The sequence below is a fragment of the Dactylosporangium sp. NPDC050688 genome (assembly GCF_040654515.1).
GTDB lineage: Bacteria > Actinomycetota > Actinomycetes > Mycobacteriales > Micromonosporaceae > Dactylosporangium.
The window spans coordinates 1-56153 of the sequence record NZ_JBFAIC010000045.1 but is presented as its reverse complement, the minus strand read 5'-3'; the positions used below and the strand labels follow the sequence as shown (position 1 = coordinate 56153).

General features: G+C 72.5%; 50 protein-coding genes and 2 pseudogenes (1 of these 52 running past the window's edge). 28 read left to right on the top strand and 24 right to left on the bottom strand.

Features of this window, described 5'->3' with window-relative positions:
- Window positions 1-139, bottom strand: the 5' portion of a protein-coding gene (locus AB0H83_RS33600; protein WP_360102109.1) for a sulfurtransferase TusA family protein. 77 nt of this gene lie to the left of the window's left edge; 139 of the gene's 216 nt are visible here — the first part of the coding sequence; the start codon lies at window positions 137-139; its stop codon lies beyond the left edge, outside the window.
- Window positions 140-182: 43 nt separating this feature from the next.
- Window positions 183-1262 carry an aminotransferase class V-fold PLP-dependent enzyme gene (locus AB0H83_RS33595; protein WP_360102107.1) on the bottom strand — a complete coding sequence of 360 codons (1080 nt, stop codon included), beginning with the start codon at window positions 1260-1262 and terminating at the stop codon, window positions 183-185.
- 146 nt (window positions 1263-1408) lie between these two features.
- Here AB0H83_RS33595 and coxB point away from each other — a divergent pair, with 146 nt between their 5' ends.
- A complete protein-coding gene (gene coxB, locus AB0H83_RS33590; RefSeq protein ID WP_360102105.1) occupies window positions 1409-2287 on the top strand; it encodes a cytochrome c oxidase subunit II in 879 nt (292 codons plus the stop codon).
- A gap of 16 nt (window positions 2288-2303) precedes the next feature.
- Complete coding sequence (locus tag AB0H83_RS33585) at window positions 2304-2747, top strand: cytochrome c oxidase subunit 4 (protein ID WP_360102103.1); 444 nt, start codon at window positions 2304-2306, stop codon at window positions 2745-2747.
- 43 nt (window positions 2748-2790) lie between these two features.
- Here the strand turns inward: AB0H83_RS33585 and AB0H83_RS33580 are convergent, their stop codons facing one another.
- The 6 genes from AB0H83_RS33580 to AB0H83_RS33555 form a co-directional block, all read right to left on the bottom strand.
- Window positions 2791-3327, bottom strand: coding sequence for a phospholipase (locus tag AB0H83_RS33580; RefSeq protein WP_360102101.1), 537 nt, complete (start codon window positions 3325-3327; stop codon window positions 2791-2793).
- An 80-nt stretch (window positions 3328-3407) separates the two neighbouring features.
- Window positions 3408-3620 (bottom strand): hypothetical protein, encoded by a 213-nt coding sequence (locus tag AB0H83_RS33575; protein ID WP_360102182.1) that lies wholly within the window; start codon window positions 3618-3620, stop codon window positions 3408-3410.
- A gap of 58 nt (window positions 3621-3678) precedes the next feature.
- On the bottom strand, window positions 3679-4476 hold the full coding sequence (locus AB0H83_RS33570; protein WP_360102099.1) for a hypothetical protein: 798 nt from the start codon (window positions 4474-4476) through the stop codon (window positions 3679-3681).
- A 445-nt stretch (window positions 4477-4921) separates the two neighbouring features.
- Complete coding sequence (gene trpD / locus AB0H83_RS33565) at window positions 4922-5965, bottom strand: anthranilate phosphoribosyltransferase (protein ID WP_360102097.1); 1044 nt, start codon at window positions 5963-5965, stop codon at window positions 4922-4924.
- Between the two features lie 2 nt (window positions 5966-5967).
- The gene (locus AB0H83_RS33560) at window positions 5968-6360 is read right to left on the bottom strand and encodes a hypothetical protein (RefSeq protein ID WP_360102095.1); all 393 of its coding nucleotides are present in this window, start codon (window positions 6358-6360) and stop codon (window positions 5968-5970) included.
- The gene (locus AB0H83_RS33555) at window positions 6357-7325 is read right to left on the bottom strand and encodes a cytochrome c oxidase assembly protein (protein ID WP_360102093.1); all 969 of its coding nucleotides are present in this window, start codon (window positions 7323-7325) and stop codon (window positions 6357-6359) included. The genes AB0H83_RS33560 and AB0H83_RS33555 overlap by 4 nt, the downstream gene beginning before the upstream one ends.
- A gap of 87 nt (window positions 7326-7412) precedes the next feature.
- Here AB0H83_RS33555 and AB0H83_RS33550 point away from each other — a divergent pair, with 87 nt between their 5' ends.
- The 5 genes from AB0H83_RS33550 (at window position 7413) to AB0H83_RS33530 (ending at window position 12637) form a co-directional block, all read left to right on the top strand.
- On the top strand, window positions 7413-8012 hold the full coding sequence (locus AB0H83_RS33550; protein WP_360102091.1) for a heme-copper oxidase subunit III: 600 nt from the start codon (window positions 7413-7415) through the stop codon (window positions 8010-8012).
- Between the two features lie 80 nt (window positions 8013-8092).
- The gene (locus AB0H83_RS33545) at window positions 8093-8959 is read left to right on the top strand and encodes a cytochrome c (RefSeq protein ID WP_360102089.1); all 867 of its coding nucleotides are present in this window, start codon (window positions 8093-8095) and stop codon (window positions 8957-8959) included.
- Window positions 8956-10050 (top strand): ubiquinol-cytochrome c reductase iron-sulfur subunit, encoded by a 1095-nt coding sequence (locus AB0H83_RS33540; RefSeq protein ID WP_360102087.1) that lies wholly within the window; start codon window positions 8956-8958, stop codon window positions 10048-10050. The genes AB0H83_RS33545 and AB0H83_RS33540 overlap by 4 nt, the downstream gene beginning before the upstream one ends.
- Window positions 10047-11663: a ubiquinol-cytochrome c reductase cytochrome b subunit gene (locus AB0H83_RS33535; RefSeq protein WP_360102085.1), complete on the top strand. Its 1617-nt coding sequence runs from the start codon at window positions 10047-10049 to the stop codon at window positions 11661-11663. The genes AB0H83_RS33540 and AB0H83_RS33535 overlap by 4 nt, the downstream gene beginning before the upstream one ends.
- Window positions 11664-11884: 221 nt before the next feature.
- A complete protein-coding gene (locus AB0H83_RS33530; RefSeq protein ID WP_360102083.1) occupies window positions 11885-12637 on the top strand; it encodes an MBL fold metallo-hydrolase in 753 nt (250 codons plus the stop codon).
- Window positions 12638-12660: 23 nt separating this feature from the next.
- Here AB0H83_RS33530 and AB0H83_RS33525 read toward each other — a convergent pair whose 3' ends face one another.
- On the bottom strand, window positions 12661-13494 hold the full coding sequence (locus AB0H83_RS33525) for an alpha/beta fold hydrolase (protein ID WP_360102081.1): 834 nt from the start codon (window positions 13492-13494) through the stop codon (window positions 12661-12663).
- A gap of 68 nt (window positions 13495-13562) precedes the next feature.
- Between AB0H83_RS33525 and AB0H83_RS33520 the strand changes: the two genes are divergently transcribed.
- Entirely contained in the window at window positions 13563-15515 is a 1953-nt protein-coding gene (locus AB0H83_RS33520) for a S9 family peptidase (RefSeq protein WP_360102079.1), read from the top strand.
- 36 nt (window positions 15516-15551) lie between these two features.
- On the opposite strand, the gene AB0H83_RS33515 is transcribed toward AB0H83_RS33520, so the two are convergent.
- The 7 genes and pseudogenes from AB0H83_RS33515 to AB0H83_RS33485 all read right to left on the bottom strand — a co-directional run bounded on the left by AB0H83_RS33515 (window position 15552) and on the right by AB0H83_RS33485 (window position 24986).
- A complete protein-coding gene (locus tag AB0H83_RS33515; protein ID WP_360102077.1) occupies window positions 15552-16568 on the bottom strand; it encodes an aspartate-semialdehyde dehydrogenase in 1017 nt (338 codons plus the stop codon).
- 171 nt (window positions 16569-16739) lie between these two features.
- Window positions 16740-17027: an Lrp/AsnC ligand binding domain-containing protein gene (locus AB0H83_RS33510; RefSeq protein ID WP_360102180.1), complete on the bottom strand. Its 288-nt coding sequence runs from the start codon at window positions 17025-17027 to the stop codon at window positions 16740-16742.
- A gap of 36 nt (window positions 17028-17063) precedes the next feature.
- Window positions 17064-17897, bottom strand: coding sequence for a sugar phosphate nucleotidyltransferase (locus tag AB0H83_RS33505; protein ID WP_360102075.1), 834 nt, complete (start codon window positions 17895-17897; stop codon window positions 17064-17066).
- Window positions 17894-18409, bottom strand: coding sequence for an NUDIX hydrolase (locus tag AB0H83_RS33500; RefSeq protein ID WP_360102073.1), 516 nt, complete (start codon window positions 18407-18409; stop codon window positions 17894-17896). Before AB0H83_RS33500 ends, AB0H83_RS33505 begins: the two co-directional genes overlap by 4 nt.
- 17 nt (window positions 18410-18426) lie before the next feature.
- Window positions 18427-20157, bottom strand: a pseudogene (locus AB0H83_RS33495) (HD domain-containing protein); the annotation flags it as partial.
- Between the two features lie 2110 nt (window positions 20158-22267).
- Window positions 22268-24001, bottom strand: coding sequence for a DEDD exonuclease domain-containing protein (locus tag AB0H83_RS33490; protein WP_360102071.1), 1734 nt, complete (start codon window positions 23999-24001; stop codon window positions 22268-22270).
- Between the two features lie 37 nt (window positions 24002-24038).
- Entirely contained in the window at window positions 24039-24986 is a 948-nt protein-coding gene (locus tag AB0H83_RS33485) for a GAF domain-containing protein (protein ID WP_360102069.1), read from the bottom strand.
- Between the two features lie 130 nt (window positions 24987-25116).
- Here AB0H83_RS33485 and AB0H83_RS33480 point away from each other — a divergent pair, with 130 nt between their 5' ends.
- The 4 genes from AB0H83_RS33480 (at window position 25117) to AB0H83_RS33465 (ending at window position 29231) form a co-directional block, all read left to right on the top strand.
- A complete protein-coding gene (locus AB0H83_RS33480) occupies window positions 25117-26514 on the top strand; it encodes an NYN domain-containing protein (RefSeq protein ID WP_360102067.1) in 1398 nt (465 codons plus the stop codon).
- Window positions 26515-26585: 71 nt separating this feature from the next.
- A complete protein-coding gene (locus AB0H83_RS33475; protein WP_360102065.1) occupies window positions 26586-26807 on the top strand; it encodes a hypothetical protein in 222 nt (73 codons plus the stop codon).
- Between the two features lie 31 nt (window positions 26808-26838).
- Window positions 26839-28095, top strand: a complete 1257-nt coding sequence (locus AB0H83_RS33470; protein ID WP_360102063.1) for a M48 family metallopeptidase — start codon at window positions 26839-26841, stop codon at window positions 28093-28095.
- A complete protein-coding gene (locus tag AB0H83_RS33465; RefSeq protein WP_360102061.1) occupies window positions 28092-29231 on the top strand; it encodes a glycosyltransferase family 4 protein in 1140 nt (379 codons plus the stop codon). The genes AB0H83_RS33470 and AB0H83_RS33465 overlap by 4 nt, the downstream gene beginning before the upstream one ends.
- A gap of 1328 nt (window positions 29232-30559) precedes the next feature.
- On the opposite strand, the gene AB0H83_RS33460 is transcribed toward AB0H83_RS33465, so the two are convergent.
- The 3 genes from AB0H83_RS33460 to AB0H83_RS33450 form a co-directional block, all read right to left on the bottom strand.
- A complete protein-coding gene (locus AB0H83_RS33460; RefSeq protein ID WP_033362529.1) occupies window positions 30560-31228 on the bottom strand; it encodes a response regulator transcription factor in 669 nt (222 codons plus the stop codon).
- Between the two features lie 32 nt (window positions 31229-31260).
- Entirely contained in the window at window positions 31261-32805 is a 1545-nt protein-coding gene (locus AB0H83_RS33455; protein WP_360102178.1) for a GAF domain-containing sensor histidine kinase, read from the bottom strand.
- 95 nt (window positions 32806-32900) lie between these two features.
- A complete protein-coding gene (locus AB0H83_RS33450) occupies window positions 32901-34685 on the bottom strand; it encodes a long-chain fatty acid--CoA ligase (RefSeq protein WP_360102059.1) in 1785 nt (594 codons plus the stop codon).
- A gap of 84 nt (window positions 34686-34769) precedes the next feature.
- Between AB0H83_RS33450 and AB0H83_RS33445 the strand changes: the two genes are divergently transcribed.
- The 6 genes and pseudogenes from AB0H83_RS33445 to AB0H83_RS33420 all read left to right on the top strand — a co-directional run bounded on the left by AB0H83_RS33445 (window position 34770) and on the right by AB0H83_RS33420 (window position 39957).
- A complete protein-coding gene (locus AB0H83_RS33445) occupies window positions 34770-35216 on the top strand; it encodes an SRPBCC family protein (RefSeq protein ID WP_360102057.1) in 447 nt (148 codons plus the stop codon).
- Window positions 35213-35455: pseudogene (locus AB0H83_RS33440) on the top strand (hypothetical protein); the annotation flags it as partial. The gene AB0H83_RS33445 and the pseudogene AB0H83_RS33440, both read left to right, overlap by 4 nt.
- A 221-nt stretch (window positions 35456-35676) precedes the next feature.
- Window positions 35677-36621 carry an ROK family glucokinase gene (locus tag AB0H83_RS33435; RefSeq protein WP_360102055.1) on the top strand — a complete coding sequence of 315 codons (945 nt, stop codon included), beginning with the start codon at window positions 35677-35679 and terminating at the stop codon, window positions 36619-36621.
- On the top strand, window positions 36618-37292 hold the full coding sequence (locus tag AB0H83_RS33430; RefSeq protein ID WP_360102053.1) for an endonuclease/exonuclease/phosphatase family protein: 675 nt from the start codon (window positions 36618-36620) through the stop codon (window positions 37290-37292). Before AB0H83_RS33435 ends, AB0H83_RS33430 begins: the two co-directional genes overlap by 4 nt.
- Before the next feature lie 461 nt (window positions 37293-37753).
- On the top strand, window positions 37754-39157 hold the full coding sequence (locus tag AB0H83_RS33425) for an NAD(P)-binding domain-containing protein (RefSeq protein WP_360102051.1): 1404 nt from the start codon (window positions 37754-37756) through the stop codon (window positions 39155-39157).
- A gap of 11 nt (window positions 39158-39168) precedes the next feature.
- Window positions 39169-39957 (top strand): alpha/beta hydrolase, encoded by a 789-nt coding sequence (locus AB0H83_RS33420; protein ID WP_360102176.1) that lies wholly within the window; start codon window positions 39169-39171, stop codon window positions 39955-39957.
- Window positions 39958-40480: 523 nt separating this feature from the next.
- On the opposite strand, the gene AB0H83_RS33415 is transcribed toward AB0H83_RS33420, so the two are convergent.
- Window positions 40481-41272, bottom strand: a complete 792-nt coding sequence (locus AB0H83_RS33415) for a DUF308 domain-containing protein (RefSeq protein ID WP_360102174.1) — start codon at window positions 41270-41272, stop codon at window positions 40481-40483.
- On the opposite strand from AB0H83_RS33415, the gene AB0H83_RS33410 reads away from it, so the two are divergent.
- Together AB0H83_RS33410 and AB0H83_RS33405 are read left to right on the top strand one after the other, a co-directional pair.
- Window positions 41153-41491, top strand: coding sequence for a hypothetical protein (locus tag AB0H83_RS33410; RefSeq protein ID WP_360102189.1), 339 nt, complete (start codon window positions 41153-41155; stop codon window positions 41489-41491). The genes AB0H83_RS33415 and AB0H83_RS33410 overlap by 120 nt on opposite strands.
- Window positions 41492-41494: 3 nt before the next feature.
- Window positions 41495-42199 (top strand): lysophospholipid acyltransferase family protein, encoded by a 705-nt coding sequence (locus AB0H83_RS33405; protein WP_360102049.1) that lies wholly within the window; start codon window positions 41495-41497, stop codon window positions 42197-42199.
- Here the strand turns inward: AB0H83_RS33405 and AB0H83_RS33400 are convergent.
- Complete coding sequence (locus AB0H83_RS33400) at window positions 42186-45770, bottom strand: adenylate/guanylate cyclase domain-containing protein (protein ID WP_360102047.1); 3585 nt, start codon at window positions 45768-45770, stop codon at window positions 42186-42188. The two genes, AB0H83_RS33405 and AB0H83_RS33400, sit on opposite strands and share 14 nt — an antisense overlap.
- A 153-nt stretch (window positions 45771-45923) precedes the next feature.
- Window positions 45924-46616, bottom strand: a complete 693-nt coding sequence (locus tag AB0H83_RS33395; RefSeq protein ID WP_033362537.1) for a Crp/Fnr family transcriptional regulator — start codon at window positions 46614-46616, stop codon at window positions 45924-45926.
- Between the two features lie 293 nt (window positions 46617-46909).
- Here AB0H83_RS33395 and AB0H83_RS33390 point away from each other — a divergent pair, with 293 nt between their 5' ends.
- Both AB0H83_RS33390 and AB0H83_RS33385 read left to right on the top strand, forming a co-directional pair.
- Window positions 46910-47803 carry a serine kinase gene (locus AB0H83_RS33390; RefSeq protein WP_360102045.1) on the top strand — a complete coding sequence of 298 codons (894 nt, stop codon included), beginning with the start codon at window positions 46910-46912 and terminating at the stop codon, window positions 47801-47803.
- A gap of 30 nt (window positions 47804-47833) precedes the next feature.
- Window positions 47834-48331 carry a polyadenylate-specific 3'-exoribonuclease AS gene (locus AB0H83_RS33385; RefSeq protein ID WP_360102043.1) on the top strand — a complete coding sequence of 166 codons (498 nt, stop codon included), beginning with the start codon at window positions 47834-47836 and terminating at the stop codon, window positions 48329-48331.
- Here the strand turns inward: AB0H83_RS33385 and AB0H83_RS33380 are convergent.
- The gene (locus tag AB0H83_RS33380) at window positions 48315-48749 is read right to left on the bottom strand and encodes an ABA4-like family protein (protein ID WP_360102041.1); all 435 of its coding nucleotides are present in this window, start codon (window positions 48747-48749) and stop codon (window positions 48315-48317) included. The genes AB0H83_RS33385 and AB0H83_RS33380 overlap by 17 nt on opposite strands.
- A 1-nt stretch (window position 48750) precedes the next feature.
- A complete protein-coding gene (locus tag AB0H83_RS33375) occupies window positions 48751-49749 on the bottom strand; it encodes a hypothetical protein (RefSeq protein WP_360102039.1) in 999 nt (332 codons plus the stop codon).
- A gap of 81 nt (window positions 49750-49830) precedes the next feature.
- On the opposite strand from AB0H83_RS33375, the gene AB0H83_RS33370 reads away from it, so the two are divergent.
- The 6 genes from AB0H83_RS33370 (at window position 49831) to tuf (ending at window position 55788) form a co-directional block, all read left to right on the top strand.
- The gene (locus tag AB0H83_RS33370) at window positions 49831-50487 is read left to right on the top strand and encodes a MerR family transcriptional regulator (RefSeq protein WP_360102037.1); all 657 of its coding nucleotides are present in this window, start codon (window positions 49831-49833) and stop codon (window positions 50485-50487) included.
- Between the two features lie 162 nt (window positions 50488-50649).
- Complete coding sequence (locus AB0H83_RS33365; RefSeq protein WP_360102035.1) at window positions 50650-51678, top strand: 6-phosphofructokinase; 1029 nt, start codon at window positions 50650-50652, stop codon at window positions 51676-51678.
- Between the two features lie 74 nt (window positions 51679-51752).
- Entirely contained in the window at window positions 51753-52559 is an 807-nt protein-coding gene (gene proC / locus AB0H83_RS33360; RefSeq protein ID WP_360102033.1) for a pyrroline-5-carboxylate reductase, read from the top strand.
- 152 nt (window positions 52560-52711) lie between these two features.
- A complete protein-coding gene (locus AB0H83_RS33355) occupies window positions 52712-53074 on the top strand; it encodes a DUF2199 domain-containing protein (protein ID WP_360102172.1) in 363 nt (120 codons plus the stop codon).
- A 208-nt stretch (window positions 53075-53282) separates the two neighbouring features.
- A complete protein-coding gene (locus AB0H83_RS33350) occupies window positions 53283-54365 on the top strand; it encodes an FHA domain-containing protein (protein ID WP_360102031.1) in 1083 nt (360 codons plus the stop codon).
- Window positions 54366-54600: 235 nt separating this feature from the next.
- On the top strand, window positions 54601-55788 hold the full coding sequence (gene tuf, locus AB0H83_RS33345; RefSeq protein WP_360102029.1) for an elongation factor Tu: 1188 nt from the start codon (window positions 54601-54603) through the stop codon (window positions 55786-55788).
- Window positions 55789-56153 lie beyond the last annotated feature (365 nt).

The following is a 56153-nucleotide window of genomic DNA, read 5'->3' as shown; positions in this document are numbered from 1 at the left end:
TGTCGACCGCGGCGGCAGGGTCGTCGGCGAGGACCTCGATGCGGGTGCCCGGGGGCTGGCCGGCGGCCAGCTTCGCCAGCATGATGACCGGCAGCGGGCAGCGCCTGCCGAGGGCCTGCACGACCAGGGGCTCGCTCACCAGACCAGTATCTGCCTGCCGGCCGGTCCGGCCACGGGCTCGTTCACATGCCCGCCTCCGCCCGCACACCGGCGACCAGGCCCGGCAGGACGGCCAGGAAGCGCTGGACGTCCTCCGCGGACACGCCGCTGTGCAGGGAGACGCGGACGTTGCCGTGGGTGAGGACGCCCATCGCGGCCAGGACGTGGGAGGGCTGGAGGGTGTCGGCGGTGCAGGCCGAGCCCGACGACACCGCGAAGCCGGCGCGGTCGAGGGCGTGCAGGAGGACCTCGCCGTCGACGTACAGGCAGGAGAACGTCACGATGTGTGGCAGCCGCTCGTCGGGGTCGCCGACCACCTCGACGTCGGGGACGGTGGCGGCGACCGTGGCGCGGATCTGCGCGACGAGGGCGCTCAGGCGGGCCGACTCGGCCGCGGCCGAGGCCTGCACGGCCCGCAGCGCCGCGGCGGCGGCGACCGCCGACGGCACGTCCGCCGGGGGCTCCCAGGGCTGCTCCCAGCGGGTGCCCTTGCGCACGGCGAGGACGCCCACGCCGGCCGGGCCGCCCCACTTGCGGGCGCTGCCGGCCAGCAGGGACCAGCCGGTGGGCACCGGTGAACGCCCGATCGACTGGGCGGCGTCGACCAGCAGCGGTACCCCTGCCGCCGCGCACAACCGCGCGGCCGCCTCGACGGGCTGGACCGTCCCCACCTCATGATTCGCGCTCTGCAGCGCCGCCATGGCCACTTCGGGGGAACTGACCGCCGACTCCAGGGCAGCCAGGTCGACCCGGCCGGTCAGCGACACCGGCACCGCGACCGCGTCGTCGCCGGCGGCCTTGATCACGGCGGAGTGCTCGACCGCGCTGTGCACGACCCGGCGCAGGCCGCGGGCGCGGCGGACCCCGGCGACGGCGCGCCGGACGGCGTCGGTCCCGCCGGCGGTGAAGTGCACCTCGTCGGGGCGGGTGCCGAGCACCTCGGCGACGGCGGCCCGGGCGGCGTCCAGCAGCTGACGGGCCCGGCGGGCGGGCGTGTAGAGCCTCCCCGGATCGGTCCAGCCGTCGTCCAGCGCGGCCAGAAAAGCTTGCCGCGCAACGGGATGCGGCGGCATCGCGGTGGCCGCGTCGAAGTAGACACCCATCCCTGCAACGCTATCGCGCCCCGGACACTGCCACCCCAAGCCGGGCGGACCACTCATGGTCGAGTACGCTCGCCAGCGTTGGTGAGGCTTGCCGTGCGATGGTCCCGGAGACGGGCCGCACGGCGCTGCTAAGGAGGCAGGAGCAGGTGGTCTCAAGAGGTTTGAGCCCCGCGCGCGCCGTCGGGCTCGCCGTCTCGGCCGTCGCGGTGACGACCCTGCTCGCCGGGTGCTCCGTCGACAGTGCGTTCGCCGGGTTCGGCTGGCCGAAGGGCATCACCCAGCAGGGTGACCGCATGTATGACCTGTGGATCGGGTCCGTGGTCGCCGCGCTCGTGGTCGGTTTCTTCGTGTGGGGCCTGATCTTCTGGTGCGTCGTGCGCTATCGCAAGCGCGGCGACGAGCTGCCGCCGCAGACGCGGTACAACATGCCCTTCGAGATCCTGTACACGGTCGCGCCGTTCGTGGTCATCGCCGTGTTGTTCTTCTACACCGCGATCATCCAGACCGACGTCGACCGCCTGTCGAAGAACCCGGACGTGCGCGTCGAGGTCATCGCCTCGAAGTGGAACTGGCAGTTCGTGTACAGCGACAGCAAGGGCCCCGACGGCCAGCCGATCACGACGGTCGGCGCCGACGACTACATCCCGGTCCTGGTGCTGCCGGCGGGCAAGTCGGTGCAGTTCACGGAGAACTCGCGGGACGTCATCCACTCGTTCTGGGTGCCGGACATCCTGTTCAAGCGGGACGTCATTCCCGGCGTGGAGAACAGGTTCGAGATCAAGCTCAAGGACAACGCCGCCGGTGCCTACGTGGGCCGTTGCGCGGAGCTGTGCGGCACCTACCACTCGATGATGAACTTCGAGCTGCGGGTCGTCTCCGCCGAGCAGTACCAGCAGTACCTGGAGCTGCGTGGCGCCGGGAAGAGCACCCCCGAGGCGCTCGCGCAGCTGGGCTTCCCGAACCAGGGGTACGCGACCACGACGCAGCCGTTCAACACCGACCGCACCAAGCGGTCCTCGAGCTGAGAGAGGGCGCACGGCGATGAAGTCAGAAGGACGCTTGTTCTTCGTGCTCGCGTTGTTCGTGTTCGCGATGGCGGCGCTCTACGGCTGGTGGACCAGCGTGGCGCCGCGCGAGCAGACCGGCCACGAGGGCGTGGAGTGGATCGGCGTGGTCGCGCTGCTCCTGTCGGGTCTGCTGCTGACGATGGTCGGCAGCGCACTGTGGCTGATCTCGCGCCGTATCGAGCCGCGTCCCGAGGACCGGCCCGAGGCCGAGATCCACGAGGGCGCCGGCGACCTGGGCTTCTTCAGCCCGGGCAGCTACTGGCCGATCGGCATCGCCTTCACCGCGGCGACCGCCAGCGTCGGCCTGGCGTTCAGCCAGTGGTGGCTCGTCGCGGTCGGCCTGGTCTCGGTCATCATCGCGACCTGCGGCCTGATGTTCGAGTACTACACCGGCAGCCGTCGGGGCGCCGAGCACTGAGACACCCGGAAAACGGGGGCCCTCCGCAGAGGGCCCCCGTTGTTCATGCCCGGGACTTGGCGGCGGCGAGTTCGCCGCGCTCCTTGAGGTCAGCGGCCCGCTGCAGGTCGGCGTCGCTCACGACCACGTTGCCGAACGCGGACACCGCCTGGTAGTACGTCCAGGCCAGGCTGGTGCAGGCCGGCCTGACGAAGGCGTTGTACGTGGCGCACTTCGCCTTCAGGTCGCGGTAGAACGCGTCGTCGATGCGGGACTTGTTGGCCGGGAACTGCCCGACCGCCTTGTAGTTGCGGTAGCCGAAGTCGTGCCGCTGGCACGACAGCCGGAAGTCGAAGCCGAGCGGCTGGTCCGGGCTGGTCGAGCAGTAGTCGGTGGACCAGTCGAAGCCGTAGGACGCCCAGTCGGACTGGTGCTGGCGGGCGGCGTTCCAGGCGTTGTAACTGGTGGCGGTCGGCTGAGACCAGGACGACATGACGGCCAGCTTCTCGTCGATGCCGGCCGCGGTGGCGGGGGATACGGTGCTGATGACGCCGGCCAACGCGAGGATGGACGCGAGGACGGCGACGCGCCGGAGCTTCATGCCCCAGATTGTTCAGTCTCGATGTGTACGGCGGTGCCGCGCTTGCGCTGAACGGTCGTTCCGGAGAGCTGAACGGTCGTTCAGGCCGCGTGGCGTCGGCCGGCCTCCCGCTTCGGGTGCCGCCCCAGCAGGACCCGCGACCGGCGGTCCATCAGCAGGATGACCGGCGCCACCACGATCGCCGCCCCGCAGCCCGTGCAGGCCCGGTCGGGGCAGGTCTCGCGGGGATGGTCGGCGCAGGCCGGGCGCTCGAAGATCCGCTGCCGGGCGCAGGTGTCGCAGTGCAGCTCCATGCCCGTCACGCTGCCACCGGACGCCGTACCGGCACAGCACACCCGGCGGCGTGTCACATCACTTTTCGGTACCACCCGGCGACGGCTTCGGACTCGGGGTCCGCGTCGGCGCCCGCGTCGGCGCCGTGGACGCCTTCGGCCTGGCGGTCGGCGGCAGGAACGCCTCGTCACTGACACTCGGCGTCGTGTACTGCAGGGTCAGTTGCGTGTGCTGGCCGGCATCGGTCGTGCCGTCGAAGTACGCCAGCAACCCAGCCGGGTTGACGCACGCCGTCTCGGTGCGCACCCCCCGCGCCGTCACCGACACGCACTGCGCGTCGCCGCGCTTCGACGTGCCGGTCCGCACGTCCTCGCCCTGCGCGATCGTCGCGAGCCGGCCCATCGCCGCCTCGGGTGCCATGAACTCGCCCCCGAACGCCTCGCTGATCGCCCTGGCCTGCGACGGGGACATCGTGTCCACCCCCGGCCCTTCGTCGCACTGCACGACCGGCTGAGGGCTCTTCTTGGCCTTCGGCGACGGCGACGGCGTCACGCCCCGGCACAGGTACGTCCCGTCCGGCGTCGAGATGTACGTGACACCCGCCCCCCGGTACGCCCGCCGCGGCGCCGACTGCGACACGATCACGGTCGCCCCGCCCGCCGTCGAGTACTGGATCGTCGCGTCCGTCTGCAGCCCCAGCACCAGCCGCGACGCGAGACTGTCGACCAGTTCGAGGGCCGGGTTGGCGGCCTCCGCCTGCTCCTTGACCGGCGCGCCGCACGACTTCGCCATCATGCCGGCGAAACCGAGGGTCAACGCGCCCGCGACGACCGCCGACAGCAGCGCCTTCTTCTGCGAGTTCGGAGTGTTGGCCACGCAACGTCAACGCCGCTCGGCACTCCCCGGTCACGGGTGCGCGTTGCTGGCTGCCACCTGGCGGCTCGCGCACGCGGCGTCTCCGCGGTTCGCCAATTCGACAAGAGGTAGCGAAATCGGGGTCCGGGCCCGATTTCTCTCCCCTTTGGCCGAGATCGTCGGCGGCTGGGGCCGGGGAAGGGCCTGCGGATCGGTGGCGTGCCGGGCGGAGCGGTAATTGGCCGGATTCGTGGCAGTTCGGGGAGTACGGCCGGGCGCGGTATCGGGCGGACCACGGAGCCGCCCGGCAGAGCGTGGTGTATTTCACGCGTTCGGGCGTCGGCGGCAAGGCCGGGCCTCTCGCCGGACCGGCGCAGCGCAACCCGGTGGATCGCTGTGCGCCGGCAAACAGGGGCCAGGCTGGGTGCACACATCGGCACCCGGCCACGGGCTGAGCGGGGCAGGGTTACGGCTTGAAGGCGGACCAGCGGGCGACGAGGTCGGTGGCGGCGCCCGAGTCGACGGCGGCGGCGGCGCGGGTCAGGCCGGCCTTCAGCTGGGCGGGCAGGTCGGTGGGGGAGAGGCCGGCGCGGGCGGCGATGGCGGCGGCGGCGTTGAGCAGGACGGCGTCGCGGACGGGGCCGGGCTCGCCGGCGAACATGCGGCGGGCCACCTCGACGTTGTGGGCGGGGTCGCCGCCGCGCAGGTCGCCGGGGGCGGAGCGGGGCAGGCCCAGGTCGACGGAGTCCAGGACGGTCTCGGTGACCGTGCCGCCGGTGACCACCCACACGCGGGTCGGGGCGCCGGTGGTGAACTCGTCCAGGCCGTCCTCGCCGCGGACCAGGAGCACGGAGAAGCCGCGGCCCGCCAGTACCGACGCCATCACTGACGCCATGCGGGTGTCGAAACACCCGATGGTGGCGGCGGTGGGCTGCGCCGGGTTGGTGAGGGGGCCGAGGAAGTTGAAGACGGTGGGCACGCCCATCTCGCGGCGCGTCACGGAGGCGTGGCGCATCCCGGGGTGGAAGCGGGCCGCGAAGCAGAAGCCGATGCCGACCTCGCGCACGCAGCGGGCGACCTCGTCGGGGCCGAGGTCGATGGTGACGCCGAGGGCCTCGATCAGGTCGGCGGCGCCGGTGGAGGAGGACGCGGCGCGGCCGCCGTGCTTGACGACCGGGACGCCCGCGGCGGCGGTCACGACGGCGGCCATGGTGGAGATGTTGACGGTGTTGGCGCGGTCGCCGCCGGTGCCGACGATGTCGACGGCGGCGTCGCGCTCGGCGGCGGTGAGCGGGACCTTCGGCGCGACGGACAGCATCGTCTCGGCGACGCCGGCGACCTCGGCGGACGTCTCGCCCTTCGCGCGCAGCGCGATGACGAAGCCGGCGACCTGGCTGGGGGTGGCCGAGCCGGCCATCACCTCGCCCATCGCCCAGCCGGCGTCGTCAGGGGAGAGGTCCTCGCCACGGAGCAGGGCGTTGAGCAGCTGGGGCCAGGTCCGCTCGCCCATGCTCAGCCCTGGACGGGGAGCGCGCGCAGGAGGTCCGACACCGTCTTGCCGGTGATGACCGGGTCCAGCGGGTACATGATCGTGCCCTCGACCCGGGCGTAGGACGCCAGCCAGCGGTCGGCGGCCCGGGCGATCGCCAGGACGACCGGCGGCGGGTTGCTGATCTCGTCCTTGAGCTGGCGGGCGATGCCGAGACCGCCGCCGGGGGTCGCCTCGCCGTCGAGGACCAGCAGGTCCACGTCGGTGTCGTCGACGAGCTGGACGACCTCGGCGTAGGTGGAGGCGTCGACGAACTTCACCGACAGGTCGGCCGCGGGACGGCTGCCGATGGCCAGCCGCATGCGGTCGCGGACCTCGGGATCGTCGCTGTACAGCAGGACCGTGTGCTGTGTCATGTGCGCGCTGCTCCTCGTGTGGCGGGTGCCTCGGGGATCGTACCGTCATCGGTGACGGCGATGCCGGTGCGGGCGGACCACTCCTGCTCCTCGCGCCGCTGCCGCTCCTCGCGGTCCAGCTGGCGGTCGACCCGCCTGGCCTCCCGGTCGGACTGGCGCATCCACTGCACGACGAGCACGGCGAGCATCGTCACCGAGACGATCTCCCCGCCCGCCCACAGGATGCCGCCGGCCACGACCTGGTCGTGCACCGGGTCGGACCAGGCCAGGCCCAGCGACGGGTACCAGTCGCCGCCGAGCAGCTGCTTGCTCTGCATGATGGTCAGTCCGAGGACCGTGTGGAACGGCGTGGACAGGAACATCAGCAGCGCCCGCGCCGGGTACGGCCAGCGCCCCGGCAGCGGGTCCAGGCCGATCAGCGGCCAGAAGAACAGGCAGCCCACGGCGATGAAGTGCGCGTGGGTCAGCTCGTGCACCCACGCGTGGCGCATCGTCAGCTCGTACAGGTCAGTGAAATACAGCACGAACGGCGTGACGACGAAGAAGCCGAACGCGACCAGCGGGAACGCCAGGACACGGGCCACCCGCGAGTGCACGACGGCCAGCAGCACCCCGCGGCCGCGCGGGGGCAGCGTGCGCAGGGCCAGGGTCACCGGCGCGCCGAGGGCGAGGAAGATCGGCGCGATCATCGACAGCATCATGTGCTGGATCATGTGGATGCTCAGCAGCGTCGTGTCGTACTTCTCGACGCCGGTCATCGTCACCGCGGCGATCGAGCCCAGGCCCGGGCCCAGGAAGAGCACGACCCGCGCGACCGGCCAGTGGTCGCCGCGTCTGCGCAGGCTGAGCACGCCGGCCAGATACAGGCCGGCGGCGACGACCAGCGCGAGGGTCAGCCAGGACACGTGGAACGAACCGAGGATGCCCGCCGCGGACGGAGGCCCTGGTTCAGCAGCTCGGAACACGTGCCCAGCCTATGCCGACGCACGAAACGTCCGGCTCCGGTGGACCCCGGGAGAGTTCGGTGATGATCGGGGGGCAATAATGGCGGCGTGACTGCGGCCCCAGCGATTGCAAAGAGCCAGATCCACTCACTGACCAGGCCCAACATGGTCAGTGTCGGGACGATCGTGTGGCTCTCCAGCGAACTGATGTTCTTCGCGGCACTGTTCGCGATGTACTTCTCCATCCGTGCGGCGGCTCCCGAGCTGTGGCACAAGCACACCGAGGTCCTCAACGTCTGGTACGCGTTGACCTTCACGACCATCCTGGTGCTGTCGTCCATCACCTGCCAGATCGGCGTCTTCCGCGCCGAGCGCGGTGACGTGCACGGCCTGCGCCGGTGGTTCGCGCTGACGTTCGTGATGGGTCTCATCTTCGTGCTCGGCCAGGTCAACGAGTACGTCACCCTCGTGCACGAGGGCGTGAAGATCAACGGTGACGGCTACGGCTCGATGTTCTACCTGACGACCGGCTTCCACGGCCTGCACGTCACGGGCGGCCTCATCGCCTTCGTCATCTATCTGATCCGCACCACCATGGGCCGGTTCACCCCCGCCCAGGCGACCGCGGCGATCGTCGTGTCGTACTACTGGCACTTCGTCGACGTGGTGTGGATCGCACTGTTCGCAATGATCTACTTCCTGCGGTAGTCGTCCGGGCCGCGCGTCACACGCTCCCGGGACCACGCACTTCTTGAGACGACTTAGGTGATGACGACAAAGGTGAGGCCATGACTTCTGAGCAGAGCAAGCGGCCGCTTGCCCGGCTGGTGCCGGGTGGCGCGCGCGCGGCGCGGGGCAAGCTTCGCCGGCGCCTGTCGGCGGCTGTGCGCCTGGTCGCGGCGCTCACAGTGGTCGGCGGTCTCTACACCGCTTACGCGCCCGGCGTCGGCCGCGCCGAGGAGACCGTGAAGCTGTCCGAAGGGGCGGCCGAGGGTAAGGCCATCTACGAGGTCAGCTGCATCACCTGCCACGGTCGCAACGCCCAGGGCGTCGAGGGCCGCGGGCCGAGCCTCATCGGGGTCGGCTCCGCCGCCGTGGAGTTCCAGGTCAACACCGGCCGCATGCCGCTGGCGCGCCAGGAGGCGCAGGCCGAGCGCAAGACGCCGCAGTTCAACCAGGAGCAGGCGGCACAGCTCGGCGCCTACATCCAGGAGCTCGGCGGCGGCCCGCAGCTGCCCGACTCGCAGAGCCTCGACGAGGAGATCAAGAAGGCCCAGGGCAGCGACAAGATCCTCGCGCACGGCGGTGAGCTGTACCGGGTCAACTGCTCCTCGTGCCACGCGTTCTCCACGGGTGGCGGCGCGCTGTCCTCGGGCAAGTTCGCTCCGTCGCTGGAGCACTCGACCAACCGTGACATCTACGCGGCGATGCTGACCGGCCCCCAGAACATGCCCGTGTTCGGCAACAACCAGCTGAGCCCGGACGACAAGGCCGCGATCATCGCCTACATCCAGAACCTGAACGAAAACAAGGCGACCGACCCGGGCGGCTGGAACCTCGGCCGGTACGGCCCGGTGCCCGAGGGCCTTGTCATCTTCCTCGTCGGTATCGCGGCGCTCGTGTTCGCCACGCTGTGGATTGCAGGGAAGTCATGACCACCCACCACTCGACCGACGTCGAGTTCGACGCCAGCGACGCGTCGCTGAGCCGGTTCGACCTGGTCAAGGAAGGCGCCCGGCGCGACGGCGTGCAGATCGTGCACTACGCGCCGCGGTTCCCGGTGCCGGGCACCCGCGCGGAGCGCCGCATCGAGCGCGTCCTGGCGCTGCTCTTCCTGCTCACCGGGCTGGCGTCGACCGCGTTCGTGGTTGCCTACATCGCCTGGCCGTGGAAGTACGGCGAGGGCGACTCGACCTACCGTTCGCTGTACCCGTTCTACACGCCGGTCCTCGGCGCGACCCTCGGCCTGGCCCTGCTCACCCTGGGCCTGGGCATCGTGGTGTGGAGCAAGAAGCTCCTGCCCGAGGAGGTCTCGATCCAGGAGCGCCACGACGGCCCCTCGGACAGCACCGAGCAGGTGCTGACCGCGGCGACGATCATGAACATGGGTGACGAGCTCGGCCTCAAGCGCCGCCGCTTCGTCGGCCTGGCGTTCCTGGCCGGTGCCGCGCCGCTCGGCGCCGTCGCCGGTGCCCTGCTTGTCGGCTCGCTGATCAAGGCGCCGACCCAGGACGGCGAGAACATCTTCTTCACCACCGGCTGGGACCCCAAGCACAACGACGGCAAGCCGGTCCGCCTCACGCACGAGGACGGCACCCCGATCCGCCCCGCCGACGTCAGCGTCGGCGGCCAGATCACCGTCTACCCGGGCATCCCGCACGGCGCCAGCAACAAGTGGGCCGACTCGCCGACGCTGCTCATCCACCTCCGCGAGGAGGACGCCGAGGCGACGCTGAAGAACGTCAAAGAGGTCAACAAGGGCTCGCAGTGGCAGAACTTCGTGGCCTACTCGAAGATCTGCACGCACGCCGGCTGCCCGGCGAGCCTCTACGAGCAGCAGACCAACCGCCTGCTGTGCCCCTGCCACCAGTCGCAGTTCCAGATCACGGACAACGCGCGGCCGATCTTCGGCCCGGCCAGCCGCGCGTTGCCGCAGCTGCCGATTACGGTGGACGATGAGGGGTACTTCATCGCGACGCAGGACTACAAGATTCCGGTTGGACCGGCCTTCTGGGAGCGGCCATGAAACGGCGCAAGATCGACGTCCGGGCCCTCCCGGCCAACTCAGCCAAGGCGCTCGACGAGCGGTTCCAGGCGGCCACCCCGCTGCGGCGGCTGATGAACAAGGTCTTCCCCGACCACTGGTCGTTCCTGCTGGGGGAGATCGCGCTCTACTCGTTCATCGTGCTGCTGCTCAGCGGCGTCTTCCTCGCGCTGTTCTTCGACCCGTCGCTGCGTGAGGTCGTGTACGACGGCAGCTACGCCCCGCTGCGCGGCGTGGAGATGTCCCAGGCGTACAACACGGCGTTGCAGATCTCGTTCGACGTGCGCGGCGGCCTGTTCATGCGCCAGATGCACCACTGGGCCGCGCTGCTGTTCATGGCCGCGATCGTGGTCCACATGTTCCGGGTGTTCTTCACCGGCGCGTTCCGCAAGCCGCGTGAGGCCAACTGGATCGTCGGCGTCCTGCTGTTCTGGATGGGCTTCCTCGAGGGCTTCGGCGGTTACTCGCTGCCCGACGACGCGCTGTCCGGCACGGGCCTTCGCATCGCCAGCGCGATCATGCTGTCGATCCCGGTCGTCGGCACGTGGGTGACCACCTCGCTGTTCGGCGGTGAGTTCCCCGGCGAGGTGATCCTCGACCGCCTGTACATCGTCCACGTGCTGCTCGTCCCGGGTGCGCTGCTCGCGCTCATCAGCGTCCACATGGGCCTGCTGGTGAAGCAGAAGCACACCCAGTGGCCCGGTCCCGGCCGGACCAACAACAACGTGGTCGGCGTGCGCATGTTCCCCGGCTTCGCGGCCAAGGCCGGCGGCTTCTTCATGATCGTGTTCGCGATGATCGCCGCGCTCGCCGGTCTGTTCCAGATCAACCCGATCTGGCTGTTCGGCCCGTACAAGGCGGCGGTCGTGTCCGCGGCGAGCCAGCCCGACTGGTACGTCATGTTCCTCGACGGCTCGACCCGCCTCTTCCCGGCCTGGGAGATCCGCTTCGACTTCTTCTACGGTGACGGGTACACCATCCCGCCGATCTTCTGGCCGACGGTGGTGCTACCAGGCATCCTGACCATGTTGCCGATCTTCTACCCGTTCATCGAGGCGCGGTTCTCCAAGGACAAAGCGGTGCACAACCTGCTGCAGCGCCCCCGCGACAACCCGCTGCGCACGGCGCTCGGCGCGATGGCCATCGCGTTCTACGTGGTCCTGCTGATCTCCGGTGGCAACGACGTCCTCGCCGACAAGTTCCACATCAGCCTCAACGCGATGACCTGGGCCGGCCGCATCGGCCTGCTCATCCTGCCGCCGCTGGCCTACTACGTGGCGTACCGCATCGCCCTCGGCCTGCAGCAGCACGACCGCGAGGTCCTCGCCCACGGCGTGGAGACCGGCATCATCCGCCGCCTGCCTGACGGCAAGTTCGTCGAGATCCACCAGCCGCTGCCCACGGGCAACGGCCACGGGGACGAGCACGGCCTGGACTACGCCGGTTGGGTCGTGCCGAAGAAGATGAACCGCCTGGGCGCCCTCGCCCCGACGGTCAAGGGCTTCTTCTACCCGATCGAGAAGGCAGGCCCCGCGCCGCAGCCACGCCAGATCGAAGAGGACCGTGACCGCGAAGAGATCACCAGCGGCCACTGACCCCGAGCTCCACGGCGACGCCCCCAGCCCTTCCACGGCGCTGGGGGCGTCGCCGTTTCCCCGTCTCCGCGTCTCCGCGGCTGTGCGAGGCGGACCGGACAGCAGGCGGGACCGGACAGCAGGCGGGATCGGACAGCAGGCGGGGGCTGTTCGCCGGTGGCGGATCCGCTGACGGCGAATCGGGCTGGGCCCCGGCGCCCCGCAGGGCCTACGGTGCGCGGATGGACCTGGTCGAGGTGCTGCCCCGCCGCCTGTACCTGCTCGCGTCGCCGGTCGGGCACGCGTACCTCTGGTGCGGCCCCGACGGGCTGACGCTGGTCGACACCGGCATGCCCGGGTCGGCGCCCCGGATCGCGGAGGCCGTCGAGGCACTCGGGTTCCGGCGGCAGGACGTGCGGCAGGTGCTGCTGACCCACGGGCACGTCGACCATGTCGGGTCCGCCGCCGAGGTCGCCGGCTGGGGCGACGTCGTCGTTGCCGCGCACCGCGACGAGGCCAGGGTCGTCAGGGGCGAGGCGGAGCATCCACCGCTGGTCCTCGCCGGTTGGGAGCGCCACCTGTACGACCAGATCCACGCCACCATGCCGACCGACCCGCCGGCTCCCGTACGCGTCGACCGCGAACTGCAGGACGGCGACGTCATCGACCTCGGCGGGGGTGTCGAGGCGGTCGCCGTGGCGGTGCCGGGGCACACGCCGGGCAGTCTCGCGTTCCACCTGCCGGAGGAGCGGGTGCTGTTCACCGGCGACACGATCGCCCGTGCCCCCGACGGCACGGTGATGCTCGGCGTGTTCAACACCGACCCGCCCCGAGCGGCCGCCTCGATGCGCCGCCAGACCGCCCTGCGACCGGACATCGCCTGCTTCGGCCACGGCGACCCGCTCACCGAAGACACCGCGACCCGCCTGGCCGAGGCCGCAGCCCGCTTGAGCGAAACCGTGGACCAGCTGACCGAGCCGCCACAGCCCGCCTGACCCGAGCGGATCCGGCGGGAGCGTCAGACGGTGGCGGCCCAGTCGACCATGCGGGCGGCCAGCGGCGTGCCGTGGCGGGCCCACTTGAAATGGTCGATCGGTGCGCCGGCCTCCGCGGCCGAGTAGTGCTGGCGGGCGACCCGGGCCGAGGACAGCTTCGCCGTCAGGTGGTCGACGGTCGGGGCGGGCGTGTACTGGTCGGTCTCCATGTCCACGGCGAGCACCGGCAGCCGCACGCCCGGCAGGGCCGCCTCCACGTCGACGCCGGCGAGGGAGGGGTAGCGGCCGGTGCGGGCGGTGTGCGCCCAGCCGCGGATCACGGCGCGGGACTGGCGGCCGCCGAAGCCCCAGCCCGGCCAGACGCCGAGCACGGCCGAGGTGGCGGCGAGCGTCTGGGTGAACGCCAGGGTGCCGGGGGCCATGCGGCCCGGGTAGCAGCGCCAGTACGGCAGGCCGACCGCGAGCAGGGCGAGCCCGTCGACGCCGGGGTCCAGGCCGGCGGCGTGCCGGGTGGCGAGGTGCAGGGCGCAGACCTGGCCGCCGAGGGAGTGCCCGACGAGCAGGGTGCGCCGGCCGGCGCGGCGGGGCTTGAGGTGGTCCAGGACGGCCTCGACGTCGGTGGTGAGCTCGGCGAGGCCGTATCGGGAGGCGCGCGACGGGCGCGGGGTGCTGTCGCCGGTGCCGCGCAGGTCGGCGACGACGACCTCCATACCACCGGCGACGAGCGCGGCGGCGAAATGCCGGTAGTAGCGGGCCGGGACGCCCATCGCGGGCCAGAGCACGGCGAGGGTCGCGGCGTCGCCGGCCGGATGCGTGTGCAGCGCGAGCCGATCGGTGCCCCGGTCCAAGAACTCCATGGATTCGTAGGGTAGAGGTAGGAGGTTACTGGTGAGTAAGAAGTGTGACCCAGGCTACTGTGCGGGACGTGAAGCCAATCGATCTGTCCCAAATGCGCCTACCTGGTGCGCCGACGGTCAGCCCCGACGGCACGATCGCCGTGGTGGCGGTGACCAGGCTCGAGTTCGCCGCTGACTCGTACACCTCCCAACTCTGGCTGTTGCGGACCGACGGGAGTGCCGCGCCGGTCCAGCTGACCCACGGTTGGCACGACAGCGCCCCGCGCATCTCGCCGGACGGGCGGTGGCTGGCGTTCCTGCGGGCGACGAAGGCGGCGGGCAGCCGGGCCGGCGGCGCCAAGGCTGAGCACGACGGCGCGCCGCAGCTGTGCGTGCTGCCCCTCGCCGGGGGCGAGCCGCGCCGCCTGACCGACCTGCCGCTGGGCGCCGGGACGCCGGCCTGGGCACCGGACAGCTCCCGGTTGGCGTTCTCCGCGCGGATACCGCAGGAAGGCCGCTACGGCACCGGCAAGACCGAGGACGGCGAGACGATCGGCCCTGACGGCGAGCCGCCGCGGCGGATCACCCGGTACTTCTACCGCGTGGACGGCCTCGGGTTCCTGCTTGACCGGCCGGCGCACCTGTACGTGACCGACCTCGACGGCACGCTGACCCGGGTCACCGACGGCGAGCGCAGCCACGGCGACCCGGAGTGGAGCCCCGACGGGCAGACCCTGGCGTTCGTCTCCGAACGGCACGACACGTGGGGCGACGACTTCGGCTCCGACGTGTGCGTCATGCCGGCCGGCGGCGGCGAGATCCGGGCGCTGACGGACACCACGTACAGCGTCGGGCTGTGCCGGTGGGCGCCGGACGGCCGGTCGGTGCTGTTCACCGCCAACCTTGCCGGCGAGGGCCGCGTCGACCCGATCATGCGCAACGAGTCGCTGTGGTCGGTGCCGCTGGAGGGCGGGGCGGCCCGGCAGCTGCTGGACGCGGAGGCGTACACCCTCGCCTCACCCGGCGGCGACATCGCCGGCACGCAGCGCGGGGTGCTGTTCACCAATGAGCACCGTGGCGCCGTGCAGCTGCTCAGGGTGCCGTACGACGGCGGTACCCCCGACGTCCTGATCGACGGGGAACGGCAGGTGGCCGGCTTCGCCGCCGCGGGCGACACGGTCGTGGCCACCATCGCCGGACCGGAGGACTGGGGCGAGGTCTACGCCGGTGGGGTCTCCGCCGGCGACCTCAGGCTCACCGACTTCTCCGCAGGCGTGGCCGCGCTGCCGCAGGTGGAGGTGACCGGCACCGCGCCGGACGGCTACCCGGTGCACGGCTGGGTGGTCAAGCCCGCCGGCGACGGGCCGCACCCGGTGCTGCTGATGATCCACGGCGGGCCGTTCGCGCAGTACGGCTGGCGGCTCTTCGACGAGGCGCAGGTGTACGCGGGTGCCGGCTACGCGGTCGTCTACGGCAACCCCCGCGGCTCGTCCGGCTACGGCGAGGCGCACGGCCGGGCGGTGCGCGGCAACGTCGGCGAGGTCTCCGCCGTCGACCTGCTCGCCCTGCTCGACGCCGCCCTCACCGACGGCGACCTGGACGCCGACCGAGTCGGGGTGCTCGGCGGCTCGCACGGCGGGTTCATGACGACCTGGCTCGCCGCGATGCACGGCGACCGGTTCAAGGCGGCGATCTCGGAGCGGGCGGTCAACGCGATCGACAGCTTCCAGGGCAGCTCCGACATCGGCTGGCTGTTCGCGGACTCGCTCTACGGCGCCGACGGCGGGTCGTTCGAGGAGCAGAGCCCGCTCACGTACGCCGACAAGATCGACATCCCGATGCTCATCATCCACTCGGAGCAGGACTGGCGCTGCCCGGTGGAGCAGGCCCAGCGGCTGTTCGTGGCGCTCAAGCGCCGGGGGACCCCGGTGGAGCTGCTGCTCTTCCCGGGCGAGGGGCACGAGCTGTCCCGCTCGGGCCGCCCGTCGCACCGGGTCGCCAGGTTCGACGCGATCCTGGAGTGGTTCGGCCGGCACGTGTGAGGGGGTGGGGGAGGGCCCGGCCCTCCCCCTGCCCGCCTACTTGATGAGGAGCTCGGCGACCTGGACGGCGTTGAGGGCGGCGCCCTTGCGCAGGTTGTCGTTGGAGACGAACAGCGCCAGGCCGTGCTCGACGGTCTCGTCGGCGCGGATCCGGCCGACGAAGCTCGGGTCGGCGCCCGCGGCCTGCAGCGGCGTCGGCACGTCGGTCAGCACCACGCCGGGCGCGCCGGACAGCAGCTCGATCGCCCGCGCGACCGGGAGCGGCCGCTCGAAGCGGGCGTTGAGCTGCAGGGAGTGGCCGGTGAAGACGGGGACCCGCACGCAGGTGCCGGAGACCTTCAGGCCGGGGATCTCGAGGATCTTGCGGCTCTCGTTGCGCAGCTTCTGCTCTTCGTCGGTCTCGAACGACCCGTCGTCGACGATCGAGCCGGCGAGGGGCAGCACGTTGAACGCGATCGGCCGGGCGAACTGCTTCGGCGCCGGGAACTCGACGGCCGAGCCGTCGAACGCGAGCGCGGCGGCGCCGTCAGCGACCTTGCGGACCTGCTCGTCGAGCTCGGCGACGCCGTTGAGCCCGGCGCCGGACACCGCCTGGTAGGTGGCGGCGACGAGGGCGACCAGGCCGGCCTCCTCGTGCAGCGGGCGCAGCACCGGCATCGCGGCCATGGTGGTGCAGTTGGGGTTGGCGATGATGCCCTTCGGGCGGTTGGCGATCGCGTGCGGGTTGACCTCCGCGACGACGAGCGGCACGTCGGGGTCCATCCGCCAGGCGGAGGAGTTGTCGACGACGACGGCACCGGCGGCGGCCACCTTCGGCGCCAGCTCCTTCGACGTGCCCTTGCCCGCGGAGAACAGCACGATGTCCAGGCCGGAGTAGTCGGCGGTCGCCGCGTCCTCCACCGTGATCTGCCGGTCCTGCCAGTCGATGGGCCGGCCCGCGGAGCGGGCCGACGCGAACAGGCGCAACTGGTCTACCGGGAACTGACGCTCGGCCAGGATGTGGCGCATGACGCTGCCCACCTGACCCGTGGCTCCGACGATGCCGATCCTCATGGGCCCCGAGATTACCGGGTCGGTGCGGGCGGCTCGATGCGATTTGCCGCACTCCCGACCCACACATCCGCCTTTTACCAGGCAAAACGGTGGCTTCTTACGGCCGGCTCCGGCCGCCGGCGGACGGCTTGCGGCCGCTCCCGGCGAAATACGCCGGAAATTTTCCGGCGGTCAGTCGGTGTCCGGCAGGCCGATCGCGAACGCCTCTTCCAGGTCGTGCTGCGAGTAGGCGCGGAACGCGATGTGCGTGTCCGTGTCGATCACACCGGGCACCTTCGAGATGCCGCCGGCGATGATTTCGGCGATCTCCTCGTACTGCCGGACGCGGACCATCGCGATCAGGTCGACGTTGCCGGCGACGGAGTAGACCTCGCTGACGCCGGGGAGGTTGGCGATGCTCTCGGCAACCTCGGGGATCGAGTCGGTCGCGCAGTCGATGAGGACGATCGCGGTGATCACCTGCGGTGCTCCTTCCAGCATGTGGACATCATCATGCTAATCGGCGGCGACGGTCAGCTCCCGCCCGACCCGGACGGCGTCGCGCAGCGTCTCGCCCGCGCCGACCTCCCCGCCCGGCCACACCACCGTGCGGGTCACCCGGCCGGCGACGACGGCTCCGGCGCCGATCACCGACTGCTCCACCTGGCCGGTCACCGTGGCACGCTCGTCGATGAGATTCCGCTGGTGTACGGCGTGCAGGTTGGCCCGCAGGTAGTCGCGGGGCGTGCCGGTGTCCAGGTAGGTGCCCCGGTACTCGACGATCTCCAGGCGGTCCTCGCGCTCGGCCGGCCGCCACGTGGTGCGCACCAGGTCGGACGGGACCGGCTCCAGGCGCGCCACCAGGTCCCACGGCAGCAGCGAGAACCCGGCGAAGCGGTGGCTGCCGAACTCCTTCGGCGGGCCGGGGACGGCGAGCATGCGCACGGTCGTGCCGTCCCAGCCATCGATCAGCTCGGCGATATCGGATTTTTCGGTGTTTTCGGTTGTGTGCGGTGCGAGGTACGCGTCGGCGTTGCCGACCAGCACGCCCCGGCCGCCGATCCAGTCCTTGAGCAGGGCGAGGCCGCCGGCCGTGCCGAACGGATCCCCCGGCTCGACGGAGAGGTGGGCCCGGTCGCCGACGTGCGCGACGACCTGCTCCGCGAGGTAGCAGGCGTTGACGGCCAGGTCGGCGGGGCCGCTGATGCCGAGCGCCTCGACCCTCGCCGCGGCCCGGTCCAGCAGGGCGACGTTGCCCACCGGGCAGAGGGCCTTCGGCAGGTGCTCGGTCAGCGGACGCAGCCGCCGCCCCTCGCCGGCGGCCAGGATCACCGCGCAGATCCCGGTCATTTCGTGAGTACCTCGGGATAGTCCTTGTACGGGCCGATCCCGTAGTGCGCGAGCAGCTGCGACGTCGACACGGTCAGCGGCGGCAGCGTGTCCAGGCGGTGCCAGGCGGCCTCGAGGACCTCGGCGGCGTCGACGGTGAGCTCGGTGGCCGGCTCGGCCTCGGTCTCGAACACCATGTCGATCCACTGGCCGCGGGTGTGCACGACGGCGTTCGGGCTGGCCGGGCGGAACCGCTCCAGCGGCAGCTTGATCCCGGTCTCCTCGGCGAGCTCGCGGGCCGCCGTCTGCACCGGCCGCTCACCGCGGTCCATCAGCCCCGCCGGCAGCGACCAGCCTGCCCCGGGCGGCTGCCGCAGCAGGAGGATCTGGCTGCCTTCGGGGTCGCGCACCAGGATGACCGCGCCGACCGTGTACGTGGGCTGGAACGTCCGCACGATCCGGCGCTTCCAGCGGGAGGGGAGACGGTAGAACGTTCGGTACGCCATCATGCGCAGTTGTTGTTTTACCGCCATCGGCAAAGGCTAACGGCCTACCTGGGGGAGTGGTCGACCAGGGCGATCAACTCCTCGACCACCTCGTCCGCGGTGCGGTTGTGGTCGGCGACGGCGACCAGCAGCGTCTCCAGGTCCGGGTAGCCGAGCCGGGTCGACAGCCGCACCAGCGGCAGGTCGCTGGCCAGGCCGCGGCCCTGCCGGCGCAGCGCCAGCCCGATCGCGAGCCGGCCCAGGCGGACCTTGTTGGCGACCGTGATCGCGGGCGTCTCGTGCGCCTCGAACCACCGGCTGATGTGCAGCCGCGCGTGCGGCGTCTTCACGAACTCCAGCCACTCCGGCGACGGCCCGCGGGCGGGTGCGTCGGCGTCGAAGTCGAACTCGTCGCGCTGCCCGGTCCGCGTGATGATCTCGACCGCGTCACCGTCGGCGAGCGGCGACGACACCGCGATCAGCCGCCCGTTGACCTTCGCGCCGATGCACCGGTTGCCGATGTCGGCGCCGAGGATGTACGCGAGGTCCACCGGGGTCGCGTCCTGCGGCAGCAGTACCGGCCGGCCGCCGCCCTCGGCGAGCACCAGGATCTGGTCCTCGGCGAGGTCGCAGCGCAGTGAGGCGATGAACTGCGACGGGTCCGAGGCGGCCGCCTCCCAGTCGAGCAGGCGGCGCAGCCAGTTCAGCTGCTCGGCCTTCGACGCGGGGCCGAACTTCGCCGCCGTGTGCGGGTACCTGAAGTTCGCGACGATGCCGTACTCGGCGGCCTGGTGCATCTCCTCGGTGCGGATCAGCACCTCCAGCGAGCGGCCCTCCGGCCCGAGCACCGTGGTGTGCAGCGACTTGTAGTTGTTGTTCTTCGGCGTGGCGATGAAGTCCTTGAACCGCCCCGGTACCGGCCGCCACTTGCCGTGCACCGCGCCCAGCGCCGCGTAACAGTCCGTCTCGGGCCCGTCGACGATGATGACGACCCGCGGCATGTCGTGCGGGTCCTCGTAGTTGCCGTCGACGGTGTCCTTCCAGATCGAGTACAGGTGCCGCGGCCGCGGTGACACCTTCGCGTCGATGCTGAACTTCTTCAGGTCCGTGGTGACCGCGGCGATGACCCGATCGAGGTAGCCGTTCCAGCCCTTGCGTTTGCGCACGTACTCGTCGATGAGCGCGTACCCGCCGGGGCTGATCGCCCGCAGAACCCAGTCCTCGAGCTCCCGCTTCAACGCCTGGATGCCGAGCCGCTCGCACAGCGGGATCAGCACCTCCCGCGTCGCCGTCGCGATCCGCACCTGCGACTTGATCGACCGTGCGTCCAGCGTCCGCATGTTGTGCAGCCGGTCCGCGAGCTTGATCACCAGCACCCGTACGTCCCGCCCGGCGGCGACGATCATCTTGCGGATCGTCTCGGCCTCGGCGTCGGCGCCGTAGAACATCTTGTCGAACTTCGTCACGCCGTCGACCAGCAGCGCCACCTCGCCGCCGAAGTCCCGCTCCAGCGCGCCGAGCGTGTAGTCGGTGTCCTCGACCGTGTCGTGCAGCAGCGACGCCACCAGCGTCGTGGTGTCCATCCCCAGGTCGGCGAGGATCTCCGTCACTTCCAGCGGGTGCGAGATGAACGGCTCACCGCTCTTGCGCATCTGCCCGCGGTGCATCTGCTCGGCCGTCGCGTACGCCCGCCGCAGCAGCGCCACGTCCCCCGTCGGATGGATCGTCCGGTGCGAGCGCAGCACGTTGGCCAGGGGGTCCTCGGTCGTCTGCCACGGCAGCATCGCCCGCAGCCGGGCCCCGATGACCGCCGAGTACGTCGACGTCGGGTCCCCGGGCACCGCCCCGCCCGCCAGCGCCGAGTACGTCGGCGGCGGCGGCACCGCCGGGGAGTCCTCGCTCGGCGGCGCGGTCAACCGCGCCCGCGGCGCCGCGAACCGGTCGTCGATGGGGGTCGCGGGCCGCTTCGGGCCACGCTCCTTGCCCCGGTCCCGATGCTTCTTCCCGGCCCGCTCTGCGGCGTGCCGGTCTGTGGCGGGCTGGTCTGTGGCGGGCTGGTCTTTCGCGGACCTGTCTGCCGCGGGCTGGTCTGTCGCGTGCCGGTCGGTCGCCGGGCGTTGCGTCACGGCGCGGTCGGTGGCGGGCCTGTCCGTGATGGGCCGGTCGGTGGCGGGCTGGTCTGTGGCCGGGGCTTGCCCGGCGGGGCGGTCGGCCGGGGGTCGTTCTGTGGCGGGCCGGTCGGTGCCGAGCCTGTCCGTGGGGTGCCGCTCAACTGGGTGCCGGTCGGTTGGGTGCCGGTCGGTGCTGGACCGCTCGTTCCGGGGCCGCTCCCCGCTGGGCCGCGCCGCCGGCGGCCGGGGACCCGCGGGCCGCTCGTTGGCGGGCCAGTCTCTGCGCGTCTCACCCTGATCTTGTGGAGCCCGCTGACTCTGCGGCGCCCGCTGTTCCTGGACCGCCCACTGCCCGGGTGCTCCCTGCTCGTCCCGCTGCCCCCGCCGCTCCTGCGCCCCGAGCCCACCACCAGCGGCGTCACTCACCGCGGTTGCCTCGGTCGCGGTGGCTCCGGTCGCGGTGGCTCCGGTCGCGGTGGCTCCGGTCGCGGTGGCTCCGGTCGCGGTGGCTCCGGTCGCGGTGGCTCTGGCCGCGATGGCCTCGGTCGCGGCGATGGAGGTCTCGGCTGCGGCGGTCCCGGCTGCGGCGGTCCCGGCTACGGCGCCGCCGGCTGCGACGGTCACTGCCACGACCGCCTCTGCCGCGGCGGTGCCGGTCGCGACGGCTTCGGCTCCAGCGGTCCTGTCCGCAGCCGCGGTCTCCGCTTCCACCTCAGCTGAGCCCTGCCGCGATCCCGGCACTTCGGCGTCGGTGCTGTGGTCCCGGATCTCGGCACCCGGGTCGGCCCGCTGCCGTACACCCGCCTGCTCGTGCCGGCCGGACTCCCGCGAATCCCGGCGCTGCTCGCCGCTTCCCTGTGGACCCGCGTCGCGCGCCTCACCGCCCTGCGTGCGGCTGTCCTGTGGGTGGCTGTCCTGCGAGCGGCTGTCCTGTGCGCCGGCGTCGTGAGCGCCGGTGTCCTGTGCGTTCCGGCCGCCGGAAGCGGCCCCATGACCGCTGGTTTCCTGACACCTCGGATCGGGGCCGTCTGCTTCCTGCCCGCTCAGATCCCGGCCGTTGATCTCCTGATCGCCGGCCCTGCCGCCCTCGGCTCCGCGATCTGCGGCCCTGCCGCCCTCGGCTCCGGGGTCGGTCCTGTTCCCCTCGGCTCCGTGGTCGCTGGAACCGTGGCCCTCGGGTCGGCGACCGCTGGAGCCGTGGCCGTTGGACCCGTGATCGGCAGGGCGGTGGCCGTTGGACTCGGGGCGGCTCGGGTTGGGCTGATCGGCGGAGGTCCTGTCGACGTGCTGCCGCTCCGCCCGCTGCCGCTCCTGCTGCACCCTGTCCCTGCTGTTGCGGTCCGGGTGGTGCGGCTCGAGGCGGCGCCGGCGGGCCGGGGACTCGGGGACGTTGATCGCCGCGGTCGGCAGTCCCCGCGGGCCGAGCAGCACCTCGCCCACCGCGTCGAGCAACTGGTGGGCGTCCGTGACGCCGGGCACGGGGGGCAGCGGCGACGCCGTGCCGGTCGCGAATCCCGTCGGCAGCGCGTGCACGAAACCCGCCGGCTCGTTGGGCTTGCCCCCGGGCGTCAGTGGGTCCAACATGAACTCGCTGTGCGCGGATGCGGACCCGGAGTCGACGCCGGCGACCGTGGAGGGGCCAGCATCAAGGGGCGCGCCGGACTGATGCAGACCGGGCTCCATGCGGCACCTCCTCACCGACGGGCCGGGCGGGCCTGGGTTTGGGTAGGTTCCAGCCTAGTTTCCCCCGTGGCATCCGATCGGTCATTTGAGTATGTGCGATCGTCCGATGTGCTTAGCCCTCCAAGTCGATCCGCACCGATGCGGCGGCCTCCGCGCGGGCGAGAAACGGGCGCCACCGGCCGGCTCCGGTGGCCGGTGATGACCACCCCATATCGGCCTTGACCAGCCGTGTTTCGGGTCGCTCGAGCCAGGCGAGGATCCGCTCGGTCTCCTCGGGCGTCGCGCGGGGCGTCGGCCCGTGTCCCGGTTGGACGGTCTCAGCTGTGGCGAGAACCACATCGAGCGTCGGCTGTGGATGCACCCTTGGGGGTGACACGCCGGCGGCGGCGAGCCGGCCGTGGCGCACCACCGCGAGCTCCCAGCCGCCCTTCGCCGCGGGCCGGGCGGCGATCAGCTCGGGCAGCCTGGTCAGCGACGCGAGCCGCTGCATGCGGATCGCGGTGCGCAGGAACGCGATCAACCGGGTGCGGATCGTGGCGGCGTCCTCGTAGCGCTCGGCGGCGGACAGCGTCTCGATGCGGGCCATGAGCCCCCGCACGACCGCGCCGGGGTCGCCGGTCGTGGCGGTGCGGAAGGGCTCGGCGGCGGCCGTCTCGTAGTCGCCGGGGGAGATGCGGTGCTCGCACGGCGCGGGGCACCGGCCGAGCTCGGCGAGCGCGCAGGCGGGGGTCTTGGTGCGCAGCGACAGTTTGTGGGTGCACTGGCGGATCGGCAGCGCGTCGTAGATGCCGGCGGCGGCCAGCTCGGCGCCGCGCCGGGAGCCGAACGGCCCCAGATAGGCCGCGCCGTCGGCCTGCACCTCGCGCACGACCGACAGCCGTGGATACGCCTCGGCGGTGAGCTTGAGCCACATGACCCGCTCCGGGAACTTCGAGCGGCGGTTGTACGGCGGCTTGTGCGCGGCGATCAGCCGCAGCTCCCGCACCTCGGCCTCCAGGGAGTGCGCGCAGAGGATCGCCTCGACCCGCTCCGCGGCATTGATCATCTCGTCGATGCGGGCGCGCTTCTCTGCGGCGGTGAAGTAGCTGCGCACCCGGGTCGCGATCGACGAGCTGGTGCCGATGTAGAGCGGGCGGTCCTTGTGCCCGCGGAACACATAGACCCCCGGGGCGTCGGGCAGCCCCTCGGCCAGGTGCCGCTTGCGCCGCTGGGACGGGCTGACCGCCTTGACGAACTCGATCGTGTCGCCGACGGTGTGCACCTTGTGGCTGCCCAGCCGGGCGATCAGGCCGTGCAGGACGTCGACGGTGGCGCGGGCGTCGTCGAGGGCGCGGTGGATCGGCTGGGTGCTCGCGTGGAAGTGCCGGGCGAGCGTGGCGAGCTTGTTGTTGGGCACCTCGTCGGCGACCAGGGCCCGCCGGGCGATCGCCGCGGTGTCCAGCACGATCGGCTTCGGCCACACGTAACCGTGCTTGGCGCACGCCGCCTTCAGGAACCCGGTGTCATACGGCGCGTTGTGCGCCACGAGCACGGCGCCGGCCGCGAACTCCAGGAACGCCGGCAGCACCGCGTCGATCGTCGGGGCTTCGACCAGCATCGCCTCGGTGATGCCGGTCAGCACGGTGATGAACGCCGGCAGCCGCTCACCCGGGTTGACCAGCGTGCCGAACTCGCCCAGGATCTCGCCGCCGCGGACCTTGACCGCGCCGATCTCGGTGATGCCGCCGCCGTCCGGCGCGCCGCCGGTCGTCTCCAGGTCGACGACCACGAACGTCGTGGCGAACAGCGTCGCCGCGCGCGGGTCGTCGAACAGGGCATCGAGCGTTTCCTGGTGGTAGTCGGCCACGCGCGCACACTACGACCAGGGTGTGACAAAAAATCGGTCAGTGCGGCGGGAACCGCAGCTCGAACCGGACGTCCGGCGAGCCGAGCGTCGCGCTGGTGCGCCTTACGGTCGCCCCGTGCGCCCGCAGGATGTCGGCCACGGCCCGCGGGACCAGCTCATCGGCCTCCCGGGTGCCGCTCAGGTCGGCCTCCCACTCGGGGGCGATCGACCCGCCGGCGTGGCTGAGCTCCACTATGGGCACCGGCGCCGCCAGCACCCGCACCGAGACCCGCCCGCCTGCGGGTGCCACCTTGAGGGCCGAGAAGATCACGTAGTCCAGCGCTCTGGAGAGTTTGCCGGGATCCGCCTGTACCGATGCTGCGTCCGCGACGCCAAGAGTGATGGCGATGTTCCGGGCATCCGCAATCGGCCGCAGCTCCCGGATGCGGGCCTCGGTCAGATAGGTCAAATCGACCGACCGTGCCTCCGGCTGCCCGTCCAGGACGGTCGACACGACCAGGCGGCGCAGTTCGAGCAGCTCGGTGACCTGCTTCGCGAGCGCCCGCAGCGCCCGCATCTGGTCGAGGTTGAGCCGGTGCGGCGCGTGGTCGACCACGCACAGGGTGCCCAGGGCCGCGCCCTCGCTGGTGAGCAGGGGTGCGCCGGCGTAGAACCGGATGCCGTCCTCGGCGGCGACGAAAGGGTTGTCGGCGAACCTCGCGTCGGCGGTGGCGTCCGGCACGACCATCAGGTCCCGGCCCATGATCGCGTGGGCGCAGAACGCGACCTCCCGGGGCGTCTCCGCGGGCCCGGCCAGCCCGACCTTGGCCTTGAACCACTGCCGCTGGGTGTCGACCAGCGTGACGAGGGAGATCGGCGCGCCGCAGACCTCGGACGCGATCCGGACGATGTCGTCGAAATCGGTCTCCGGCGGGGTGTCCAGCACGGCGAGGTCGTGCAGTGCCGAGACGCGTTCCGTCTCGTTCTCGGGTACCGGCGGCTGCATGTCGGTGCCTCCTCGCTGGCGCACCCAATCGGGTGAAATAAGGATAAGTCAGCTTTTAGCCTTCCGGGGGAAGCCCGGCGGTCTGGAGACCATCCGGGGCGAATCTGGTCGACAATGCGACACTGGAGTGATGCCTGCGCACGACGCTCCCGACGACCTCGACGACGAGGCCGCGGTGACGTCTGCGCCGGAGCAGGTGGACCTGCCGGACTCCGACGACGGGATCGAGCCGGTCCTGCCCGAGGCCATCCGCCAGCGCGTCATCTCCCTCGCCGCCGGTGCCATGACCGGCCTGCCCCTCGACGAGCTGCCGATGCCGCTGCGGCGGGTCGCGAAGTTCGCGCCCAACCGGCGCGCCCGCCTCGGCGGCCCGGTCATCGCGATGCAGCTGTCCGGCGACCCGCTGCTGCGCCAGCGCCTCGCCACCAGGGTCGTCAACGACGCCGGTGACCTGGGCGCCTCCATCCTGGAAGGGGTCGCGCCGCCGGCCGCCGACCCCGTCGAGGTGGCCGCACTGGCCTATCTCGCCCGCCCCGACGGCTGGCGCGACCTCGTCGAGCGGGCCACCGACGCGGTGCGCGCCGAGGCGGAGGACGCCGCCGCGTCCGAGCGCATCCGCGACGTCGAGCAGCGGCTGGCCCGCGCCGAGCATGACCGCGCCGTCGCCCGTGTCGAGGCCGACAAGCTGCGCGACGAGCTGGCCAGGCTCCGCGACGAGACCGCCGGGCTGCGCGAGGAGGTCCGCTCGCTGGGCAAGGCGCTGCGGGAGAGCCAGTCCAAGGAGCGCAAGGCGACCGAGATGCTCGCCAGCGAGAAGGGCCGGGCCGCCCGGGCCACCGCCGACCACGACGCCGAGCTGCGCCGCATGCGGGCCAGGCTCGCCGAGGCCGAGACCGCCGCCGGGGCGCAGCGGCAGAGCGCCAAGGACGCCCGCGCCGTCGACGACGCCCGGCTGTGGCTGCTGCTGGAGACGATCGGGCAGGCCGCCGTGGGGCTGCGCCGTGAGCTGGCCCTCGACCCCACCGACCGGCTGCCGGCGGACTTCGTCGCCGAGCACGACGCCGACCGCCCGGACAGCGCCACCGGCGCCGGCGCGGCCCGCGCCCTCGACGCCGACGACCCGGCCCGGCTCGACCAGCTGCTGAGCCTGCCGAAGGCGCACATGATCGTCGATGGGTACAACGTCACCAAGAAGGGCTACGGCGAGCTCTCCCTCGAGCAGCAGCGCAACCGCCTCATCACCGGCGCCGGTGGCCTGGTCGCGCAGACCAGGGCCGAGGTGACCGTCGTGTTCGACGGCGCCGAGCGGGTCGTCGGGCTGCCGCCGGCGCCGCGCGGCGTGCGGGTGCTCTTCTCCAAGAAGGGCGAGACCGCCGACGAGCTGATCCGGCGCCTGGTCAGGGCGGAGCCGGCGGGACGGCCGGTGGTGGTGATCTCCTCCGACAAGGAGGTCATCGACGGTGTACGCCGCCACGGCGCGTACCCACTGGGCAACGACACCCTGCTGCGCCGCTTATCACGCTCCTGACCTGCGCAAACGTATTTTTGTCGTACCCCCCGCTTACCGTGGAGCTACGGACGGTCAACGGAGGAGGAGCAATGCTCGTCGACTGCGAGACCTGCTCAGTGCGTGACACCGCCTGCGGCGGCTGTGTGGTGACCCTGCTGCTGGACACCCCACCCGCCCTGCACCAGCTCGGCGCGGCCGAGGTCCGCGCGATCGAGGTGTTCGAGCGCGCCGGGTTCGAGGTCACCGTGCTGGACCCCACGCACGTCGAGGCGCCGGCACCACGCCGGCCGGGGCGGCACCGCGCCGCATAAGCTTGCGGAGTTTCCGACCAGGAGGTGCGGCGTGACCCCTCGCGCATGGGCGGCGATCACCCTCGCGGTGCTGCTCGTCGCGGTGGTGGTGGTCGCGGCACTGCGGGTGCCCTGGTCAGCGCCGCCGGCGCCGCGCGCCGACCAGCTCGCCGCGCTCGACACGCTGCCCGCCGACGCGGTCGCCAAGGGCCGGGCGTTCCACGCGGCGCTGCGCCCCGGCATCTATCTGTCCCTGGCCCTGGGCCTCATCGTCGCGCTCCTGCTCGGCCTGACACCGGCCGGCGCCTGGATCGTCGAGCAGGTGTCCCGGCCGTTCGGCGGCCACTGGCTGGCCCGCGCGCTGCTCGGCGGCCTCGCCGTCGTCTTCATCGGCGAGGTCGTGGCGCTGCCCCTCGCCGCGTGGCGGCAGTCCATCCTGCGGCGTTACGGGCTCTCGACGCAGGATTGGTCCGGGTGGACCGTCGACATGCTCAAGGGATATGCCGTCGGCGCGGTGATCGGCGCGATCGTGCTCGTCGGCTTCTTCACCGTCACCCACTTCGCGCCCCGCTGGTGGTGGACGTGGGGCGCGGCCGGGGCGGCCCTGCTCACGGTGCTGCTGTCGTTCGTCTTCCCGGTCCTGGTCGAGCCGGTGTTCAACAAGTTCACCCCGATGCCCGAGGGCGAGCAGCGAACCCGGCTCATGGCACTCGCGGAGCGTGACGGCGTCCCCGTCCGCGACGTGCTCGTGGCCGACGCGTCCCGGCGGACCCGCGCCGTCAACGCGTATGTCTCAGGGCTCGGCCCGACCCGCCGCATCGTCGTCTACGACACCCTGCTGGAGAAGGCGCCCCAGGAGGAGGTCGAGTCGGTCGTCGCGCACGAGCTCGGCCACGCCAAGGACGGCGACGTGTTCACCGGCACCCTGCTCGGCGCGTTCGGGGCGGCCGCCGCCGTCTGCGCCCTCTACCTGCTCGGCTCGTGGGGCGCCCTGCTGCGCCGCGCCGGCGTCGACGCGATCGGCGAGCCTCGCGCGGTTGCCCTGCTGGTCGCCGTCGCCACCGTGGCCGGGCTGCTGGCGGGCCCGGCGCAGGCGTTCGTGTCGCGGCGCGTCGAGGGCCGCGCCGACCGGCACGCGCTGCAGCTCACCGACGACCCCGCCGGCTTCGAGGCCATGCAGGGGCGGCTCTCCCTGGTCAACCTCGGCGACCCCGACCCCAACCGGGTGGAGCATTTCCTGTTCGGGTCGCACCCGACCGCCGTGCAGCGGATGGCGCAGGCGCGGGCCTGGGCGCGGGGCGAGCGATGACCACCCTGCTCGTCACCAACGACTTCCCGCCCCGCCCCGGCGGCATCCAGCAGTTCGTGCACAACCTCGCCGTGCGCCAGCCCGCCGGGTCGGTCGTCGTCTACGCCTCGACGTTCCGCGACGCGGAGAAGTTCGACGCGGAGCAGCCGTTCGAGGTGGTCCGCGAGGCGACCGGCATGCTCCTGCCCACCCCCGGCGTGGCCCGGCGCGCCGCCGAGCTGGCCCGCGCGCACGGCTGCGACAGCGTCTGGTTCGGCGCCGCCGCCCCGCTCGGCCTGCTCGCCGACGGCCTGCGCCGCCGCGCCGGCGTCCGGCGGGTCGTCGCCCTCACCCACGGCCACGAGGTCGGCTGGGCCGCGCTGCCCGGCGCCCGCACCCTGCTGCGCCGCATCGGCCGCGGCGCCGACGTCGTCACCTACCTCGGTGAATACACGCGCACCCGGCTCGCCCGCGTCCTGGACGGCCACACGTCCCTGCAGCGGCTCGCCCCCGGCGTCGACGTCGACGCCTATTCACCGCAGGTCGACCGCCACCTCGTCCGCGCCCGCCACCACCTCACCGACCGCCCCGTAGTCGTCTGCGTGTCCCGCCTCGTGCCGCGCAAGGGCCAGGACGTGCTGATCCGCGCGCTGCCCCTGATCCAGCGCGCCGTCCCCGACGCCGCCCTGCTCATGGTCAGCGGCGGCCCGTACCGTGCCACCCTCGAGCGCCTCGCCCGCGAGACCGGCGTCGAGCGCGACGTCGTCTTCACCGGCTCGGTCTCCTGGGCCGAGCTGCCCGCCCACTACGCCGCCGGCGACGTCTTCGCCATGCCGTGCCGCACCCGCCGCCGCGGCCTCGACGTGGAGGGCCTCGGCATCGTGTACCTCGAAGCCTCCGCCACCGGCCTGCCCGTCGTCGCCGGCGACTCGGGCGGCGCCCCCGACGCCGTCCGCGAGGGCGAGACCGGTTTCGTCGTCCCCGGCCGCGACGTGCCCGCCGTCGCCGACCGCATCACCACCCTGCTGCTCGACCGCGCGCTCGCCGCCAGGATGGGCGCCGCGGGCCGCGCCTGGGTCGAGTCGGACTGGCGCTGGGAAACCCAGGCCGACCGCCTCCGCACCCTGCTCGCCACGACTCCGGACCACACGGCCTGACCTGCGACCCCCTGCCCTGCGGACCCCCTGCCCTGCGGACCCCCTGCCCTGCGACCCCTGCCCGTGCGACCCCTGCCCTGCGACCCCTGCCCTGCGACCCCTGCCCTGCGACCCCTGCCCTGCGACCCCTGCCCGTGACTCTCTGCCCTGCGTCCCCCTGCCTCGCGACCACCGGACGGGCGCCGGCCTGGACCGCGCTGAGCGAAGCCCGGGCCGGGGTGAGCCGTGCCGAGCTGTCGCGCTGGCTGGGGCGCAGGTCGGGCGATCTGCGCGCTGGTCGAGGCGTGGACGAGCTGAGCGGTCGGTGCTGCTGCCCGAGGTGCGGGCTGGGTGGTCTGCGTGTTGGGTGGCCTGGGTTGAGCGGGCCGCGGGTTGAGCGGTTGCGGGGTTGACTCGGGGTTGAGCGGCCGGTGCTGGCTGGGGCGCGGCTGAGTGATCTGCGTGCTGGGTGGGCTGAGCTGAGCGAGGCGCGGGTGGAGCACTTGCGGGTTGAGCGATTGGTGCTGCCCGAGGCGCGTGGCGGGGGGTCCGTGCTGAACGGGCTGCGATTGCCGAGGCGTGGGCTGGCCGACCTGCGCACCGGTTGAGGCGCGGACGGCCGGGGCCGTGGGTCACGAGGGGGTGGGCCACAGGGTTGAGCTGTGTGTTGATTGCATCGTGGGCGAGGTGAGGCACACGTTGAGCTGGGGGTTTGGCTCAGCCACGGTGGGGCTCGGCTGCGGGCGGGCTGCGGCGTGGACTGAAGTTCGTCCTGGTCCGGGCATCGCGGGGCGGCCGCTGGCTCCCACGGCGCCCGCGCGTCGAGGTGTGCGCTGGTTGCGGGGATGGGCGGACTGGAGAGGCTGTCGGCTGCGTTCGTGAATCCGCCCGGCGAGTTACCGTCTCCCGGCCTCGGCAACGGCCTTGGCAACGGCCTCGGCCTCGGCGGCGGGGCGTTGTGCTGTCACCTCGGCTCGCGTGGGGTGCCGATCGCTGGGTGGGCCTGTGTCGGGTGTCCGCTCCGCACCGCACCGGTCGCGAATGGTGATGCGTCGTCCCGTCCCCGACCGCGCCGCCCTCCCAGACTGCGCCGCCCATCCCCGGCCGCGTCGCCCGTGTCCAACAGCGCCGCCCGGTACCGGCACCGCTGTGGTGAAAAGCGAACCAACGCCCCGAATCAGGCGAGGGTAGAAAGCCCAAAAAACGCCGCGCATTCCCCGCCCTCACCGCGACCACCATCAATGCGGTGCGGAGGCCTTCGGGCGGGTTGCCGGATGGAGAAACGACAGGCTGGCCGTTCTGGGGGTTGGGGGCAGATCGGCCAGCGCCTATCGAAAAGGGGAAGTGGGTCAGAACTTCGGGGCGTCGGGGGCTTCGAGCAGGCCGAGGCGCAACGCGGTCATGAGGGCCTGGGCGCGGTTGGCGGCGCCGAGCTTCTCGTACAGCTTCGAGATGTGCGTCTTCGCGGTGGACTCGGAGACGAACAATTGCTTGGCGATGCCGGCGACGCTCATGCCGTCGGCGAGCAGGCGCAGCACCTGGCCCTCGCGGGGGGACAGCTGCGGGCCGCTGGGGGCGAGCCGGCGCTTCATCGCCTCGGCCAGGTCGGCGGCGGTGAACGCGCTGGGGGCGGAGGCCGCGTGACGGGCCGCCGCGACCACCTCGTCGGCGGGGGCGGTCTTCGGCACGAAGGCGGACGCGCCGGCCTCGAGGGCGCCGAAGAGCTGGTCGTCTCCCGCGTACATGGTCAGCACCACGATGCCCATAGTGTTGCTGGTCTTGCGCAGGGCCCTGGTCGCCTCCAGGCCGCTGCCGTCGGGGAGGCGCAGGTCCATGATGACCACGTCAGGCTGCAGCGCGCCGGCCTGGCGGATCGCCTCGGCGGCCGTCGCGGCCTCGCCCACCACCTCGAACTGGCGGTCACGCTCGAAGGCGTGCCGCAGTCCTCTGCGGATGAGATCGTGGTCGTCGACGAGCAGAACTTTGGTGCGTGTCGTCGGCGTCGCGGTAGTCGACATTCCCGGTGCTCTCTCCCTCTGGTGCCTTCACGCTACCGCGCACGCGGTGCGGTTCCGAGCACAACCGCCACTGTGGTGCCATTCGGCACGCGCGGTGTGATCTCCAATCGGCCTCGGATACGTTCCGCTCTCTCAGCCATGATCGCAAGACCATAGCGTCCGTCAGGGCGGTTCTCACCTATGCCGCTTCCATCGTCGGAGATTTCTACCTGTGCGAACGGTGGATCGACCGCGCACGTTACCCAAAGATTCTCCGCGCCGGCGTGTTTCCGCGCGTTGGTGATGGCTTCCTGGGCAATGCGCAGCAGTTCCGCCTCGACCGCGGCGGGCAGCCGGGCGGTGGTCTCGTCGAGCGAGAGGTGCACGCGCAGACCGGCGGACGCGCCGACGGTGCGGGCGTAGTCGGCGATCGCGGCGGTGAGCCCGCCGTACCGGTCGACCTCGCTGCGCAGCTCGAACAGCGACAGCCGCAACTCGGTGATGACGCGGGTGACCTCGGCGCGCAGGATGCGCAGCTCCTCCTTGGCGGCGGTGGCGTCCGGCAGCGCGGCGACCGCGTTGTCGATGCCGTAGCCGACCATGACGAGCTCCTGGGCGACGCCGTCGTGGATCTCGCGGGCGAGGCGCTGCCGCTCCTCGGTGGTGGCCAGGGACCGGACCTCGTCGAAGAGCAGCGCGGCCTCCAGGCGCAGCGCGGCGGCGCCGGTCAGGCCGGTGACCCGGGCGAGGACCGGCGGCGGGTACGCCCCGGCGCTGTCACTCTCCAGGATGATGAGCCCGACGGTGCGCACCCCGGCGACGAGCGGCACAACCATCGAGGAGATGTCGCGGCTCGGCGGCACCGACCGGGCCTGCGAGCGGCTGGACACGACCGGCTGCTGGGTGGCCCACGCATCGGCGACGGAGCTCTCGGTGTCCAGGGCGGTCTCCCAGTCGAGCCGCTCCACGCCGGCCTGGGCGAGCACGACGAGGCGGCCGCCGCCGCTGCCGGACAGCACGGCGCCGCGGGAGGACGGGACCATGGCCCGGACCTCGTCGAGCAGGTGTTCGGCGAGGCCGCCGGGGTCCAGGGTCGCCCCGGGCAGCTGCCGGGCGACGCTGCGCAGCTGGGTCAGCAGGCGGGTCGCCTCCACGTACGGCTGGGGCGTCTCGTCGGTGCGCCGCGCCAGCAGGACCCGCTGCAGCAGGCCCGCCTGGAAGGCGGCGGTGCCCGCCAGCACCAGCCACTGCAGGCAGGCACCGAGGTACCCACGGTCGTCCAGGTTGCCCTCGACGGCGCCGCCGGCGGCCAGCACCACCGCGGCCAGCGCCAGGTAGCCGGCCGCGAAGCGCGGCCAGCCGGCGAGCATCGCGCCGATGACGGGGACCGGCAGGAACACCAGGAAATCGGCGGAGTCCGTCGTCGAGGCGGCGAGCGCGACGATCAGCACCTCGGCGGCGCGGCCGAGCTGCGCGACCCGGTGGCCGGGCGGCGAGACGGTGACGACCAGCGCGGCGGCGAGCAGCAGGGCGAACCAGAGCAGTTCCGCCGTGCGTGCGCCGTGGATGAGCAGCAGTGCCGCGACGAGCGCGAGCATCAGGACACGAACCGCGATCACGGCGCCTCGCGGGCGGTCGCCCAGCACCGTCAGCTCGGTCAACGAATGGTCCTCCCTCACCGTATGTGACAGCGTCAGCGCTCGTAGATGGCGGCGATGTCGCCGGCGTACTCCTTCAGGACCACGTTCCGCTTCACCTTCAACGACGGAGTGAGCGTCCCGGTCGCTTCGGTGAAGTCCTGCGGCAGGATCCTGAAGATCTTGATCGCCTCGGCCTTCGACACGGCGGCGTTGGCCTCGTCGATCGCCCGCTGGATCTCCGCGCGCAGCTCGGCGTCGTCGACGAGCGAGGCCGCGTCGGCGGGTTTGCCGTGCGCCGAGGCCCACGCCGGCAGGGCGTCGGGGTCGATGGTCACCAGCGCGGCGATGAACGGCTGCCGGTCCCCGACCACCATGCACTGGCTGACCAGCGGGTGCGCGCGGACCCGGTCCTCGAGCACGGCCGGCGCCACGTTCTTGCCGCCGGCGGTGACGATGAGCTCCTTCTTGCGGCCGGTGATGCGCAGGTACCCGTCGTCGTCCAGCTCGCCGATGTCCCCGGTGTGGAACCAGCCGTCGGCGTCGATCGCCTCGTCGGTCGCGGCCGGGTTGTTCCAGTACCCCTTGAACACGATGTCGCCCTGGACGAGGATCTCGCCGTCGTCGTCGATGCGGATCGTGACGCCGGGCAGCGGGCGGCCGACGGTGCCGATGCGGGCGCCGGTGTCGCGGTTGGCGTTGGTCGCGGGGGAGGTCTCGGTCAGCCCGTACCCCTCGAAGATGGTGATCCCGATGCCGCGGTAGAAGTGCGCGAGCCGCTCGCCGAGGGGCGCGCCGCCGGAGATCGCCCGGCTGCACTGCCCGCCGAGCGCGGCGCGCAGCTTGCTGTAGACGAGGCGGTCGAAGAGCGCGTGCTGCACCTTCAGCAGCGGGCCGGGCCGCTCGGTGGCGCTGAAGTCGATCGCGACCCGCTCCGCCCGGTCGAAGATCGCGCCCTTGCCGTCGGCGTGCGCGCGCTGCTTCGCGGTGTTGTACACCTTCTCGAACACCCGCGGCACCGACAGCACGAACGTCGGCTTGAAGCTCTGCAGGATCGCCGCCAGGTTCTTGGTGTCCGCGGTGTGCCCCATCGTGGCCCGGGCCTGCACCACGCCGATCTGGATCAGCCGGGCGAAGGAGTGCGCCAGTGGCAGGAACAGCAGCGTGCGGGCCCCCGGGTGGAACAGCGACTGCAGCTCGGGGACCGCGTTGACGATGTCGGACAGCATGTTGCGGTGCGTGATCATGCAGCCCTTGGGCCGGCCGGTCGTGCCGCTGGTGTAGATGATCGTGGCGAGGTCGTCGGCCTTGACCTCGGCCCGCCGCCGGTCGACGTCCTCGCGGGGCACCGCGGCGCCGTCGGCGCCGAGCACGTCGACCGCGCCGGGCGCGCCGTCGATCTGCCACACGTGCGCGATGGCCGGCAGCCCGTCGCGGATGGTCGCCACGGTGTCGCGGTGCGCTTCGGTCTCGACGAAGCAGGCGACCGCGGCGGAGTCCTCGAGGATCCAGGCGACCTGCTCGGCGCTGGAGGTCTCGTAGATCGGCACGGTGACCGCGCCGACGGACCAGATGGCATAGTCGATGAGGGTCCACTCGTAGCGCGTCTTGCTCATCAGCGCGACCCGCTCGCCCGGCTCGATGCCGGCCGCGAGCAGCCCCCGGGCCAGCGTGACGACCTGGTCGTGGAACTGCGCGCAGGTGACGTCCTGCCAGCCGGCGCCGCTCTGGCGCTGGAACTGCACCGCGTCGGGCGCGGCGACCGCATTGTCCCAAACGGGGTCGGTCAGCGTGGCATGATCGCCGACGGTGACCGCTGGGGGCACGGTGAACTCGCGCACGTACGACTCCTTCTTCCAACCCGTATTCGGGAACCTACCCTGCCGACGGATCGCCAGGCGCACCGCAGAGGTAGCCTGCCACGCATGGCCGACACTTCGACGCAGTCGATCGTCATTGACGCGCCCCCGGAGCGCATCGCCGAGGTCATTGCCGACTTCGCCCGGTATCCCGAGTGGGTGGCGGCCGTCAAGTCGGTCGAGGTGATCGAGGAGTACGAGGACGGCTACGCGAGTCAGGTCAGCTTCGTGCTGGACTCGGGCCCGGTCTCCGACGAATACACCCTGCAGTACGAGTACGCCGAGGACCTGAGCCGCATCGAGTGGAGCCTGGTCGCGCCGTCGAAGATGCAGAAGCAGCAGGACGGCTCCTACGACATTACCGCCAACGCGGACGGGACCTCCACGGTGACCTATTCGCTGTCCGTGGAGCTGGCGATCGGCATGCTCGGCATGTTCAAGCGGAAGGCCGAGAAGATGATCATGGACACCGCGCTCAAGGAGCTCAAGCGGCGCGTCGAGGGCGCGGCGTGACCCGCGACCCGCGCGAGGAGGCCGAGCGCCTCGTGGCCACCGCCCTCGCGGCGCTCTCGGTGGCCGCGAACAGCACCGCCGGCTTCGCGACCGGCTCGGCCGAGTGCTGCGTGTGCCCGGTCTGCAAGGCCATCGCCGCCGCCCGCGACCCCGACCCCGAGTTCGCCGAGCGCCTGGCCACCGGCGTCGGCGACCTGGCCGTCGGCCTCGCCGGCGTCCTGCGCGCCTTCGGCACCGCCGGCAGCCACGACCGGCCCGGCGGCGCGGAGAGCGGGGCAGCGGGCGGAAGCGGGACCGGATCGCCGGGATCCACCCGTACACCGGAAGCAGGAAACACTGAAGACGTGTGGCAGCACGCCACCACGGAGACACCGATGTCACCGAAACCGATGGCCAAGAAGGCCGTCAAGCCCAAGATTGATCCTGAGGCATAGCGCCTGTGCGAGAGGAGACAGACGCGGTGGGGTTGACCATCGGAGTCGACATCGGCGGAACGAAGGTGCTCGGCGGCGTCGTCGACAGCGCGGGTGACGTCCTCGCACAGACCCGGCGCGACACGCCGGCCCAGGACCCGGCCCGCACGGCGGACCGCATCATCGAGGTGATCCAGGAGCTGGCTGCGGGGTACCCCGTCGACGCGGTCGGTGTCGGCGCGGCCGGCTGGATCGACGCGACCCGCTCGGTCGTGCAGTTCGCACCCAACCTGGCCTGGCGCAACGAGCCGCTGCGCGAGAAGATCACCGCCGCGGTCGGCCTGCCCGTCGTGGTGGAGAACGACGGCAACGCCGCGGCCTGGGCGGAGTTCCAGTTCGGCGCCGGCCGCGACGCCGACAACTCGATGGTGCTGTTCACCGTCGGCACCGGCATCGGTAGCGGCATCGTCATCAACGGCTCGCTGATCCGCGGCACCAACGGCATCGCCGCCGAGCTCGGCCACATGATGATGGTCCCCGGCGGCCAACCCTGCGGCTGCGGCCGGCACGGCTGCCTGGAGCAGTACGCCAGCGGCAACGCCCTCGTCCGCTTCGCCAAGGCCGACGCGCGGGACAAGCCGGAGCTCGCCGAGCAGCTGCTCGGCCTCGCCGGCGGTGACGCCGACGCGATCAAGGGCCCCGCCGTCACCCAGGCCGCCCGCCTCGGCGACGCCGTCGCGATCGGCGCGTTCGAGCAGATCGGCCGCTGGCTGGGCGTCGCCCTCGCCGACATCGTGCAGATCCTCGACCCGCAGGTCATCGTCGTCGGCGGCGGGGTCATCGACGCCGGCGACCTGCTCATGAAGCCGGCCCGCGCCAGCTACGAGGAGCAGCTCGCCCAGCGCGGCCGGCTCCCCGTCGCCGAGGTCCGCCCCGCCCTCATGGGCAACGTCGCAGGCGTGGTCGGAGCCGCCGACCTGGCGCGCGTATGACCAAGCTCAGGGTCCTGTCGTACAACCTGCACAGCCTGCGGGACGACCGGCGCGCCCTCGCCGAGGTGGTGCGGGGTATCGCGCCGGACGTGGCGATCCTGCAGGAGGCGCCCCGCCGCTTCCGGTGGCGGCAGAAGTCGGCCGCCCTCGCCCGCGACTTCGAGCTCGTCGTCGCGGGCGGCGGCCTGCCCGCCTTGGGCAACCTGATCCTGACCAACCTGCGGGTCCGCCCGCTCGACGGCTTCGACATCAGGTACCCGCTGACCCCGGGCCGCCACATGCGCGGCGCCGCGTTCGTGCGCTGCCGGGTCGGGCGCTCCACGTTCGTCGTGGTCGGCTCCCACCTGTCCACCGACGCGACCGAACGCCCGTCCCAGGCCGCCGTGCTCAAGGCGCGCATGGCGGAGCTGCAGGAGCCGGTCGTCTTCGCCGCCGACCTCAACGAGAACTCCGGCGGCGCCGCCTGGCGCACCCTCGCCGACGGCCTCGTCGACGCGGCCGGCGCCGACGAACGCCATACCTTCCCGTGCGCCGCCCCCCGCGAACGCCTCGACGCCGTCTTCGTCGACCCCCGCGTGACCGTGCTGTCCTACGAGGTCGTCGACACCCCGGCCGCCCGCCTGGCCAGCGACCACTTCCCGGTCGTCGTGGAGCTCGACCTCCCGGACTGACGCCGCTGAGCCGCCGCGGTCCGTGGTCCCTTCCTGCTCAGGTCCGTCGTGGGCAAGGTCCGCCGCTCCCGTCAGCCACCGGTCGGGCCCTGGCGGCCCTCCCTGCCAGGCCCGCGTGCAGTCACCCCGGACGCGGCCTGCCGGCCGCGACGAACGCGGCCGCGGACGGCCGCGACGCGGCCTGCCGGCCGCGACGCGGCCTGCCGGCCGCGACGCGGCCTGCCGGCCGCGACGCGGCCTGCCGGCCGCGACCCCGCGGGCTGGGCTTGTCGCGGGGCTGGGCGTGTGGGGCCAGTTGACCTTGGACACTTTGACCGGCCAGGACCGGCGAAATCGTCCAAGGTCAGCTTGCGGCGGCGGTGGCGGGAGGGCTGCCACGTGCGGGACTGGACAAAGCAGCGCTGAGCGGACGAGGATCTGCCCGCGACAGGCATGCGCGGTGCAGTGGGGAGACGACGCGGGTGACAAGTTTCGACGACCTGGCCGGCGGCGCGACCCACTGGCGCGACGGCGAGCCCGTCTACGACCGCGGCGACACCGTCTGCGTCATCGGCGCCGGCGGCACCGGGCTGGCGGCGATCAAGAACCTGCGCGAGGCGGGGTTCGGGGTCGACTGCTACGAGCGCGAGACCGGCGTCGGCGGCGGGTGGAACTGGCGGCACGACCGCAGCCCCGTCTACTCCAGCACGCACCTGATCTCGTCGAAGCCGTTCACGCAGTTCCCGGACTTCCCGATGCCGGACGACTGGCCCGACTACCCGCACCACTCGCAGCTGCTGGCGTACTTCGAGCGGTACGCGGACCACTTCTCGCTGCGCGAGCACATCTGGTTCGGCACCGACGTGGCCCGGGTCGAGCCCGCCGACGACCCCGACGGCGGGCCGCCGCGCTGGGACGTCACGGTCCGGGGCTCGCGGGGCGGGGCGCCGCGCACGATGCGCTACGCCGCGGTCGTGGCCGCCAACGGGCACAACTGGTCGCCGAAGATGCCCGAGTACGAGGGGCTCGCCGACTTCCGCGGCAAGGTGATCCACGCCAGTCAGTACAAGGATGCGGCCCAGCTGCGGGGGCGCAAGGTGCTCGTCGTCGGCGCCGGCAACAGCGGCTGCGACATCGCGGTCGAGGCGGCCCAGCAGGCGGCGAAGTGCTGGCACTCGACCCGCCGCGGTTACTGGTACGCGCCGAAGTACGCCCTCGGCAAACCCGCCGACCAGGTCAACGACCGGATCCTGGCGATGCGGCTGCCGTTCCGGCTGCGCCAGTGGCTGCTGCAGCGCACGATCAACATGACGGTCGGCGACCTGACCCGCTTCGGCCTCCAGAAGCCCGACCACGGGCTGCTGGAGATGCACCCGCTGGTCAACAGTCAGTTGCCGTACTACCTCGGCCACGGCGGGATCACGCCGCTGCCGGACATCAAGCGGTTCGAGCGCACCGAGGTCGTCCTGGCCGACGGGCGCACCGTCGAGCCGGAGCTGGTGGTGTTCGCGACCGGGTACCTGCCGAACTTCGACTTCCTCGCCCCGGAGCTGCTGTCGACGGACGCGGCGGGCCGCCCCCGGCTGGCGCTGCAGATGCTGTCGCGGACCCACCCGACCCTCGCCGTCGCCGGCCTGCTGCAGCCCGACTCGGGGGTGTTCACGCTCGCGCACTGGCAGACGGTGTTCATCGCCCAGTGGCTGCGCGTGCTCGACGCGTCGCCCGCCAAGGCCCAGGCCCTCTGGGCGAAGCTGCGCCAGGACGGCGACCGGCGCTTCACCGCCGGCAAGGTCACCGACTCGACGCGGCACTGGTTCGAGGTCAGCCATTTCGTGTACCTGCAGGCGCTGGAGAAGTCCCTGCACGAGCTGGAGGCGGTCCGTTGACCACCCGTGTGATGCGCTCCGACGAGTGGGCCGACCCGCCGAAGCCCGTCCAGCGGGAGGTGCTCACCGAGCGGCCCGAGGCGCCGCAGGACCGGCCTCCGGTGCTGTTCGTCCCCGGGTACGGCCACGGCGCCTGGGCCTTCGCCCAGCACTGGCTCGAGCACGCGGCCCGTCGCGGCTTCCCCGCCTCGACGATGAGCCTGCGCGGCCACGGCGGCAGCGGCGCCGACCCCGATGCCCGCCTGCGCGACTACGTCCACGACGTCACCCAGGTCGCGGCCGGCCTGCCCAAGCAGGCGGTCCTCGTCGGCCACGGCGCCGGTGCCCTCGTCGTGGCGATGGCCCTGGCCAGGTACCCGGCCCGCGCCGGCGTCCTGGTCGCCCCCGTCTTCGGCGGTCCGGCCACCGCGCTGGGCCTGCTGCGCCGCAACCCGGCCGGCACGCTGCCGGCCCTGTTCGGCGGCCGGGTCTCGCTGCGGGCGGCGCAGCTGTTCAGCCGGGGCCTTCCGGCGAAGGAGGCGCAGTCGTACGCGGCCCGCCTGCAACGGGTCCCGGCGGGCGCGCAACGCCAGCTGATCCGCAGGCAGGAGCCCGAGTCGCCGGTCGGCGCCCCGCCGGTGCTCGTCGCCGGCAGCCCCGACGACCGGATCGTGTCGGCGTCGGCCCTGGAGTGGGTCGCCCGCCGGTACGGCGGCTCGCCGCTGCTCTTCCCCGGCATGGGGCACGACCTGATGCTCGACGCCCACTGGCAGGAGCCGATCGACGCGATCCTGGACTGGCTGGAGAAGCTGCCGGCCTAGCCGGCGAGCCACCGCCGGCTTGCGTGTGATCTTGCCCGGTTGATCGAAGTCGTGTCGTGGTCGTCCGGGCGACCGGGACGCGACTTGGATCACCACGGTGGTCCGGCCGGTGGGACGGCGGGTGCTGCGCCGGTGTGCCGGTCCGCTACCGCCACGGCACGTGCACCGTGGATGGGCGCAGGTTGCGGCTGGCGATCACCGCCGGCGTGCCGCGGCACCGCCGCATGGCGACGATGAGGGGACCGGTGCCGTTGTGGCTGCGACCCCGTGAACGTTCGTGGTCACAGCGCAAGCCGCCTGCTCCGAGCTGATCCGGGCCGGGCGGTCCGAGCTGGTCCGAGCTGGTCCGAGCCGGGCCGGTCCGAGCTGGTCCGAGCCTGGGCCGGGCCGGGGCTGTCCAGGCCGACGCCAGGTGCGGGCTTGCAGGCAGAGGCGCTGCCCCGTCAGACGCCAGGCAGCCGGGTCAGACGCCAGGCAGCCGGGTCAGACGCCAGGCAGCCGGGTCAGACGCCAGGCAGCCGGGTCAGACGCGGGCGCCGTTGTCCGGGTCGTCGTCCTCGTCGTCGCCGGGGCGCAGCCGCAGGATCAGGCTGACGAACCCGCTGAGCAGCAGCGCGAACCCCAGGAACAGCGTCGACTGCGGCCCGAAGACCGGCAGCAGGTCGGGCCAGATCAGCAGCATCAGGCCGGCGACCAGGCCGATGACCGCCAGCAGCGTCGACGGCGCGATGCGGGGCAGCGGCGGGGGAGGCGGCGGCGTGTACCCGTCGTCGTCGTCCTCGTCGTCGGGCAGGTCGGCGCCGAAGGAGTCCAGGCTGTCCAGCAGGGAGCGGTCGACGGCGTCGGAGGCGCGGCGCAGCGGGGTGCGCGGCGCCGGATCGGTGTCCATGTCGGCGGCGGCCGAGCCGGAGGAGTCGAGGTCCTCGGCGGCGGGCCAGGGCGCGCTGGTCGGATCGACGGTGGTGTGGAAGCCGGCGATGATGCTGGCGAACGTCTCGTCGTCCGATTTGCGGCTCGTCTTGGCCTCCGGGGCAGGGGTCGCCTTGGCCGGCTGGGTGGCCTCGGCGGGTGGGGTGTGCTGCTCGGGCACGGCGGTCAGCTGGCTGAAGTAGTCGCGGGCCGTGGCGAGGTGGTCACGATCAGCGTAGAGCCGGTCGGTGGGTCTGGCGGGAAGGGTCGTGGTGCGCGTCACCGGATGCAGATCGGTGGCAGGCTGGAGATATGCCGCAATGCCACCGGCAGCGAGGACGTCCAGCAGATGCTCGCCGACTCTCGGGTCGACGTCTCCGACGACCGCGTACTCCTGCGCTACCAGGCCGTTGTCGCGCCGGCCGCGCCGCGCCCCACCCCCTGGCACCGCCTGCCCCTCCCCGCGGCCGCCACCGCGACGACCGGGTCCGCCGCGAAAAAACCGCTGACCGAAATCCTGACATGCGTAGTGGTGCTTCCGGGAGTGCGTTGTGGTGTGCCGAACTGCTTCGTAGGCTCTTTGCGACGGTCATCACCGACTGTCTGGCAGATCGTGGAAGGTTGAGCGGTGCTCTACTGGTTCCTCAAGTACATCGTCCTCGGGCCGGTGCTGAAGCTCATCTTCCGCCCCAAGGTGGAGGGACTCGAACACGTCCCCGCCGAAGGGCCCGTGATCATCGCCAGCAACCACCTTTCCTTCGCGGACTCGATCTTCATGCCGCTGAGTGTGAAACGCCGGGTGACATTTCCGGCGAAAGCCGAATACTTCACCGGTAAGGGGGTGAAGGGCTGGCTGACCAAGATGTTCTTCGCGGGCACCGGTCAGGTCCCGATCGACCGTTCGGGCGGCAAGGCGGCCCGCGCCGCGCTGGAGGTCGGCCTGAAGATCCTGCGCGAGGGTGGCATCTTCGGCATCTACCCCGAGGGCACCCGCTCCCCGGACGGCCGGCTCTACCGGGGCAAGACCGGCGTCGCCCGGCTGGCGCTGGAGTCCGGTGCGGTGGTGGTGCCGGTGGCGATGATGAACATGGACAAGGTGCAGCCGATCGGGCAGGTCCTGCCCAACCTGAAGCGCGTGCACATCCGCTTCGGCCCGGCGCTGGACTTCTCGCGCTACGCCGGGATGGCGGGGGACCGGTTCATCGAGCGCGCCGTGACCGACGAGATCATGTACGAGCTGATGACGCTGTCCGGCCGCGAGTACATCGACATGTACGCGCAGAAGGTCAAGAGCGCCCCCGAGGCCAGCAAGGCCGAGCCTATAGCGGCGTAGGCGGCAGCTCGGCCAGGGTCAGCAGCATCGGCGCGCCCGCCTGGGCGGCGAAGGCGACCAGCTCGCTGCGCCACGGCTCCAGGCGGTCGGCGCCGGCCGGGCCGAGCCGCCCGAGCGCCTGCACCGCCCAGGTCAGCGACAGGATGCGGGCGGAGGCGTTGGGGATCTCGCCGTAGATCTCCGCGGCGGCCAGGTGCATGTCGGCGGCCCGGGCGAAGTCGCCGTCGACGAAGGCGATCGCCCCGGTGATGGTCCGCATCGCCGCCTCGACCCACGGGGTGCGGTGCGGCACGTCGGCGAGCATGTCGCGGATCGCCATCATCGAGACCCGGCCGGCGAGGACCGCGGCGTGCGCGGTCGCGTCGATCCACTCGCCGCTGGCGATGGCCCGCACCTCCCGCCACGTCTTGGCGAGCTCGACGATGAGGGCCTCAGCGTCGCGCTCCTGGCCCTGCAGCGCGCGGCAGAGCGCGCCGTGGCCGAGCACGGTCCACTGCAGGCGGTAGAAGCCGCTGCGGCGCCCGGCGGCGACCAGGTCCTCGATCTCCCCGGGGTTGGCGAAGGGCTCGCCGCGCAGGATCTTCATCCACGCGTGCGCGCCGCGGACCTGCAGGTCCCACTCGGAGGCCGGGTCGCGCTCGGCGACGCCGATGAGCGTTGCCCAGTCGCCGGTGAAGTAGGCGACCTGCGCCACGTTGGAGTAGCCGGTGGCCAGGGTGTGGCTGCCGGGCACCGTCTTGCGGCTGCTCTCGTACAGGGCGGCCGAGGCGGTCCAGTCGCCGTCCTCGACCAGCGCCCAGGCCACGTTGCGCATCGCCCGGTGCTCCGACAGCAGCCGGCGCTCCCGGCACACCTCCAGGGCGGCCTGCAGCTCGACCAGGCCGGAGCGGTCGCCGGCCTGGAACAGGGCGGTGCCGATGGTGATCCGGGCGCCGGTGGCGACCTCGATGAGGCCGAGCCGGTCGGCGATCTCCGCGGCGGCGCTGGCCGCGGCGACCGCCGGCTCGACCTCGAAGTTGGACATGTGCAGCCGGCCCAGCTCCGCATACGCGTCGGCCTTCTCCGGCGCGTCGGGCAGCTCGTCGAACAGCTCCACGGCCCGGTCCAGGCAGGACAGCGCGCCGAGCCGGTCCGCGCGCAGCCACGCGGCCTGGCCGAGGATGGTCCAGGCCCGGGCGGCGCTGGCCTGCTCCCCGGCCGAGTAGAGCCGCTCGGCGAGGCCGGCGAGCTGGTCGGTGCCGCCGGCGCCGAGGAACGAGTCCGGGTCGGCGTAGAAGGCGATCTCGGTGGCGAGCAGCTCGATGCGCAGCCGCTCGCCCTGGTCGGTGGTGTCGTCGCAGAGGGCGAGGGCCTTGCCGGCGTGGGCCGCGGCCGCGTCGAGGGCGTGCAGCGCGTACGTGCGCCGGGCCGCCCGGTGCAGCGCGTCGCGGGCCGGCATGCTGTACCGGGGCGCGTCGAGGCCGAGCGAGCTGGCGATCTCGTAGGCGGTGTACCGGTGGTTCGCCACGACCTCGGCCAGGTCGGTGTCGCGGTCGGCGGCGACGCTGTCGAGCCAGGCGGCGGTCAGCTCGTGCCGGGCGACCCGCTCGGTGCGCGGCAGCCGCTGGTAGCACACGTCGCGGACCAGGACGTGGCCGAAGCGGTACTCCGTCTGTCCCTCCATCGTCGAGGCGGCCTGCTCGTGGATCAGGTCGCGCTGCTCCAGCCGGCGCAGCGAGCGCTCGATGCCGTCGGTGGGGCGGCTCATCGCGGCGGCGACCGCGCCCGGCCAGAAGTTCATCCCGACCACGGCGGCGGCCTGCAGCACCGCCCGGTCCGCGGCCTCCAGCAGGTCGACCCGGTTGGCGATGACGGCGTGCACGCTGTCGGGCATCGGCAGGACCCGGCCCAGCGCGTCGGAGGTGCGCAGGTTGCCCTGCTCGGCGAGCATGCGGGTGTACTCCAGCGCGTACAGCGGGTTGCCGTCGGCGAGCTCGACCAGGGAGTTGAGCGAGTGCCCGGGGAACGCCGCCTGGCCGAGCAGGTGCGCGTACATGGTGGCGATCTCGGCGTCGCGCAGCGGCGGCAGCGTGATCGTGACCGACCCGGCGATGGCGCCGGCCCAGCTCGCGTTGCGCTCCAGGAACTCCGGACGGGCGGTGGACAGCAGCAGCAGCGGCACGTCCCGCACCGACGCACCCAGCCGCTCCACGAACCGCACCATCGACTCGTCGGCCCAGTGCAGGTCCTCGAACACCAGCACGGTCGGGCGGTGCGCGGCGAGCGCGACCACGAACCGGCGCCACGCCGACTCGGTCTCGTCGGGGGCGAGCTTCGGCCCGGGCAGGCCGACGAGCGGGCTGAGCGCGTCGGCGAGCCGCTCCGCCTCCGACGGGCTGACGATCACGCTGAGCGCGGTGTCGAGCCGCTCCCGCGCCGTCTCGGCGGTGTCGGTGTCCAGGATGCCGGCCTGCGCCTTGACGATGTCGGCGAGCGCGGCGTAGGTCACGTTCTCGCCGAACGGCGGGCAGCGCCCGGTGCGCCACGCCACGGGCGCGTCGAAGAGCCGCTCGGCGTGCAGGAACAGCTCGTGCACCAGCCGGCTCTTGCCGATCCCGGCGTGGCCGATGACGGTGACCAGCTGCGGGGTGTGCTCCCGCAGCCCCCGGTGCAGGGCGTTGACCAGCAGGCTCAGCTCGTGGGTGCGGTTGACCAGCGGGGTCGAGCCGGCCTCCCGGTCGGGGTGGTTGCGCCGCAGCGGCGCGAGGGCCAGCCACACCTCGGTCGGGGTCGAGCGCCCGCGCAGCGTCGCCGGCGGCTGCGCCTCGTAGCGGATCGAGGACTTGGTCAGCGCATAGGTGCTGCCGCAGACGAGGACCCCGCCGGGCGGCGCGAGCGACTGCAGCCGGGAGGCGGTGTTGACCACGTCGCCGGCGACGATCGCCTGACCGCCGTCGCGGGCCGCGGCCACGTCGACGAGGGCCTCGCCGGTCGCGACGCCCACCCGGAAGCGCAGCGCCCGCTCGCCGTCGCCGGTGCTGGCGTAGCGGGCGAGGACCCGCTGCAGCTCCAGGCCGGCCCGCACGCAGCGCACCGCGTCGGTCTCGGTCGCCACGGGCGCGCCGAAGAGCGCCATCACCGCGTCGCCGATGTACTTCTCGACCACGCCGCCGTATTGCCCGATGACCTCGCGGGCGGTGGAGAAGAAGCCCTTCTGCAGCTCGCGGACCAGCTCGGGGTCGGCGCGCTCGACATAGGGCGTGAAGTCGATCAGGTCGACGAACAGCACGCTGATGCGGCGGCGGTCCTCGCTGCGGGTCGCGGGGATCGACACCGTGGCGCGGCCCATGTGACCACCGCCACGGTCGGACCGGGCCGGCCCGCCGCCCCCGGCGCCCGACGCGGCGCGCGGGGTGCCGCAGCCGGTGCAGAACGACGCGTCAGCGGCGAGCGAACGCCCGCACGTCGCGCAGGCCGGGCTCAGCTCGGCGCCGCAACCACCGCAGAACCGGTCGCCGTCGCCTGCCTGGCGGCCACAGCGTGCGCACTGACTGGAAATCGCCGACACTCCCCAACTCGGACCCTTGCACATCCTCACACGCCGGCCACCCGACCAACCAGATGTCCTGCCAGGGACCCCACCCGGCGGAGTCCGCCGCGCGGGGCACGGTGAGAAACGACAAGTGGCCGGTGGACGGTCGGCGCGGGACCGGCAGGCCCGGACGCGCCGCGTCCGGGCCCGGGGTCAGCGGTCGGTCATGCCGGCGCGGCGGCGCAGGGCGCTGAGGTCGGTGACGACGATGCGCCGGCCCTCGGTGCGCAGCCAGCCGCGGCTGGCGAACGACCCGATGGCCTGGTTGACGCTCTGCCGCGAGCCGCCAGCCATCTCGGCGAGCTGGCTCTGGTTGAGCTCGATGGTGACCATCGGCGCGTTGGTCTCGCCGGCGAGGCGGACCAGGGTCTTGGCGACCCGGCCCGGCAGGTCGAGGAAGACGTGGTCGGCGTTCTGCTCGGTGAGCCGCCGGATGAGCGCGCCCAGCGAGCGCATGACGGCGTCGAGGATGCGCGGGTTGGCGTGGACCAGCTCGATGAACGCGTGCCGGGACAGCGCCAGGGCCTGGCAGTCCTCGATCGCCTCGGCGGAGGCCGAGCGGGCCGCGCCGTCGAGCAGGGACACCTCGCCGAGCGTGTCGGGCGGGCGGACGACCGAGAGGACCGCGCGCTCGCCGGTCGGCGCGGTCCGGAACACCATCACGGCACCGCGCTTGAGCACGATGAGTGATTCGCCCGGATCGTTTTCGACGAACAGCAGCTGGCCCTTGCGGTATGTCCGTGGCACCGCCGCCTGGATGACCCGCTGACGCACGTCGGGCTCCAGACCACTGAACATTTCCACACCGGTCAGTGCGTCGCCGGGATCTGGCAGCCGACCCTCCACGGTCAAACCCCTCCCGGTGCAACGTTGATCGGACTCATGATCACCGTAGGTGATCGCGAGCACAGTACGGAACTTCTACCAGATCATGACGCGCGTGTCGGAGTCTGTACATCCCCCGCATCGGCTCACCGACAGCCCGCACATGAGCACGCAGGCAGGCTAGTGCCAGCACGCGAACCGCCGGGGGGCGGGGTTGGCGTCGGGGTACCCGGGGTGCCGGTGGTGCGAGCACCGGTCCCCGGGTACCGGCGTTTTCCGGACACGGAGGGCGACGCGGGCGCATAATGCGCAGCGTGGCCCCCGAGCTCGCCCAGGTGCACACCACACTGCGCAGAAGTTGGCAGTGCAGCCCCGGTCCGTGCATTCCTCTCGGCGCCACCGCCTGGCAGGTCCAGATCGACGCCAGACAATTCGATACGTCGCCGGTGGGCACCGGTCAGTTCGTGGTGAAATGGGCGCCGGCGACCGCCCGGCGCGGCTTTGAGGCCGGCTTGTGTGCCGCGGAACACGTCGAGGCCGCCGCCGGCCTGTGCGCCGGCCGCCCGGTCCGGGCCGCCGACGGCGCGCTCACCACCCGGGCCGGCGACGGCGTCCTGGCCCTGCTGTGCCTGGTGCCGGGCCGGCCGCTGCGCGCCGAGGACCCCCTCGACCAGCACTGGTGGGGCGGCGCGCTGGGGGCCGCGCACCGCTGCCTGCGCCGGTTCGTGCACCCCGGCCTCGCGAAGTTCCAGGCGGCGCCGGTGCCGGCCGCGGGGCCGCACCTGGCCATGGAGCCGTGGCTCGCGCCGGCGGTCACCGAGAGCGCGGCCGCGGTGCGCCGGGTCATGGTCACCGACCAGCTCACCTACGGGGTGCGGCACGGCTCGCCGGCGGCCGGCCGGTTCCGCCTCGACCCCGCCACCGGCCGGGTCGGACTGATCCGCTGGCGCGACGCCGGCACCGGCCCGCTGCTGGACGACCTGGCCCACGCCGTCCTGTGCGCCGGCGGCACCGGCACCGACGCGCTGGTCGAGGCGTACGTGCGGGCGGGGCCGGTCCCGGCCGACGAGTGCGGCGCGGTCCTGCCGGCGATGCTGGCGCTGCACGCCGCCGCCCGGGCCGCCGACGTCGCCGCGCGCATCCACGCCGGCGGCGGCACGCCCCGCGACCACGCCGAGCTGACCCGGCTGGCGACCCTGCTGCGGTGAGCCCGCCCCCGGCCCGGCAGGATGGGAGCGGTGTCGGCTTATCGCTACTTCTACGACTGCGAGTTCATCGAGGACGGTCGCCTGATCGACCTGGTCTCCATCGGGGTGGTGGACGAGCACGGCCGGGAGTACTACGCGGTCTCCACGGAGTTCGACGCCTCGCGGGCCGTGCCGTGGGTGCGCCGCAACGTGCTGGACAAGCTGCCCTCGCCGGCCGACAAGGCGTGGCGCTCCCGGGAGCGCATCCGCGAGGAGCTGCTGGAGTTCCTGGTCGAGCCGCTGCGCACCGGCGAGGCCGACGAGCTGGAGCTGTGGGCCTGGTACGCGGCCTACGACCACGTCGCCCTCGCCCAGCTGTGGGGGCCGATGCCGACGCTGCCCCGGGAGATCCCCAGGTTCACCAAGGACCTGCGCCAGCTGTGGGACGAGTCGGGCCGGCCGCCCCTGCCCGCGGCGGAGGGGCGGCACGACGCGCTCGTCGACGCCCGGCACAACCTGGCCCGCTGGGCCGTCATGCGCCGCGCGTGACCGCTCTGGTCAGCGGTACCCGCACCGCCAGGTAGAGGGGCATCGCGATCGGCGACAGCAGGATGGCCAGCACCAGTACCGGCGCCATCACCAGCGGATGGATGCGCCGCTCGCGGCTGTCCAGGTAGATCCAGCGGCCGATGAACAGGTCCCAGGCGAGCACCTGCGCCCACACGGCGGCGACCACGTCGTCGTCGGCGAACAGGGTGCGCACCCCGTCGAGGTCGGGGTTGAGCATCTCCGCGGCGAAGTCCGGCAGCACCGGCGCGATCGCCACGGCCCAGACGACCAGCGCCGGCAGCAGGATGTACGGCGAGGCGGCGATCCGCTCGCTCCACCGCCACCCGGGCGCGACGATCATGAGCGCCCAGAACGGGACGACCACCAGGAACGCGAGCTGGAACAGGGTGCCTGCCATGTCAGCGCACCTCGGCCGGCACGGGCGTGCCGGCGGCCGCCGCGGGCGTCCCGGCGGGGTCGACGGAGGGGTCGACGGAGGGGTCGGCCGGGGTCGCCAGGGCCCAGGCCGTGCCGCCGGCGGTCGCCAGGAGCAGGCCGCCCAGGGCCGCCAGGGTCAGCGCGTCGGGGTGGACGATCGACTGCCCGCGCAGCGCCTGCCACACCAGCAGGACGGTGAGCGCCCCGTACGCGCTGCCCGCGACGGTCAGGATGCGGGCCCGGACCCCGCCGGGGCGCAGCCGGGCGAAGCGCCGCGCCGCGAGCGCCAGCGCGAACCCGAGCAGCGGCAGCGCCTGCAGCGCGTGCATGCCGATGAAGTGCCCGGCGCGCAGGTCGCCGCCGGTGGTGCTCCAGTTGACCAGGGGCAGGCCGGCGCCGCCGTCGGGCACCCCGACGCTGTGCGCGCCGATGATCGTCGGGGCTTCGCCCTCGGGCAGGTCGAGCTGCGCCTTGGTGGGCATGGTCATCAGGAAGCCGACCATCATGCCGGCGAGGCCGACGATCAGCCCGAAGCGCACGGCGAGGGCGTCGGCCCGGTCCGGCAGCCGCTGGATGAGCAGCAGGATCGCCAGGATCAGGGTGCAGACCCAGGCGACCGAGATGGTGACGCCCATCACGCTGTACAGCACTGAATCGAGGGGGGTCTGGTTGTTGAAGTGGCTCTGCCGGCCGCGGGCCGCCTGCGCGACGATGATCACGATCTCGGTGATGAGGGCGCCGGTGGTCACGGTGCCGAGCCACCAGCCGAGCCGCTGCCGCCGGTCCAGCAGCGACAGCATCCAGGCGAGGGTGGTGCCGTAGATGGCGATGGACACCGAGAACTTGAACGGCTTGAGCCAGATCGGCACGCCGACCAGCTCCCGGTCGTCGAGGAAGATCCCCGCGCCGGTGAGGGCGGCGAGCACGGACAGGGCGACGGCGGTGACGATGAGCGGGCGGTGCAGCTGTGCGAGACGCATCAGAGGCTCCCGAATAATGGATAGCAGTGCTGTCCACTATTGGAGAGCTATACTATCCATGTCAAGCGTGAAGGGAGCTCGATGCGAATCGCTGAGCTGAGTCAGAAGGCCGGCGTCCCGGTGCCGACGATCAAGTACTACCTGCGTGAAGGGCTCCTCCCGGCCGGCGAGCTCACCAGCCCGAACCAGGCTCGGTATGACGATCGCCACGTCCAGCGACTGCGACTGGTGCGGGTCCTGCTGGACGTCGGCCGGTTGCCCATCGCCACCATCCGTGACCTGCTCACGAAGCTCGACGAGCCGGATCCCGACGTGCACGAGGTGCTCGGCAGGGCGCTGCCGGCCACCACCGGAGTCCGGGAGAGCAGCGACCCGGCCGTGCTCGTCGCCGCGCACGAGCGGGTGAACACCCTGATCGCCCAGCGCGGCTGGCTGCTGTCCGGCGACGCCGGCACCCGGCAGGCCGTGGCCGAGGTGATCGCCGCGTTCCAGCAGGTCGGGACCGACGCGGAGGGCCTGCTGGAGCACTACGCGGACGCGGCGGAACGCATCGCGGTGCACGATCTGGGTTTCGTTGCCCGCGCGAGCGACAACGAGGGTAAGGTGCACGCCGCCGTCGTGGGCGCCGTGCTGGGCAACTCCCTGCTGGCGGCCCTGCGGCGGATGGCCCAGGAGCACGAGTCGGCCAAGATGTTCGGCATCCGCGACGACACCTGTCAGGCGGCGGGTCCTGACTGATGCGACGTCGGCGTGTTCGGAAGGAGCGACTACAGTGCGCTGTGAATCGGCAGCGTCGCCAACGAGTGGGACCCTCCGGCTCGGCCGTGTCGCCAGCCTGCCCGTCAGCAGGGCTCGGCAGTGCGGTCGGGCAGCACCGCAACCAGGAAGGCAAGATCTAGCATGCGTATCGGCGTACTGACCGGCGGCGGCGACTGCCCCGGCCTCAACGCGGTCATCCGTGCCGTGGTCCGCAAGGGAATCTCCACCTACGGTCACGAGTTCGTGGGCTTCCGTGACGGTTGGCGCGGCCCGCTCGAGGGCAACACCCGCGAGCTGGGCATCGCGCAGGTCCGCGGCATCCTGCCGCGCGGCGGCACCATCCTCGGCTCCTCCCGGACCAACCCGTTCAAGATCGACGGCGGCGTCGAGAAGATCAAGTCCAACCTGGCCGAGCTGGGCATCGACGCGCTCGTCGCCATCGGCGGCGAGGACACCCTCGGCGTCGCGGCGAAGCTGACCGAACTGGGCGTCAACGTCGTCGGCGTGCCCAAGACGATCGACAACGACCTCGGCGCGACCGACTACACGTTCGGCTTCGACACCGCGGTCAACATCGCGATGGAGGCGATCGACCGGCTGCACACCACCGCCGAGTCGCACCACCGCACCCTCGTCGTGGAGGTCATGGGCCGCCACGCCGGCTGGATCGCGCTGCACGCCGGCCTCGCCGGTGGCGCCAACGTCATCCTCCTGCCGGAGCGGCAGTTCGACGTCGAACAGGTCGCCGGCTACGTCGAGAAGCGCTTCCAGACGCAGTACTCGCCGATCGTCGTCGTCGCCGAGGGCGCCCAGCCGCTCGACGGCCAGATGGTCCTGCACAACCAGGAGCTCGACGCGTTCGGCCACGTCCGCCTCGGCGGCATCGGCCAGTGGCTCGCCGAGCAGCTGGAGGCGAAGACCGGCAAGGAGGCCCGCACCGTCGTGCTCGGCCACATCCAGCGCGGCGGCACGCCGACCGCGTTCGACCGGGTCCTCGCCACCCGGTTCGGCCTGGGCGCCATCGACGCCGTGCACGAGGGCGACTTCGGCAAGATGGTCGCGCTGCAGTCCACGGACATCGTGCGCGTGCCCCTCGCCGAGGCGACCCGCGAGCTCAAGACCGTCCCGGTCGAGCGGTACACCGAGGCCGAGGTCTTCTTCGGCTCCTGAGCCGTCCGTCGCGACCCGGCCCTCGACGAGGGGGCCGGGCTCGCGCCGTGTTCTCAACCCCAGGGAGTGAGTTCGTGCGGACCATCGCCGTCCTCGGCGCCGGCAAGCTCGGTGAGGTACTGCTGTCCGGGTTGCTGCGGGCCGGCTGGCCCGCCGACCGCCTCCTGGCCACCGCCCGCCGCCCCGAGCGGGCCGAGGAGCTGCAGGAGCGCTACGGCATCCGGGTCGTGGACAGCGCGACCGCGCTGCAGGAGGCCGACGTGCTCACCGTCGCGGTGAAGCCGCAGGACGCCGGGGCGCTGCTGGCCGAGCTCGGCCCGAAGCTACCCGCCGGCAAGCTCGTCGTGTCGCTGTGCGCCGGCCTGCCGACCTCGTTCTTCGCCCGGCACCTGCCGGAGGGCACGCCCGTGGTACGGGTGATGACCAACACCCCGGCGCTCGTCGACGAGGCGATGACCGCGATCTCGGCCGGCCCGCACGCCACCGCCGAGCACCTCGCGCTCACCGAGGAGATGTTCCGGCCGCTCGGGCGCACCATCCGGGTGCCCGAGTCGCAGCAGGACGCGGTGACCGCCCTGTCCGGCTCCGGCCCCGCGTACTTCTACTTCCTGGTCGAGGCGATGACCGACGCCGGCATCCTGCTCGGCCTGCCTCGCCAGGTGGCGCACGACCTGATCGTGCAGACCGCGATCGGCTCGGCGGTGATGCTGCGCGAGTCCGGCGAGCACCCGGTGAAGCTGCGCGAGGCGGTGACCTCACCGGCCGGCACCACCATCAACGCCATCCGTGAGCTGGAGAATCACGGTGTACGGGCAGCGCTGCTGGCCGCGCTGGAGGCCGCCCGGGACCGCGCCAGGGAACTCGCCGCGCAGAGTGGTTGAATCTGCGGGGTGACCGTCATCACCTGTACCTGCTGCGGGCTGGACCTCGGCGACGTGCCGAGCATGTGGTCGTCCTCCGCCCCCGACACCTGGGGCGTGCCGGGGGTCGGCGGCGCGTCCTCCTGTGACTCCCGGACCGCTGCTTCGTCGAGCTGTCCGACCTCGACGAGCAGCACTTCTTCATCCGCGCGCTGATCGAGGTGCCGATCCGCGGGGTGCAGGACGCACTCACCTACAGCGTCTGGGTCAGCCTGAGCGCCGCCGGGTTCGCCCGCGCCGTCGAGCAGTGGGAGGATCCGGACCGGGCCGCAGAGCCGCCGTTCTTCGGCCAGCTCGCCAACCGGATCCCCGGCTATCCGGAGACGCTGCGCCTGCGGGTCAGGGTGCACACCCGCCCGCCGGGCCTGCGTCCCCTGGTCGAGGTCCGCGCGCACGAGCACCCGCTCGCCGCCCGCCAGCGCGACGGGATCGACGCCCACGAGCTGCCGGCGGTCGCCACCGTCTGCGCCGGCTGACACTTCGTTCATTCAGGCATTCACCCGTATCTGCGTACGCAGGGGTGCTCTAGCGTTACCGGTAGTGAGGCTGATGCTTACCGCGACCGGTGGCCCCCCGCCCGTCGCGTGCCCGCGCTCGGTGCCCTTCCCCAGCCGATGAGCGCGGCGTAAAGCCCGCCGTCGGCCGCGGACGTGGTCGGCGGCGGCTTTGCGGCATGATAACCGGGTGCGATTCGAAACCAGCCGTGCGCTTGACGCGGTCGAGCGGAGACTGAGCATCGACCCCCTCGCGGTGGGCGGGGTCATCGACCTGGTGGAGGCCGCCCGCAGCGTCGACCTCGACGGCGGCCGCCCGGCCGCGCTGCTGCGCCTCGGCATGTTCGTCGACGCCGTGAGCCGGCAGCTCGGCGACGGCAACGTCGCCCTCTACGCGGTCGCCGAGCGTGGCGCCATGTCCGACACCGACTTCACCTCCAACGAGCGCATGGTGCTGCGCCGCTGGTCCGACGACGGGCTGATCGAGATGCTGCCGCCCGGCGGGCGCACCGCCGCCCGGGTCCGGGAGGTCGCCGCGCTCACCGGCCTGCCGGTGATCACCCGCACGCCGCTGCCCGGACACCCCGGCCCGGTCTACCTCACCACCGGCGCGGCCGGCGGCATGGAGCTGGCCCTGGCCCCGTCGACCGGCTCGTCGCCGCGGCCGCACCCGGTGCTCGGCCGGTTCTGGCGCTGCCCGGCCGCCGACTGCCCGACGTTCGGCCGGCAGCCCGCCGCCGGCGCCGGCCAGCCACCACCCGCCCTGCCCAGTGGCGCCCCGCTGTGCCCGCGCCACGGCGAGCGGCTGATCGACGCCGGCCCCCGCCCGCCCGCCACCATGATGGCGGTGCGGATCAAGGGCACCGTGCGCGCCCGCTTCCCGCTGACCGCGGCCCGCCCGGTGGTCGTCGGCCGGGCACCCGACGAGCCCGGCGGCATCACCATCGGCAACTGGCTCGACGACGAGTCCACCCGCCGGGTCAGCCGCAGCCACGTCCGGCTCGAGCTGCGCGACGGCATGGTCCTGGTCACCGACGTCAGCACCAACGGCGCCGCGGTCCTGGCCCGCACCGGCTCCTCCGTGCCGCCCCGCGAGGTCGACCTGCACCGCGGCGAGCCCAAGGCGATGGGTGAGTGGGACGAGGTGGAGCTCTACCCGGACGTCACCGTCGGCCGCGCGGACCGCCCACCGGCCGCGGTCGCCAAGGGCGGCGCCCCCAACTCGGTCATGGCCGACGCCCCGACGATCGCCCTGCGCCTGCCCAAGCAGTAAACGCGTTGTCGTTGCAGCGACGGCGAGCTATCTTTGCCGCGTGATCACGACGACCGCCCTCTTCGAGGCAGGCCTATCGGCCGCCCCGGCGGTCGCGCGCGCCTCGGCCCTGCGAAGCTGACCCTCCTCCCGCAGCATTCACGCGGAACCTACGGAGGAGGGTGGTCCGGCCACCCTCTGCCCGGGTGGCCGCACGGTTCTGCACACCCACCACACATCCACTGTGGAGTGTCAGATGGCCAAGCAGACGTTCACGAGGAACAAACCGCACCTCAACATCGGCACCATGGGTCACGTCGACCACGGCAAGACGACCCTGACCGCCGCGATCACCAAGGTGCTCGCCGACCGTGACCCGGCCGTCAACCGGTACACCTCCTTCGAGGGGATCGACCGGGCGCCGGAGGAGATCAGCCGGGGCATCACCATCAACATCGCCCACGTCGAGTACGAGACCGCCACCCGCCACTACGCGCACGTCGACATGCCCGGCCACGCCGACTACGTGAAGAACATGATCACCGGTGCGGCCCAGGTCGACGGCGCGATCCTGGTCGTCAGCGCGGTCGACGGGGTCATGCCGCAGACCCGCGAGCACGTCCTGCTCGCGCGGCGCATCGGCGTGCCGTACCTGGTCGTGGCGATGAACAAGGCCGACGCCGTCGACGACGCCGAGCTGCTCGACCTCATCGAGCTGGAGATCCGCGAGCTGCTCAGCGGCTACGGCTTCCCCGGCGACGACGTGCCGGTCGTCAGGGTCTCCGCGCTGCGCGCCCTGCAGGGCGACCCGGCCGGCGTCCGCTCGGTGCTCGACCTGCTCGACGCGGTCGACCGGTACGTCCCGGTGCCCGCCCGCGTGCTCGCCGAGCCGTTCCTGATGCCGATCGAGAACGTGCTCACGATCACCGGCCGCGGCACCGTCGTCACCGGCGCCGTCGAGCGCGGCACGCTGCGGCTCAACGCCCCGGTCGAGGTCGTCGGCCTGGGCCCCACCCGCGCCAGCGTGGTGACCGGCCTGGAGACCTTCGGCCGCCAGCTGGAGCAGGCCGAGGCCGGCGACAACGCGGCCCTGCTGCTGCGCGGCATCCGCCGCGGCGACGTGCAGCGCGGCCAGGTGGTGGCCGCGCCCGGCTCGGTCTCGCCGCACCGGCGCTTCACCGCGCACCTGTACGCCCTCACCACGAAGGAAGGAGGCCGGCACACGCCGTTCTTCGCCAACTACCGGCCCCAGTTCTTCTTCCGCACCACCGACGTGGTCGGCGCGGTCGACCTGGGCGACATCCAGATGGTCATGCCCGGCGACACCGTCGACCTCACGGTCGAGCTCGGCAAGCCGGTCGCCATGCACCGCGGCCTCGGCTTCGCCGTCCGCGAGGGCGGCCACACCGTAGCCGCCGGCACCGTCACCGACCTGCTCGACTAGCAACAAGGTGAACCTTGGAGCCGCGCCCCGCCCCGGCGAGTCGCGTCTCCAAGGTCAACCGAGCGCCGGCGAAGCGACCGACCACCCGACTCCCCAAGTCCAACCCTCATGGAGGGCCGGACCACGACGGCGCCAGGAAGCGCAGCGCCCGATCTCGCAGTCGGGCCGTCTCGAAGGTGCGACCGCAGGGGTGCGGGTGGGAACCCCCGCCGCCGCGCCGCAGGCGCGGAATGAGCACAGCAACCCCGCCAAGTCCAACCCTCATGGAGGGCCGGACCACGACGGCGCCAGGAAGCGCAGCGCCCGATCTCGCAGTCGGGCCGTCTCGAAGGTGCGACCGCAGGGAGCATGGGGGCCGCGGGTGG

Excerpts from the sequence above, each read along its gene's own strand:
- AB0H83_RS33375 (WP_360102039.1), bottom strand. The coding sequence starts at position 49,749 with ATGCGTCTCGCACAGCTGCACCGCCCGCTCATCGTCACCGCCGTCGCC.
- AB0H83_RS33400 (WP_360102047.1), bottom strand. The coding sequence starts at position 45,770 with ATGTGCAAGGGTCCGAGTTGGGGAGTGTCGGCGATTTCCAGTCAGTGC.
- AB0H83_RS33525 (WP_360102081.1), bottom strand. The coding sequence starts at position 13,494 with ATGGAGTTCTTGGACCGGGGCACCGATCGGCTCGCGCTGCACACGCAT.
- AB0H83_RS33530 (WP_360102083.1), top strand. The coding sequence starts at position 11,885 with ATGGACCTGGTCGAGGTGCTGCCCCGCCGCCTGTACCTGCTCGCGTCG.
- AB0H83_RS33445 (WP_360102057.1), top strand. The coding sequence starts at position 34,770 with ATGGCCGACACTTCGACGCAGTCGATCGTCATTGACGCGCCCCCGGAG.
- AB0H83_RS33475 (WP_360102065.1), top strand. The coding sequence starts at position 26,586 with ATGCTCGTCGACTGCGAGACCTGCTCAGTGCGTGACACCGCCTGCGGC.
- AB0H83_RS33430 (WP_360102053.1), top strand. The coding sequence starts at position 36,618 with ATGACCAAGCTCAGGGTCCTGTCGTACAACCTGCACAGCCTGCGGGAC.
- AB0H83_RS33370 (WP_360102037.1), top strand. The coding sequence starts at position 49,831 with ATGCGAATCGCTGAGCTGAGTCAGAAGGCCGGCGTCCCGGTGCCGACG.
- AB0H83_RS33595 (WP_360102107.1), bottom strand. The coding sequence starts at position 1,262 with ATGGGTGTCTACTTCGACGCGGCCACCGCGATGCCGCCGCATCCCGTT.
- AB0H83_RS33580 (WP_360102101.1), bottom strand. The coding sequence starts at position 3,327 with ATGAAGCTCCGGCGCGTCGCCGTCCTCGCGTCCATCCTCGCGTTGGCC.
- AB0H83_RS33420 (WP_360102176.1), top strand. The coding sequence starts at position 39,169 with ATGCGCTCCGACGAGTGGGCCGACCCGCCGAAGCCCGTCCAGCGGGAG.
- tuf (WP_360102029.1), top strand. The coding sequence starts at position 54,601 with ATGGCCAAGCAGACGTTCACGAGGAACAAACCGCACCTCAACATCGGC.
- AB0H83_RS33575 (WP_360102182.1), bottom strand. The coding sequence starts at position 3,620 with ATGGAGCTGCACTGCGACACCTGCGCCCGGCAGCGGATCTTCGAGCGC.
- AB0H83_RS33380 (WP_360102041.1), bottom strand. The coding sequence starts at position 48,749 with ATGGCAGGCACCCTGTTCCAGCTCGCGTTCCTGGTGGTCGTCCCGTTC.
- AB0H83_RS33410 (WP_360102189.1), top strand. The coding sequence starts at position 41,153 with ATGCAGATCGGTGGCAGGCTGGAGATATGCCGCAATGCCACCGGCAGC.
- AB0H83_RS33515 (WP_360102077.1), bottom strand. The coding sequence starts at position 16,568 with ATGAGGATCGGCATCGTCGGAGCCACGGGTCAGGTGGGCAGCGTCATG.
- AB0H83_RS33460 (WP_033362529.1), bottom strand. The coding sequence starts at position 31,228 with ATGTCGACTACCGCGACGCCGACGACACGCACCAAAGTTCTGCTCGTC.
- AB0H83_RS33560 (WP_360102095.1), bottom strand. The coding sequence starts at position 6,360 with ATGACACAGCACACGGTCCTGCTGTACAGCGACGATCCCGAGGTCCGC.
- AB0H83_RS33485 (WP_360102069.1), bottom strand. The coding sequence starts at position 24,986 with ATGCAGCCGCCGGTACCCGAGAACGAGACGGAACGCGTCTCGGCACTG.
- AB0H83_RS33540 (WP_360102087.1), top strand. The coding sequence starts at position 8,956 with ATGACCACCCACCACTCGACCGACGTCGAGTTCGACGCCAGCGACGCG.
- AB0H83_RS33480 (WP_360102067.1), top strand. The coding sequence starts at position 25,117 with ATGCCTGCGCACGACGCTCCCGACGACCTCGACGACGAGGCCGCGGTG.
- AB0H83_RS33455 (WP_360102178.1), bottom strand. The coding sequence starts at position 32,805 with ATGCTCGCGCTCGTCGCGGCACTGCTGCTCATCCACGGCGCACGCACG.
- trpD (WP_360102097.1), bottom strand. The coding sequence starts at position 5,965 with ATGGGCGAGCGGACCTGGCCCCAGCTGCTCAACGCCCTGCTCCGTGGC.
- AB0H83_RS33365 (WP_360102035.1), top strand. The coding sequence starts at position 50,650 with ATGCGTATCGGCGTACTGACCGGCGGCGGCGACTGCCCCGGCCTCAAC.
- AB0H83_RS33535 (WP_360102085.1), top strand. The coding sequence starts at position 10,047 with ATGAAACGGCGCAAGATCGACGTCCGGGCCCTCCCGGCCAACTCAGCC.
- AB0H83_RS33585 (WP_360102103.1), top strand. The coding sequence starts at position 2,304 with ATGAAGTCAGAAGGACGCTTGTTCTTCGTGCTCGCGTTGTTCGTGTTC.
- AB0H83_RS33545 (WP_360102089.1), top strand. The coding sequence starts at position 8,093 with ATGACTTCTGAGCAGAGCAAGCGGCCGCTTGCCCGGCTGGTGCCGGGT.
- AB0H83_RS33505 (WP_360102075.1), bottom strand. The coding sequence starts at position 17,897 with ATGACCGGGATCTGCGCGGTGATCCTGGCCGCCGGCGAGGGGCGGCGG.
- AB0H83_RS33500 (WP_360102073.1), bottom strand. The coding sequence starts at position 18,409 with ATGGCGGTAAAACAACAACTGCGCATGATGGCGTACCGAACGTTCTAC.
- AB0H83_RS33465 (WP_360102061.1), top strand. The coding sequence starts at position 28,092 with ATGACCACCCTGCTCGTCACCAACGACTTCCCGCCCCGCCCCGGCGGC.